Source organism: uncultured Roseobacter sp. (assembly GCF_947501835.1).
GTDB lineage: Bacteria > Pseudomonadota > Alphaproteobacteria > Rhodobacterales > Rhodobacteraceae > Roseobacter.
Genome location: NZ_CANMXR010000010.1, coordinates 1 through 57,115, shown reverse-complemented (window position 1 = coordinate 57,115; position 57,115 = coordinate 1). Strand labels below are relative to the sequence as shown.

General features: G+C 59.6%; 55 protein-coding genes, 1 tRNA gene and 1 riboswitch (1 of these 57 cut by a window edge). Of the genes, 26 read left to right on the top strand and 30 right to left on the bottom strand.

All coding sequences use genetic code 11. The annotated features are described in order from the left end of the window. Positions 1–96 carry the beginning of a DUF3572 domain-containing protein gene (locus Q1A20_RS19370; protein ID WP_299409065.1) on the bottom strand. Its footprint begins 189 nt before the window's first position, so only the first 96 of its 285 coding nucleotides appear in the window; it begins with the start codon at positions 94–96; its stop codon lies off the left edge, out of view. A gap of 99 nt (positions 97–195) precedes the next feature. On the opposite strand from Q1A20_RS19370, the gene Q1A20_RS19365 reads away from it, so the two are divergent. After that, entirely contained in the window at positions 196–1,599 is a 1,404-nt protein-coding gene (locus Q1A20_RS19365; RefSeq protein ID WP_299408808.1) for a diguanylate cyclase, read from the top strand. 15 nt (positions 1,600–1,614) lie between these two features. On the opposite strand, the gene Q1A20_RS19360 is transcribed toward Q1A20_RS19365, so the two are convergent. The 4 genes from Q1A20_RS19360 to Q1A20_RS19345 all read right to left on the bottom strand — a co-directional run bounded on the left by Q1A20_RS19360 (position 1,615) and on the right by Q1A20_RS19345 (position 3,594). Beyond that, the gene (locus tag Q1A20_RS19360) at positions 1,615–2,121 is read right to left on the bottom strand and encodes a periplasmic heavy metal sensor (RefSeq protein ID WP_299408806.1); all 507 of its coding nucleotides are present in this window, start codon (positions 2,119–2,121) and stop codon (positions 1,615–1,617) included. A gap of 3 nt (positions 2,122–2,124) precedes the next feature. Further along, positions 2,125–2,499 (bottom strand): hypothetical protein, encoded by a 375-nt coding sequence (locus tag Q1A20_RS19355; protein WP_299918235.1) that lies wholly within the window; start codon positions 2,497–2,499, stop codon positions 2,125–2,127. After that, positions 2,480–3,070: an RNA polymerase sigma factor gene (locus Q1A20_RS19350; protein ID WP_299408802.1), complete on the bottom strand. Its 591-nt coding sequence runs from the start codon at positions 3,068–3,070 to the stop codon at positions 2,480–2,482. The genes Q1A20_RS19355 and Q1A20_RS19350 overlap by 20 nt, the downstream gene beginning before the upstream one ends. Before the next feature lie 68 nt (positions 3,071–3,138). Beyond that, positions 3,139–3,594 (bottom strand): calcium-binding protein, encoded by a 456-nt coding sequence (locus Q1A20_RS19345; RefSeq protein ID WP_299408800.1) that lies wholly within the window; start codon positions 3,592–3,594, stop codon positions 3,139–3,141. Between the two features lie 284 nt (positions 3,595–3,878). Here Q1A20_RS19345 and Q1A20_RS19340 point away from each other — a divergent pair, with 284 nt between their 5' ends. Together Q1A20_RS19340 and Q1A20_RS19335 are read left to right on the top strand one after the other, a co-directional pair. Next, a complete protein-coding gene (locus tag Q1A20_RS19340) occupies positions 3,879–4,220 on the top strand; it encodes a DUF983 domain-containing protein (RefSeq protein WP_298971616.1) in 342 nt (113 codons plus the stop codon). 40 nt (positions 4,221–4,260) lie between these two features. Continuing rightward, positions 4,261–4,953 carry an NUDIX hydrolase gene (locus tag Q1A20_RS19335; RefSeq protein WP_299408797.1) on the top strand — a complete coding sequence of 231 codons (693 nt, stop codon included), beginning with the start codon at positions 4,261–4,263 and terminating at the stop codon, positions 4,951–4,953. Between the two features lie 56 nt (positions 4,954–5,009). Here Q1A20_RS19335 and Q1A20_RS19330 read toward each other — a convergent pair whose 3' ends face one another. The 4 genes from Q1A20_RS19330 to Q1A20_RS19315 all read right to left on the bottom strand — a co-directional run bounded on the left by Q1A20_RS19330 (position 5,010) and on the right by Q1A20_RS19315 (position 9,040). Continuing rightward, entirely contained in the window at positions 5,010–5,927 is a 918-nt protein-coding gene (locus Q1A20_RS19330; protein ID WP_299408794.1) for a DMT family transporter, read from the bottom strand. A 163-nt stretch (positions 5,928–6,090) separates the two neighbouring features. Further along, positions 6,091–7,563, bottom strand: coding sequence for a carnitine 3-dehydrogenase (locus tag Q1A20_RS19325; protein ID WP_299918232.1), 1,473 nt, complete (start codon positions 7,561–7,563; stop codon positions 6,091–6,093). 11 nt (positions 7,564–7,574) lie between these two features. Continuing rightward, a complete protein-coding gene (locus Q1A20_RS19320) occupies positions 7,575–8,144 on the bottom strand; it encodes a lipocalin family protein (protein WP_299918230.1) in 570 nt (189 codons plus the stop codon). Beyond that, positions 8,126–9,040: a 3-keto-5-aminohexanoate cleavage protein gene (locus Q1A20_RS19315; RefSeq protein ID WP_299918228.1), complete on the bottom strand. Its 915-nt coding sequence runs from the start codon at positions 9,038–9,040 to the stop codon at positions 8,126–8,128. The genes Q1A20_RS19320 and Q1A20_RS19315 overlap by 19 nt, the downstream gene beginning before the upstream one ends. A gap of 79 nt (positions 9,041–9,119) precedes the next feature. On the opposite strand from Q1A20_RS19315, the gene Q1A20_RS19310 reads away from it, so the two are divergent. Then, positions 9,120–10,115 (top strand): GlxA family transcriptional regulator, encoded by a 996-nt coding sequence (locus Q1A20_RS19310; RefSeq protein WP_299918226.1) that lies wholly within the window; start codon positions 9,120–9,122, stop codon positions 10,113–10,115. Here Q1A20_RS19310 and Q1A20_RS19305 read toward each other — a convergent pair. Beyond that, entirely contained in the window at positions 10,069–11,112 is a 1,044-nt protein-coding gene (locus tag Q1A20_RS19305) for an aldo/keto reductase (protein ID WP_299918223.1), read from the bottom strand. The two genes, Q1A20_RS19310 and Q1A20_RS19305, sit on opposite strands and share 47 nt — an antisense overlap. A gap of 288 nt (positions 11,113–11,400) precedes the next feature. On the opposite strand from Q1A20_RS19305, the gene Q1A20_RS19300 reads away from it, so the two are divergent. From Q1A20_RS19300 to metG, 3 genes are all read left to right on the top strand, one after another. Continuing rightward, on the top strand, positions 11,401–11,997 hold the full coding sequence (locus tag Q1A20_RS19300; protein ID WP_299408779.1) for a YceI family protein: 597 nt from the start codon (positions 11,401–11,403) through the stop codon (positions 11,995–11,997). Positions 11,998–12,062: 65 nt separating this feature from the next. Continuing rightward, on the top strand, positions 12,063–13,292 hold the full coding sequence (locus Q1A20_RS19295) for an MFS transporter (protein WP_299409062.1): 1,230 nt from the start codon (positions 12,063–12,065) through the stop codon (positions 13,290–13,292). A gap of 93 nt (positions 13,293–13,385) precedes the next feature. Next, positions 13,386–15,107, top strand: coding sequence for a methionine--tRNA ligase (gene metG / locus Q1A20_RS19290; protein ID WP_299918220.1), 1,722 nt, complete (start codon positions 13,386–13,388; stop codon positions 15,105–15,107). A 67-nt stretch (positions 15,108–15,174) separates the two neighbouring features. Here the strand turns inward: metG and Q1A20_RS19285 are convergent, their stop codons facing one another. After that, on the bottom strand, positions 15,175–17,694 hold the full coding sequence (locus tag Q1A20_RS19285; protein ID WP_299918217.1) for a methyl-accepting chemotaxis protein: 2,520 nt from the start codon (positions 17,692–17,694) through the stop codon (positions 15,175–15,177). A 526-nt stretch (positions 17,695–18,220) separates the two neighbouring features. Between Q1A20_RS19285 and Q1A20_RS19280 the strand changes: the two genes are divergently transcribed. Next, positions 18,221–20,140, top strand: a complete 1,920-nt coding sequence (locus Q1A20_RS19280; RefSeq protein WP_299918215.1) for a serine hydrolase — start codon at positions 18,221–18,223, stop codon at positions 20,138–20,140. A 9-nt stretch (positions 20,141–20,149) separates the two neighbouring features. Here Q1A20_RS19280 and Q1A20_RS19275 read toward each other — a convergent pair whose 3' ends face one another. After that, entirely contained in the window at positions 20,150–20,911 is a 762-nt protein-coding gene (locus Q1A20_RS19275; RefSeq protein ID WP_299918212.1) for an alpha/beta hydrolase, read from the bottom strand. Positions 20,912–21,124: 213 nt separating this feature from the next. Between Q1A20_RS19275 and Q1A20_RS19270 the strand changes: the two genes are divergently transcribed. Continuing rightward, on the top strand, positions 21,125–22,345 hold the full coding sequence (locus Q1A20_RS19270; RefSeq protein WP_299918209.1) for an AraC family transcriptional regulator: 1,221 nt from the start codon (positions 21,125–21,127) through the stop codon (positions 22,343–22,345). Positions 22,346–22,606: 261 nt separating this feature from the next. Further along, on the top strand, positions 22,607–23,452 hold the full coding sequence (locus Q1A20_RS19265; RefSeq protein WP_299918206.1) for a penicillin-binding transpeptidase domain-containing protein: 846 nt from the start codon (positions 22,607–22,609) through the stop codon (positions 23,450–23,452). A 346-nt stretch (positions 23,453–23,798) separates the two neighbouring features. Here Q1A20_RS19265 and Q1A20_RS19260 read toward each other — a convergent pair whose 3' ends face one another. Beyond that, positions 23,799–24,008 carry a hypothetical protein gene (locus Q1A20_RS19260; protein ID WP_299918203.1) on the bottom strand — a complete coding sequence of 70 codons (210 nt, stop codon included), beginning with the start codon at positions 24,006–24,008 and terminating at the stop codon, positions 23,799–23,801. Positions 24,009–24,132: 124 nt separating this feature from the next. On the opposite strand from Q1A20_RS19260, the gene Q1A20_RS19255 reads away from it, so the two are divergent. The 4 genes from Q1A20_RS19255 to Q1A20_RS19240 all read left to right on the top strand — a co-directional run bounded on the left by Q1A20_RS19255 (position 24,133) and on the right by Q1A20_RS19240 (position 29,335). Further along, positions 24,133–27,312, top strand: coding sequence for an Ig-like domain-containing protein (locus Q1A20_RS19255; protein WP_299918201.1), 3,180 nt, complete (start codon positions 24,133–24,135; stop codon positions 27,310–27,312). 231 nt (positions 27,313–27,543) lie between these two features. Next, positions 27,544–28,056: a hypothetical protein gene (locus Q1A20_RS19250; protein ID WP_299918198.1), complete on the top strand. Its 513-nt coding sequence runs from the start codon at positions 27,544–27,546 to the stop codon at positions 28,054–28,056. A gap of 1 nt (position 28,057) precedes the next feature. Then, a complete protein-coding gene (locus tag Q1A20_RS19245; protein WP_299918195.1) occupies positions 28,058–28,282 on the top strand; it encodes a hypothetical protein in 225 nt (74 codons plus the stop codon). A 114-nt stretch (positions 28,283–28,396) separates the two neighbouring features. Then, the gene (locus Q1A20_RS19240; RefSeq protein WP_299918192.1) at positions 28,397–29,335 is read left to right on the top strand and encodes an alpha/beta fold hydrolase; all 939 of its coding nucleotides are present in this window, start codon (positions 28,397–28,399) and stop codon (positions 29,333–29,335) included. Here the strand turns inward: Q1A20_RS19240 and Q1A20_RS19235 are convergent. The 7 genes from Q1A20_RS19235 to Q1A20_RS19205 all read right to left on the bottom strand — a co-directional run bounded on the left by Q1A20_RS19235 (position 29,332) and on the right by Q1A20_RS19205 (position 34,538). Next, positions 29,332–30,198 (bottom strand): energy transducer TonB, encoded by an 867-nt coding sequence (locus tag Q1A20_RS19235; protein WP_299918190.1) that lies wholly within the window; start codon positions 30,196–30,198, stop codon positions 29,332–29,334. The two genes, Q1A20_RS19240 and Q1A20_RS19235, sit on opposite strands and share 4 nt — an antisense overlap. Then, entirely contained in the window at positions 30,195–30,575 is a 381-nt protein-coding gene (locus Q1A20_RS19230) for a biopolymer transporter ExbD (protein WP_299408751.1), read from the bottom strand. The genes Q1A20_RS19235 and Q1A20_RS19230 overlap by 4 nt, the downstream gene beginning before the upstream one ends. Before the next feature lie 3 nt (positions 30,576–30,578). Beyond that, on the bottom strand, positions 30,579–30,947 hold the full coding sequence (locus tag Q1A20_RS19225; RefSeq protein ID WP_367180942.1) for an ExbD/TolR family protein: 369 nt from the start codon (positions 30,945–30,947) through the stop codon (positions 30,579–30,581). A 1-nt stretch (position 30,948) separates the two neighbouring features. Continuing rightward, the gene (locus tag Q1A20_RS19220) at positions 30,949–31,581 is read right to left on the bottom strand and encodes a MotA/TolQ/ExbB proton channel family protein (RefSeq protein WP_299408746.1); all 633 of its coding nucleotides are present in this window, start codon (positions 31,579–31,581) and stop codon (positions 30,949–30,951) included. Between the two features lie 29 nt (positions 31,582–31,610). After that, complete coding sequence (locus Q1A20_RS19215) at positions 31,611–32,033, bottom strand: hypothetical protein (RefSeq protein ID WP_299408743.1); 423 nt, start codon at positions 32,031–32,033, stop codon at positions 31,611–31,613. A gap of 117 nt (positions 32,034–32,150) precedes the next feature. Continuing rightward, a complete protein-coding gene (locus Q1A20_RS19210) occupies positions 32,151–32,462 on the bottom strand; it encodes an antibiotic biosynthesis monooxygenase (protein WP_298971236.1) in 312 nt (103 codons plus the stop codon). 60 nt (positions 32,463–32,522) lie between these two features. Next, positions 32,523–34,538 carry a TonB-dependent receptor gene (locus Q1A20_RS19205; protein ID WP_299408741.1) on the bottom strand — a complete coding sequence of 672 codons (2,016 nt, stop codon included), beginning with the start codon at positions 34,536–34,538 and terminating at the stop codon, positions 32,523–32,525. A gap of 209 nt (positions 34,539–34,747) precedes the next feature. Between Q1A20_RS19205 and Q1A20_RS19200 the strand changes: the two genes are divergently transcribed. The 8 genes from Q1A20_RS19200 (at position 34,748) to Q1A20_RS19165 (ending at position 42,190) form a co-directional block, all read left to right on the top strand. Beyond that, positions 34,748–35,794, top strand: coding sequence for a ChuX/HutX family heme-like substrate-binding protein (locus Q1A20_RS19200; RefSeq protein WP_299408738.1), 1,047 nt, complete (start codon positions 34,748–34,750; stop codon positions 35,792–35,794). Continuing rightward, positions 35,791–36,690, top strand: a complete 900-nt coding sequence (locus Q1A20_RS19195; protein ID WP_299408736.1) for a hemin ABC transporter substrate-binding protein — start codon at positions 35,791–35,793, stop codon at positions 36,688–36,690. Before Q1A20_RS19200 ends, Q1A20_RS19195 begins: the two co-directional genes overlap by 4 nt. A 4-nt stretch (positions 36,691–36,694) precedes the next feature. Then, a complete protein-coding gene (locus tag Q1A20_RS19190; protein WP_299408733.1) occupies positions 36,695–37,762 on the top strand; it encodes an iron ABC transporter permease in 1,068 nt (355 codons plus the stop codon). 1 nt (position 37,763) lies between these two features. Then, positions 37,764–38,552, top strand: coding sequence for a heme ABC transporter ATP-binding protein (locus Q1A20_RS19185; RefSeq protein WP_299408730.1), 789 nt, complete (start codon positions 37,764–37,766; stop codon positions 38,550–38,552). Positions 38,553–38,682: 130 nt separating this feature from the next. Then, positions 38,683–38,903: riboswitch (cobalamin riboswitch) on the top strand. A gap of 102 nt (positions 38,904–39,005) precedes the next feature. Next, on the top strand, positions 39,006–39,410 hold the full coding sequence (locus tag Q1A20_RS19180; RefSeq protein WP_299408728.1) for a DUF1636 domain-containing protein: 405 nt from the start codon (positions 39,006–39,008) through the stop codon (positions 39,408–39,410). Beyond that, positions 39,407–40,189: an ABC transporter ATP-binding protein gene (locus tag Q1A20_RS19175; protein WP_299408725.1), complete on the top strand. Its 783-nt coding sequence runs from the start codon at positions 39,407–39,409 to the stop codon at positions 40,187–40,189. The genes Q1A20_RS19180 and Q1A20_RS19175 overlap by 4 nt, the downstream gene beginning before the upstream one ends. A gap of 13 nt (positions 40,190–40,202) precedes the next feature. Beyond that, on the top strand, positions 40,203–41,138 hold the full coding sequence (locus tag Q1A20_RS19170; RefSeq protein ID WP_299408723.1) for an ABC transporter substrate-binding protein: 936 nt from the start codon (positions 40,203–40,205) through the stop codon (positions 41,136–41,138). 5 nt (positions 41,139–41,143) lie between these two features. Next, positions 41,144–42,190 carry an iron ABC transporter permease gene (locus Q1A20_RS19165; RefSeq protein ID WP_299918184.1) on the top strand — a complete coding sequence of 349 codons (1,047 nt, stop codon included), beginning with the start codon at positions 41,144–41,146 and terminating at the stop codon, positions 42,188–42,190. 114 nt (positions 42,191–42,304) lie between these two features. Here the strand turns inward: Q1A20_RS19165 and bamE are convergent, their stop codons facing one another. Both bamE and Q1A20_RS19160 read right to left on the bottom strand, forming a co-directional pair. Beyond that, positions 42,305–42,589 (bottom strand): outer membrane protein assembly factor BamE, encoded by a 285-nt coding sequence (bamE, locus tag Q1A20_RS26135; RefSeq protein WP_367180937.1) that lies wholly within the window; start codon positions 42,587–42,589, stop codon positions 42,305–42,307. Positions 42,590–42,769: 180 nt separating this feature from the next. After that, positions 42,770–43,147 (bottom strand): nuclear transport factor 2 family protein, encoded by a 378-nt coding sequence (locus Q1A20_RS19160; RefSeq protein WP_299918181.1) that lies wholly within the window; start codon positions 43,145–43,147, stop codon positions 42,770–42,772. A 282-nt stretch (positions 43,148–43,429) separates the two neighbouring features. Between Q1A20_RS19160 and Q1A20_RS19155 the strand changes: the two genes are divergently transcribed. After that, positions 43,430–43,894 (top strand): GNAT family N-acetyltransferase, encoded by a 465-nt coding sequence (locus Q1A20_RS19155; protein WP_299918179.1) that lies wholly within the window; start codon positions 43,430–43,432, stop codon positions 43,892–43,894. Between the two features lie 133 nt (positions 43,895–44,027). Here Q1A20_RS19155 and Q1A20_RS19150 read toward each other — a convergent pair whose 3' ends face one another. The 4 genes from Q1A20_RS19150 to Q1A20_RS19135 all read right to left on the bottom strand — a co-directional run bounded on the left by Q1A20_RS19150 (position 44,028) and on the right by Q1A20_RS19135 (position 46,120). Then, positions 44,028–44,597: a putative glycolipid-binding domain-containing protein gene (locus tag Q1A20_RS19150; protein ID WP_299408715.1), complete on the bottom strand. Its 570-nt coding sequence runs from the start codon at positions 44,595–44,597 to the stop codon at positions 44,028–44,030. Between the two features lie 208 nt (positions 44,598–44,805). Then, positions 44,806–44,891, bottom strand: a tRNA-Leu gene (locus Q1A20_RS19145). 181 nt (positions 44,892–45,072) lie between these two features. Beyond that, positions 45,073–45,627 (bottom strand): hypothetical protein, encoded by a 555-nt coding sequence (locus Q1A20_RS19140; protein ID WP_299918177.1) that lies wholly within the window; start codon positions 45,625–45,627, stop codon positions 45,073–45,075. Positions 45,628–45,658: 31 nt separating this feature from the next. Next, positions 45,659–46,120: an Lrp/AsnC ligand binding domain-containing protein gene (locus tag Q1A20_RS19135; protein ID WP_298971608.1), complete on the bottom strand. Its 462-nt coding sequence runs from the start codon at positions 46,118–46,120 to the stop codon at positions 45,659–45,661. A 123-nt stretch (positions 46,121–46,243) separates the two neighbouring features. On the opposite strand from Q1A20_RS19135, the gene putA reads away from it, so the two are divergent. Then, positions 46,244–49,666, top strand: coding sequence for a bifunctional proline dehydrogenase/L-glutamate gamma-semialdehyde dehydrogenase PutA (gene putA, locus Q1A20_RS19130; RefSeq protein WP_299918174.1), 3,423 nt, complete (start codon positions 46,244–46,246; stop codon positions 49,664–49,666). Positions 49,667–49,735: 69 nt separating this feature from the next. Continuing rightward, a complete protein-coding gene (locus Q1A20_RS19125; protein WP_299408707.1) occupies positions 49,736–50,506 on the top strand; it encodes a rhomboid family intramembrane serine protease in 771 nt (256 codons plus the stop codon). Here Q1A20_RS19125 and Q1A20_RS19120 read toward each other — a convergent pair whose 3' ends face one another. From Q1A20_RS19120 to dusA, 3 genes are all read right to left on the bottom strand, one after another. Further along, on the bottom strand, positions 50,507–51,292 hold the full coding sequence (locus tag Q1A20_RS19120) for an inositol monophosphatase family protein (RefSeq protein ID WP_299408705.1): 786 nt from the start codon (positions 51,290–51,292) through the stop codon (positions 50,507–50,509). A 131-nt stretch (positions 51,293–51,423) separates the two neighbouring features. After that, positions 51,424–52,212, bottom strand: a complete 789-nt coding sequence (locus Q1A20_RS19115) for a hypothetical protein (protein ID WP_299408702.1) — start codon at positions 52,210–52,212, stop codon at positions 51,424–51,426. Positions 52,213–52,330: 118 nt separating this feature from the next. After that, a complete protein-coding gene (gene dusA / locus Q1A20_RS19110; protein WP_299918171.1) occupies positions 52,331–53,332 on the bottom strand; it encodes a tRNA dihydrouridine(20/20a) synthase DusA in 1,002 nt (333 codons plus the stop codon). A gap of 129 nt (positions 53,333–53,461) precedes the next feature. On the opposite strand from dusA, the gene Q1A20_RS19105 reads away from it, so the two are divergent. Beyond that, positions 53,462–54,559, top strand: a complete 1,098-nt coding sequence (locus tag Q1A20_RS19105; protein WP_299918168.1) for a site-specific integrase — start codon at positions 53,462–53,464, stop codon at positions 54,557–54,559. Between the two features lie 1,023 nt (positions 54,560–55,582). Here Q1A20_RS19105 and Q1A20_RS19100 read toward each other — a convergent pair. Next, positions 55,583–57,055, bottom strand: coding sequence for a hypothetical protein (locus Q1A20_RS19100; RefSeq protein WP_299918165.1), 1,473 nt, complete (start codon positions 57,053–57,055; stop codon positions 55,583–55,585). Positions 57,056–57,115 lie beyond the last annotated feature (60 nt).

Sequence of the window (57,115 nt, the reverse complement as noted above, 5' to 3'; positions counted from 1 at the left end):
CGCCCCCAGAAAAACGGGTAACAGCTCTTCGTTTCCCGCCAGCCAGCCCAATATCTTGAGCGCCAGCACCTCGGCGGATTCCCGCGTGATCATGATTGCCTGCCTGCAATTTGCCTTAAATTCGAAACCCTTTGTTAACCAAATTCAGCGCAATGTCGATCAGCGGTTCATCACCCCAGAAAGGACGCAAAAAGCGTGCAGGGCAAAATACTGATAGTGGATGCGATCTCGACAAATCGCATCGTCCTCAAGGTCAAACTCGCCTCTGCGTTCTACGAGGTGGTTCAGGCCGCGACCGCCGATGAGGCCTGTGTTGCTGCCCTCAGACATGATCCCGACCTGATCATTTCCGCGATGGCCTTGCCGGACTGTGACGCTGCTGAGCTGTGTCGTCGTTTGAAACGCAGCCCGCAAACCCGCGCCATTCCGATGATGGTGGTGGGATGTCGACCGAACGCAGACACCAGGCTGAAAGCGCTCGAAGCGGGCGTGCAGGATGTCATGCTGAAACCCATTGATGACACGCTTTTGCTGGCGCGGGTGCGCAGCCTGATCCGCGCGCATAACACGGCGGCAGAATGGCAAATGCGCGATGACACCTCCCGCGCCCTGGGGTTCGCCGAAGAAACCATGGATTTCGGGCCTGCCGGACGCGCGGTGCTCGTCGGCGCTGATGCTCATGTCTCCCACAACTGGATCAACGTATTGCGCCAGCAATTGCGCACAAACCTCAATTATGCCGCTCCTGAAACCGCCCTGCGGGACCTGTCGCCGGACAAAGTCCCGGATGTCTTCATCCTGACCCTGGCTGAAAATGACACGTCCAACAGCGATGTGTTGCGCCTGCTGGCGGCGATCCGGGCAACCGCCATCACCCGGCACGCAGGCATTCTCGTGATGCAATCCCGCCCCGACCCAGGGCTGGGCGCCTATGCGCTCGATCTAGGCGCCGACGACCTGATGACCGATGGGTTTGAGCCTGCGGAACTGACATTGCGGGTCAAGGCCATGATGCGCCGCAAACGCATTGCCGATCAGCTGCGCGCCACCGTGCGCACCGGTCTGAAGGCCGCCGTGTCGGACCCGCTCACCGGATTGCACAACCGGCGCTATGCGATGCCGCATCTGGCGCGGGTGGCGGAGCATTCCGCCGCAACCGGGCGCAGCTTTGCGGTGATGGTGGCGGATCTGGACCATTTCAAACGGATCAACGACGTCTACGGCCATGCCTCCGGCGATGCGGTTCTGGTGGAAACGGCCCGGCGGCTGCGCGACAACCTGCGTGGCGTTGACCTGATTGCCCGGATCGGAGGGGAAGAATTTCTCATCGTCATGCCGGCGACACCGCTCACCGAAGCCCGTGCCGCGGCAAGCCGCTTGTGTCGCAAGATCGGCGGGCGCGGGTTCAAGGTTCCGGGATGCAACGAACTCATCAAGGTGACGGTTTCGATTGGTGTCACAATCGGCGGGCTGCGCACCAACCAGCAGCAGCCGGAACAACAAGATGCAAATGTGCTGCTCGATGCGGCTGACAAGGCGCTCTACGCCGCCAAAATGCAGGGCCGCAATCAGGTGAACCTCAACCGCCCCGCAGCCTGACCTCCTCGCCGATTTCTATTTTTTGGCGGGCTTTTTATGGGGTGGGCCACGGCGCAGGACCTCTTCGACCTCATTGGCATAAGCGCTTCTCTCCGCATCGCTCATCTGCGAGATCACCTCCAGCCAAGCGGATTGCGCGGACTTCTGGACGCGGATCGCCGCATCAGCCTGACCGCTCATGGCAACAGACAATTTCTCCGCATCAAAGGGCATAGAACGCAAGGCGGTCAGAACTTCGGAATAGAGCGCGCGGCGGGCGGCACGATCAGGCACCCCACCCTCGCGATCCGCCCGCACCGCGCGGATCACATCGCGCCGCTCCGCCTTGGGCAGCGCGATCATATAGGGCAACCCATAGGCGCCAAACCCGGCAGAGCGCACACCGCGCATGCCGTCCCCGCCATGCCGAAACGCCGTGCCCGCGACCAATCCTGCCACCGCAAGATTGAGCGCCAGCGACACGCCCAGAAGCACTTTGTAGCGGCGGGCCAGCCTGGGTTTGGGATCCATCTCGTCAGCCATCTTCTATTCCCCGTTCAAATCCCAGCCAAAACTGGTCAGTTCCGCCGTTGTCGTCGTGATATCCGCGGTCTCGTACCCCAGGAGTAACACCCCCGCGTCCGGCAAAGCTGCCGGAGGGTTCAGCCCAATCCAGACGCCAGCGCAGGTGGCGGCAACCAGCCCGCCCATGCCCTGCCAGCCCCCCAAAAGATCCGTCCATCGCATCCAGAGGCCAGGCTTTTCCCGCACCACACCCCTCTGCGCGGGCTGCAATGCTGCCGCATCCGCCAACACCCGTGCCATCAAACCGTCGGGGACATCCGGCACAGGATCGCGCGCCGCCTTCAACAGCGCATCAACCTCGACAGTTTCCTTGTTGTCATGCTGTTTCATCATCATACCCCAATTCTGCGCGCCGCCCGACCAACAGGGCCGCCAGCGCACGTTTGCCCCGTGCGGTCAGGCTTTCGACGGCACGCGGTGATATTTCCATCACGTCGGCAATCTCCGGATTTGGCAACCCTTCGATATGCCGCAAGACAACCGCCTGTCGTTGGCGATCCGGCAATTGATCCAATGCCTGCTGCAACGCATCGCCGCGGGCGCGGTCCTGCAGCCGTTGTGCGGCACTTGGCGCCGGGTCTTCGGGCTCGGCAATCTCATCGAGGCCCACCCCGCGCCTTTTCCGCAGGCGATCCGTGCAAAGATTTGCGGTCACCCGGTAAAGCCATGTGGTGACCTGCGCCTCTCCCTGTCGCCAATCCGGCGCGATGCGCCACAGACGCACCATCGCGTCCTGAGCCACATCCTCCGCCTCGGATGCATCACCCAACATGTGTCGGGCCTGCCGGAATACCCGCGGCAAAAGGCGCGCCGTCAACGCCTGCGCCGCATGGCGGTCGCCATTGGCGTAGAGCACCAGAAGCGCGTCGTCGGGCAGCGTCGTGAGGGCGTCTGACGGCATTTCCATCCTGAGCATCGATAGGGTGCCACGGCGCGCCAATCAAGGCGCGCCGTGGCGGGAAGGCGGGAACAGGGTTATTTCGACCCTTTGCGGCCATCGCGATGCTCTCTCATCTTGGCCACGGCGGCATCGAATTCCGCCCGTGTTATGGCCCCATCCCCATCCGCATCCGCACGGTTGAACCGACGATCTGCGCGCCCGGGCTTCTCAAGTTCTTCGGCGGAGAGCTTGCCATCAGCATTCGCATCGAGGCGCTCCAACATCTGGCTGGCGCTGGTTTTGGCCCGTTCCGAAGCCGCAGCCTCCAATTCCTCAAGGCTCAGGAAACCGTCGCTATCTGTATCAGCGCTCGCAATCCGCGCAGCGCCGCGTGCCTGCATTTCCTCCAGCGTGATCTGGCCATCGCCGTTGGTGTCCAGTGTCTCAAAGTCGATCGGCGCACCATGCCGGTCCCCTCTGGCAAAGGCAGCACCCCCTGCAAGAGCAATGGCGGTCGCCGCGATCAGCCCGATAAACACAGTATTCTTCATCATTCTACTCCTCAAAAGTATGTCCATCCTAGAGGCCCTGTTTTCGGGCCGGACATCTCTTCAACGCGGCACCCGCACAGTTCCGTCGCAAATAATTTTGTGCAATATTTCGCGACATCCCGCCGCAGCGACACCACCACACCTTTTAATTGCCGTATGAAAGGCGCAAGTAGGCACCCAGACAAAGGATGCGCTCCATGACCGATGCGACCCACGACAGCGGATTGACCCATGCCCCGGCAACAAGTGTGGATGACGTGCAAGAGCGCGACACCAAGCGTTCCATGCTGCGGGGCTGGCGGCGGAAATGTCCGCATTGCGGCAATGGTCCACTGCTGAAATCCTATCTGAAAGTGAATGACACCTGTTCGGTCTGCCGCGAAGAGCTGTTCCACCACCGCGCCGATGATGGCCCGGCCTATCTGACGATTCTATTTGTCGGTCACCTGATGGCGCCGCTTCTGCACGTCGCTTTTGTCACCTGGCGACCTGAGCCACTGACCTTATTCACGATTTTTGCGGTTGGCTGCGTCGGATTGTCCCTCTACCTTTTACCACGACTGAAAGGGGCCATCGTGGGCTATCAGTGGGCGCGCCGTATGGGTGGGTTTGGCCAGACGGCCTGAGCCATAGTTGCGCGGCCCGTATGAACAAAGGGGCTGCGGCATGACAGACAAGAGCGCCATTCGCAATGCAGCAACGGTGATTGTCCTGCGCGACCGGCACAGCGATCCGCGCATTTTGATGGGTCAGCGCGGTGCCAACGCCGCTTTCATGCCCAACAAGTTCGTTTTTCCCGGCGGCGCCGTTGATGCCGCCGACGCAGATGTTCCCCTGGCTGCCGCCCTCAGCGAGCCCTGCATCACCCGCCTTGCAGAGGATGCAGAACCCGGGCTGGCCCATGCGCTTGGCGTTGCAGCCATTCGAGAACTCTGGGAGGAAACCGGCCTGATATTCGGCACACGCGGGCAGTGGAACACGGAAGTTCCGGCGGATTGGCAAGGCTTCGCGGCAACAGGGCATGTGCCCGTCGCCTCCGGCTTGCAGTTCGTGTTCCGGGCGCTGACGCCGCCCGGCCGTCCCAGACGCTTTGACGCCCGCTTTTTCCTGGCGGATGCCGATGATCTGGCGGGAGATCCCGATGATTTTTCCGCCGCCTCCGATGAGTTGTCCCACCTGCAATGGGTCGCGCTGCGCGAGGCGCGGTCTTTTGACATGCCTTTCATCACCGAAGTGGTTCTGGCAGAAATCGAAGCGCGGGTTGGCGACCGGACTCCACCCAAAAGCGTGCCGTTCTTCAAGAATAATGACGAAGAAAGCCTGTTTTTGCGTCTGCGCGGGCATCCAATACCATCGTGACCGGATGTTTTTTGCCCCGCCCGACCGCGTTCACGTCCGTGGCAGACACCCGCCCGTCAGATCAGCAGAACCAGTGCCAGAATTGAGATGCACAGGACCAAAACGCCCGCCAACTCGCGCAGGCTGGGCTTTTCGCGAAAAAACAGCACAGAGGCGATCAGGCTGAGGACCAACTCCACCTGCCCCACGGCTTTGACATAGGCTGCCGTCTGCAAAGTGAAGGCAAGAAACCACCCGTATGAACCGCCCATCGACAGCATGCCAATCCAGCCCGCCACACGGCGTGCGCGCCACACGGCCCCAATCTGCGCCCGGTCGCGCCAGATCAGCCAGAGCCCCATGCCCATGAACTGCGATGCGGTCACCGCGGCAAGTGTCACGCCCGCGCGCAGCAATGGATCCTCCACCGCGATCTGCAGCGACGCCCCCCGGTAGCACACCGCCGACACCGCAAAGAGGACGCCGGACGCAAGGCCCAGACCCACGCCGGGGTTCCACATCTCTTGCCAGCCCCACCCTTTTACGTCGGGGGGTGTCGACAGCAGCAGAACACCGATGAGACCCAAGGCGATGGCCCCGAATGCGGGGATGCTGACGCCCTCTCCCAACAGGACAAGGCCGATAACGACGGACAGGATCACTTCTGTTTTCATCAGCGTGACGCCAACGATGAAATTGCGCGATTTGAACAAGGTGACCACGCAGATGGTCGCGATGACCTGTGCCAAACCGCCGCTCAGACCATAGGCCCAGAAGGTGGTGCTCAAGGTGGGCAGATGCTGCCCTGTCTCGCGGATGTAGAGGGCGACCAGAAGCGCGATCAGAGGCGCGGAATAGAAAAACCGCGCGAATGTGGCCCCCGCGGGCGAGAGCGTCGCCGTGGCCAGGACCTTTTGCAGCATAAAGCGCAGGGTTTGAAATGTCGCGGCGGCAAAGGTGACGACAACCCAGAAATCGAAAACAGGAAAATTCATGGGCCCCTCTTGCCGCAAATGGCCGTCAGTCACCAGAGGTCGCGGTCAGATGTAGGGGCAGCATCGTCAAAGATGCTCACTTGTCCGGAGACAGGATGCGCGGCATCCAGACCGGAAGGACAGTCCTGGTGACCCGGGCTACCCCGCCCCTGTGCAAAACGGCCTAGAGCGGCGCGCCGACGCTGCGGCCTGCCCCTTCCGGGCGCGGCTGATCCGCCTGGGCTTCGACAAAGCGGCGCAAAGCGGCATCAATTTCAGGGCTCGCATCCGCGGGTCGCCGGGTTTCAAGGCTGACATGTAACAGGAAATGCTCGCCCGTGGCCAGCAATCGATCCCCTTCGAACATCTCATGCCAGAGGTGCATCTTTTTGCCGCCACCGCCCAGCACGCGGGTCCGCACTTCGATAATCGCACCCGCATGAACCTCATCGATGTGCCGAATGTGGGTTTCTGCGGTGAAATAGCTGCCGCCCGAGGCGACGTATGCGGCGTCACAGCCGATCAGCTCCATGAAACGGTCCGTGGCATCGCCGAAGGCTTGCAGGTATTTTGCCTCATTCATATGGCCGTTGTAATCGGTCCAGTCGAGCGGCACGGCCCGGCGGATCGTCAACACCGGGGCCGCCGGATCAGCCACATCCGCAGCCCGTTGACCAAGCTCCGAGCCCGTCCGTAGACGCGCTTCCTGCCCTGCCAGCAAGGCACCCGCGCCCCAATTCTGCACCTTGAGCGCGCGCATCATCGCCACCAGATTATTGTCGCGGATACGTTCCAGATCGCGGATGGTTTGATGCCCGGATTGCGCATCCGACTGCCCCGCGATCAGGTCCACCAATTCCTCGGTGAACTCCGGCACATCCATCAGTTTGGTCCAGGGCCATTTCAACGCCGGACCAAATTGCGCCATGAAATGTTTCATCCCGGCCTCGCCGCCCGCCACGCGGTAGGTTTCAAACAGCCCCATCTGCGCCCAGCGGATGCCAAAACCATAGCGGATCGCGTCGTCGATTTCCTCAGTTGTAGCGATGCCGTCCTTGACCAGCCAGAGCGCCTCGCGCCACACCGCTTCGAGAAACCGATCCGCTACATGCGCGTCGATTTCCTTTTTCAGGTGCAGCGGGTGCATGCCAATGTCGGTCAGCGCCTGTTTCGCCGCCGCAACAAGCCCTTGGTTATTTTCATTGGTCGTGACCACCTCGACCAGCGGCAGCAGGTAAACCGGGTTGAAGGGGTGACAGACCATGATCTGACCCGCGCGCAAGGCACCTTGTTGCAATTCGGACGGTTTGAAGCCCGAAGTGGAGGATCCGATCACCGCATCCGACGCGCAAGCCTGCTGAATCGCGACAAAGGTTTCGTGTTTGATCTCCAACCGCTCGGGCACGCTCTCCTGTATCCAGGCCGCACCTTCCACCGCCTCTGCGATGCTGGTATGAAAAGTCAAAACGCCTTCCGCAGGCAAAGCCACATCCAGAAGCCCGGGCAAGGACCGGCGCGCGTTGCCCAGCACGGCGCTTATTTTGCGCTGCGCCTCCGGGTCCGGGTCAAAGATCCGGACATTCCAGCCATTCAACAAAAACCGCGCGGCCCAACCGCCACCGATCACGCCACCGCCAATGATTGCCGCTGTCTTCATCCCTCAATCCCTTACAAATCGGTGACGTCGTAGCCGTTGAACGCCATGATCTCGCGGGCCGCAGTCAGGCGGTCCGCCCGCAGATCCGGTGTCCGGTTGATGATCCATCCCATCTCCCCCGATGGCGTGCCAATCACGGCCGTCTGTGCATCCTCGTCCATCCACATCACCCAAAGTGCCCGCGCGGGGATGTCCAGATCAGAGCTCTGCAATTGCAGCGCACCCCGTGGATCGACCGCAACAGGCGCCTCATAAGCTGCGCCCCCACCGCCGCAAAACACAGCGAAACGCGCCGGTGTTGTCGCTGTATCCGCTTGCCAGCGTTGATCCGCACACCCGGGCAGAAAGACCGTAGGATAGGCTTCGATGACATGCCACGTGCCCGCGAACGCCTGCGGCGAGAACCGCGTTGTGGCCGATATCTGCACCTCGGGGTCGCGAAATCCGGGATCAGCTGTGGGCGCGCAGGCCGCGAGCCACAAACCCACAGCGCATAAGGCCCAAAGGCAGAGGCTGCGACGCGCATGAACATGCCATGCCCGAGAAAGACCAATTGCCCGCATCATGGTGTCGGCGCGCATTTGACCAGCCCCAGCTTCTCGCGCACAGCGGCGGGGCCCATTACCCGCGCGCCCATCGTCTCGATGAGGGTGCCCGCGCGTTCCACCAACTGCCAGTTTTCCGCCAGCACGCCTTTGTCCAACCACAGATTATCCTCCAAACCGACCCTGACATGCCCGCCGGCCAGCACCGCCGCCGCCACATAGGACATCTGATTGCGCCCAAGCGAAAAGGCGGAAAAGGTCCAGTCAGGCGGCACGTTATTGACCATCGCCATGAAGGTGTTGAGGTCATTCGGCGCGCCCCACGGCACCCCCATGCAAAGCTGCACCAGCGCCGGGGCCTCCAATACCCCGTCCGCCACGAGCTGTTTGGCGTACCAGAGATGGCCGGTGTCGAAAGCCTCGATTTCAGGTTTCACGCCCAGGTCGGTCATCATCCGGCCCATCGCGGTCAACATGCCCGGCGTATTGGTCATGACGTAATCGGCTTCGGCAAAATTCATCGTGCCGCAATCCAGCGTGCAAATCTCCGGCAGACACTCCGCCACATGCGCCACCCGTGCGCTGGCCCCGATCATGTCCGTGCCTTCGGCAACAAGCGGCAGCGGGTTTTCCGTGTCGCCAAAAATCATATCACCGCCCATGCCTGCGGTGAGGTTCAGCACCACATCGACATCCGCATCGCGAATACGATCCGTGACCTCCCGGTAGTATTCAAGCTTGCGGCTGGGCGCACCGGTTTCTGGATCACGCACATGGCAATGCACAATCGCGGCCCCGGCCTTGGCCGCCGCAATAGCGCTATCAGCGATTTCTTTCGGCGACCGAGGCACATGTGGGCTGCGATCCTGCGTGCCGCCGGATCCTGTTACCGCGCAGGTGATGAAAACCTCGTTGGACATGGTTAGCGGCATGATCGGTCTCTCCCTTGTGATTGGCGCCACGATGCCGCAAAAGAAACCACAAGACTTGCCGTAATGCGAAGTATAGTTGATGAAATCCGCAGAAAAATTGCACACGATCGTTCTGGTTCTAAATGAGGCGAATACGCTGTCCTTCGCAGCTGCCGTCGATCCCCTGCGCGCGGCCAACCGGCAAGCGGGCCGGGACCTCTTCGACTGGCAATTCGCCACCCCGGAAAATCGCGATGTCTCGTTGACCAGCGGCCTGATCATTCCAGCCGCACCGCTGCATGATGTCACAACCTGCGATGTGCTGATTGTCGTCGCGGGCTTCAATCTGCATGCCCAATCGACACCCAGGCTACGGTCAAGTCTGCGGCGGCTTGCGGCGTGCGCGGCGCGGGTGGCCGGGATCGATGGCGGACCCTGGATCATGGCGCAGGCCGGGGTGCTGGACGGTCACCGGGCCACCACCCATTGGGAAGATCTTGACACCTTTGCGCAACGCTTTACCGCCGTCACATGTGTCGATGCGCGCTTCGTCGACAGCGGCTCCCGGCTGACCAGTGGCGGGGCGGCCCCGGCGCTTGAAATGATGCTGCACCTGATCGCACAACATAACGGGGCGGCCTTGGCCGAACGTGTTGCCAGCAGTTTCATCTACGATGCAGCACCAACACCTGCCCGACCGCAAGGCCGTCAGCGACCGCGCGTGCACAACGCCCCCCTCACCGCACGAGCGCAGGATATGATGCAGGCCAACCTCGAAGATCCGATCCCGATCAAGGTCATCGCGCGCCGTCTCGGCGTCAGCCTGCGGGCGTTGCAGTTGCAGTTTCAGGCGAGCCTGCGCACCACGCCGCAGGCCTATTACCTGGGGCTCCGGCTCGGCGAAGCCGACAGGTTGGTCACCCAAACCGCCCTGCCCCTGCAGGATGTGGCGCTGATCACCGGTTTCGCTTCGCAATCAAGCTTTGCAAGAGCATATCGGCAGCGTTTTGGTGTGTCTGCCCGTCAGCGCCGGTCAGACCTTGCCACGATCAATAGGGCATCGGATGCTGACGGTGGGCGGCGTCAATATCGGTGATGACCGCATCATCCAACTCAAGGTCAATCGCGCCAAGGCAGACTTCCAACTGCTCCATGGTCGTCGACCCAAAGATAATGGACCCCATGAAGGGGCGCGTCTTGCACCACGCCAGCGCCATCTGGGTCGGATCGAGGCCATGCTTCCGGGCGATCTCCAGATAGGCGTCCACAGCCGTAAACGCGCGGTCGGTCTTGCGCCCGCCCAAATCAGCGCTGAGAGACATGCGCGATTTGGCAGGCACAGCCCCGTTTTGATATTTGCCGGTCAGAAGCCCCGCAGCCAAAGGCGAAAACGCAAGCAATGGCACCTCTTCGTGCAGGCTCATTTCCGCCAGATCGGTATCATAAAGCCGACAGAGCAGCGAATACTCATTCTGGATCGAGGCAACACGCGGCCCGCCTACCCGGTCTGCGACTTCCAGCCATTTGGTGGTTCCCCACGCACTTTCGTTGCTCAGACCGAAGGCGCGGATGGTGCCGCGCTTGACCTCATCCTGCAGCGCGCCCAAGGCATCTTCCATGTGGTTTTGGGTATCGAGCATCAACTGCCCGGAGGGATCGTAAGCCCAGTTCTTGCGAAACATGTAGCTGCCACGATTTGGCCAGTGAAACTGATAAAGATCGATGTAATCGGTCTTGAGGCGCCGCAACGATCCCTCGACGGTCTCCGCGATGGTGTCGGAGGAAATCGGCGCGCCGTCACGCACCGCTGCCATACCTTCCCCGGAGTGTTTGGTGGCCAGCACCACATCGCCCCGGCGCATGTCGCGTTCAAACCAAAGGCCTATGATCCGCTCGGTGCGACCGATAGTTTCTGCGCTGACCGGGTTCACGGGATACATTTCCGCCGTATCGATAAAATTGATCCCCGCATCAAGCGCGCGGTCAATCTGGTCATGCGCCTCTTCTGCGGTGTTCTGTGTGCCCCATGTCATCGAGCCCAGACAGAACTCCGATACGTCGATATTTGTGCGCCCGAGCCGGTTCATATTCATTGCGAAATTTCCCTTGTCTTTCGGGATGCACAGTAGCTTTCCCGATCATCTCCGCAAGCCACTTTAAGGCGCAAAGAGATGGTGTGAGCAAACAGGGGCATAGCACCCAGATGGCATTTTATGGCTTTGCGCCCTTTCATGTTCACCCAACGCGCCGCTTGAGCCGCTGCTCTAAAAACAGGCATCGCCCGGCAATGATGCGCTCGCCGGAAATCAAAGCTGCGTGACGTGATTGGCAAGCCAGCTCAAGACCCTATCTAAAGAGGGACCCAAAGAAAGCGCCCCACCATGCCCCTGCCGATCTCACGCCGCATGCTTCTTGCCGCCGGACTGGCCAGCTGGGCCACAAAGGGGCTGGCCGCCGCCCGACCCTATGATCTGGTTGCGGAGCGGTCGCGCGTGTCCTTCATCTTCAGCTTCAACGGCGCGGCGCAAACCGGCACGGTGCCTGTGCGCACCGCAGATATTCGCGTGGATCCGGACAATCTGGCGGCCTCCAGCGCCGACGTCACCACGGATATTCGACAGGCCAAGGCTGGCCTTCTGTTTGTCAAACAGGCCTTGCTCAGCCCCTCGGTTCTGGATGCCGAAAACCACCCCATCGTGCGCTATACCACAACCCGGATCATCCTGGGCGCGCGGGGCCGTATTTCCGAAGGTGCCCAGGTCGACGGCGCCCTCACCCTGCGCGGTGTGACGCGCGCCTTGCGTCTGAACGCGGAGCTCACCCGCCCGGCGGGCACCGCCGCGAATGATCTGTCAGTGTTGAACATCCGGCTCACAGGCGCGTTGAGCCGTTCGGATTTTGGTGCCGCCGGTTTTCCGAAACTCGCAGCCGACCGGGTTGATCTCGACATCCTCGCAGAAATTCGCGCGCGCCGCTGAAAACGACGCACTTTGTCGAATAACCGATAGGTCCGGTGTTTCAATAGTCTATGGCTGGGCGGATCATGCGCCTGCTCATTTCCTTCGCCGCCCTGTTTTTGTCCGTAATGCTGTTGCAGCTCTCTTCCGGCGGCGTCGGCCCCCTCGACGTTCTGTCCGGACTGAAACTGGATTTCACCAAACAAGAGATCGGCCTGTTGGGTTCGGCGCATTTCCTGGGGTTTTTCATTGGCTGCTGGTGGGCACCGCGGCTGATGGGCAGCGTTGGACATTCGCGCGCTTTCGCCGCCTTCACCGCCGCTGGCGCCATTGGCCTGATGAGCCATATGCTGGTGGTCGACCCCTACGCCTGGGCGCTGATGCGGGTCGCTTCGGGCATGTGTGTCGCGGGCTGCTATACCGTCATCGAGGCCTGGCTTCAGGCCAAGGTCACAAACGCATCGCGCGGGCGCACCATGGGGGTTTACCGGATTGTCGACATGACCGGTTCAATGGCGGCACAGATGATGATCAGCTTTCTGGAGCCTGCGCATTTCATCTCTTACAACCTACTCGCCATCATCTGCTGCGCAGCACTCTTTCCACTGACGTTGACAACCGTGCGACAACCCGAAACGCCCGCCTCGCCCCGCCTGCGCCCCAGCCTCGCCCGCGACCGGTCCCCCCTCGCGGCGGCTGCCGTGCTCGTGGCGGCCTTGTCCAGCGCGTCTTTTCGGATGGTCGGACCGGTCTACGGCACCGAGGTTGGATTGACCAATGAGCAAATTGCCTACTTCCTCACGGCATTTGTCTTTGGCGGTGCGCTGGCGCAATACCCGGTGGGCTGGATCGCGGATAAATACGACCGCCGGTGGGTGCTGATCTGGCTTTCGATTGCAGCCATTGCCAGTTCGGCGTTGACGATCTTTGCGGCGGGGCTCGGCACCCTTGGCATCATGCTCACCGCCGGGCTTTTTGGTCTGACCACCTTTCCGATCTATTCCGTTGCCGCCGCACATGCCCATGATTTTGCCAGCGACGACGAACGTGTCGAGCTTTCCGCCGCGTTGATGTTCTACTTTGCCCTTGGGGCCATCGCCGCCCCTTATGCGGCTTCGCTCCTGATCGACAGCTTCGGCCCGAAAGCGCTCTTTGTGATGATGGCGGTGGGCCATATGCTGCTGGTGATCTTTGGCCTGAGCCGCATGCGCATCCGCCCGTCCCCGGTCGATCGAACCCGCTATACCTATGCGCCACGGACGTCATTTATCATCGGACGGCTCACCGGGCGCAGTCGCTCGCGCGGTGACAAGTGACCAGAACGCGATCCTCCCGAGAATTCACCGTGGCCCTTGCAGCAAAGCTGCGGTAGATGAAGGCCAAATACCTGGAATACGAGAGGCACAGCCATGGCGCGCCACCTGATTACGTCGGCCATTCCCTATATCAACGGGATCAAACACCTTGGCAATCTGATTGGCAGCCAGCTGCCAGCGGACCTGTTTGCGCGCTACATGCGCGCGCGCGGTCATGAGGTCTTGTTTCTCTGTGCGACGGATGAACATGGCACCCCTGCGGAATTGGCCGCGGCCAAGGCGGGTAAACCGGTCGCGGAATACTGCGCCGAGATGCATGCGGTTCAGGCGGAAATTGCACGTGGATTCAGGTTGTCATTTGATCACTTTGGCCGGTCTTCAAGCCCGCAAAACCACGCGCTGACCCAGCATTTTGCGGGGCGTCTGGACGATGCCGGTCTGATCAATGAGATCAGCGAGAAACAGGTTTATTCCCACGCTGACGGGCGATTTTTGCCGGATCGCTACATCGAAGGCACCTGCCCGAATTGCGGCTATGACAAAGCCCGGGGGGATCAGTGCGAAAACTGCACAAAGCAGCTGGACCCGACCGATCTGATTGACCCGCGCTCTGCTGTCTCCGGATCGACCGATCTGGAAGTGCGCGAAACCAAGCACCTTTATCTGCGTCAGTCGGCGCTCAAGGACCAGTTGGATGCCTGGATCGATTCCAAATCGGATTGGCCGGTGCTCACCACCTCGATTGCCAAGAAATGGTTACATGATGGCGATGGCCTGCGCGATCGCGGCATCACGCGTGATCTCGATTGGGGTATTCCGGTCCGCAAAGGCACCAAAGACTGGCCAGGGATGGAAGGTAAGGTTTTCTACGTCTGGTTCGATGCACCCATCGAATACATCGCTTGCGCTGGGGAATGGGCCGCGGCGAACGGGCTGAGCGACGCGGATTGGCAAAGGTGGTGGCGTACCGATATGGGCGCATCTGACGTACGCTACACCCAATTCATGGGCAAAGATAATGTGCCGTTCCATACCCTCAGCTTCCCCGCCACCCTCATCGGCTCCGGCGAGCCGTGGAAGATGGTCGATCATCTGAAATCCTTCAACTATCTCAACTATGACGGCGGACAGTTCTCTACCTCACAAGGGCGTGGGATTTTCATGGATCAGGCGCTTGAGTTGCTGCCAGCAGACTATTGGCGCTGGTGGCTGCTCAGCCACGCGCCTGAAAGCAGCGACGCTGAATTCACATGGGAGAATTTCCAATCCTCCGTGAACAAGGATCTTGCGGATGTCCTTGGCAATTTCATCAGCCGCATCACTAAGTTCTGCCGCTCGAAGTTTGGTGAGGCGGTGCCGGGCGGTGGTGCATATGGACCGGAGGAAACTGCAGTCATCGCTGATGTTGCCGAACGATGCGCGCGCTATGGGGCGTTGATGGAGGCCATGGAGGTCAGAAAATCAGCACAAGAACTGCGCGCCATCTGGGTCAGCGGCAACGAGTATCTGCAAAGCGTCGCACCCTGGACGACGTTCAAGAGCGACCCAGACAAGGCCGCGATGCAAACCCGTCTCGGACTGAATTTAGCGCATCTCTACGCTGTCCTTTCAGCGCCATTTCTGCCGGATGCAAGTGCGGCGATCCTGAAGAGCCTGCAGGTGGATGAAGCGGTTTGGCCTGAAGACATGAACGAATTTTTGTCCCAGCTGAAACCCGATCAAGCCTTTGTCGTGCCGGAGGTACTCTTCGCAAAGGTAACCGATGAGGACCGCGAATCTTGGCAAGCGCGCTTCTCCGGCGTGCGACAAAGCTAGCGCATCTTGGCCGAGGAGCACGGAGCAACGACCGGATGCGGCTATATCCGAACCTATTTAGCCGCGCTCAGAACTCTTCCCAACCCGCATCCAGGTCGACGTCCTCGTCAATGTCGAGCGCCAAATTGCCGTTTGTAGCAACTGGCCCCGCCACTGTCGGTTTATCAGACCTCGGTGTAACTTCTGGAGACGTTTTCGATCTTGCAACGGTCTCCAAATCCAAAGTGAAGCGTGCAACTGCCGATGCGAGCGCATCAGCTTCAGCTGTCAAGGCATGGCTTGCGGCTGTAGTCTCTTCAAACATGGCCGCGTTTTGTTGGGTCACATGATCCAACTCGTTCACGGCAGTATTGATTTCATTCAGGCCTGCGGACTGCTCTCGCGCTGAGGCCGCAATGGTCGAGACGCGTTTTGATATCTCCGAAACGGAGGTCACAATCGATGCAAGCGCGGTTCCGGTTTTATCCACCAGATCAACACCTTGCCCGACTTGTTCGCCAGAACTCGAAATCAAAGCGTTGATCTCGCGTGCCGCGTCTGAGGACCGTTGCGCCAGCGCCCGAACCTCCGTGGCCACCACCGCAAAACCACGGCCAGCCTCGCCAGCCCGCGCGGCTTCGACACCCGCATTCAATGCCAGAAGGTTGGTCTGGAAGGCGATATCGTCAATCACTGTGGTGATTTTTGAGATTTCCTCCGACGACGTCTTGATCCCATCCATCGCTTGCACAGCTTTTCGGGCAATCTCCCCCCCCTTTTCAGCATTGGCCTGCGCATCTGCAGACATCGACGAGGCCTCATCCGCACCCTCGGCGGCTGAGCGCACGGAACTCGTCAATTCATCCAGCGCCGCGGCAGTTTCCTCAAGCGTCGCGGCCTGTTTTTCTGTGCGTCGGGACAGATCATCCGCCGCTGTCGTAATTTCACCGGTTTCGTTCCGAATTGACTCCGAGTTATGCATCACCGCACCAACCGCTTCCTTCAAGGAACGCACAGCCTCATTGAAATCGTTGCGCAGCTTCTCGTACTCAGCAGGAAATACTGTGGTTATGTCGCGTGTCAGATCGCCTTCGGCAAGGGCCTTCAATCCCACGCCCAATGCTTCAACCACGTCTTTTTGTTTTTCCACTGTCTCCGCGCGTTCCTGCTCGACCTGAATGAGCGCTCGCGCCGCCTCGGTGACATCTGTGCCCAGGAAAATCGCCCGATCAATTGTGCCGTCCGGCGCCGGAACCGATGTAAAGTTACCCTCCAGAATCAATGTTTTTTCAGAGGCCGTATCCAAAACCTCAAATCTTCCAAAAACCGGCTCGCCTTTAAGAACGCGGGTTTGCAGATCCGAGGCTGGTTCCGTGCCATCTGCCATGCCCTGGAATAGGTCGGCAAAACTCCTGGACAGAATTTCCTGCTCGTCGGCATTCAGTGCCTCAAGCAAATTGGAGTTGGTGCCGATCACCTGCCCGCGTTTGTCGAATTCTACACGAATTTGGCTATCATCGATGGATTTAAGGACCGCTGCGTTTCGGGCCGCTTCACTTTGATCTGCCCATTCGATGACTGCACCGATCATATCACCTGCCTCACTTAAGGCCGCATTGATATTGATCTCAATGAGAGCACTTCCGATCTTAACGGAATGCGATACCGGCAATGCATCGATCCCCTTTTCCCGAATGTCTTTCGTTTGCGCGCTTAACTCCCGAAAATTGGTCAAATCAGCGCCTAAAAACGCCCCGCCTGAAACCTCGGACCACATTTCAGCCAAGTCTTCCGACAGACCGTTCAGCGTGGTATCGCAGGCCGGGTTCATGAATATCACCGACAGTTTTTCATCGACCATCATCATAGGCGCGGTCGAGCCTACAAACGCGGCACTTTTGAAGGCGCTCTCGCGCTCAGCACTCTTTGCAATGGCCAGTGCTTCGCGAAAAGTATCCAGCCGCCGCGCCATTTGCCCAACTTCATCACCCCGTTTTGTATAGGGAATTTCGGTCTTATAGTCCTGTTTGGCAACGCCACTCATCGCCTGGGTCAACCGGACCAAAGGCCGCGACATCTGGCTGCGCAAAAAGAAACCAGCCAGCATCACAGCCACGACCATAACGCCGAGGCCCGCCGTCAGCGCCTTATTTTGCAAGACGCTCAAACGTTCCAGCTGGCTTGCCGAACTCCAACTTGTCACTACGATCCCGGAGATCGCACCCTCATCCCCGAAAACAGAGGGTTGGGCACTCATGAGACCGTTCTCAGACAGGATCGGCTGCCCCTGCTCCAGCGCCATTTGCGCCAGTTGCTGTGCTGCGTCTAAATCAAAGCTTTCGCTCCCGGTGCTGTAGACGGTCACACCATTGGCATTCATCACGAAGGCCCCAATCGCATCCGGTTTTGCGGCATCGATAACGCCGACCACGACGTCTTCAATTGCTTTTGCATTTCCGAACTTGATGGCGCCGCCCATCTGCATCGCCAGCAACCCCGTCACCTCTGACGCGCGCGCGCTCAGTGCTTCGTAAGACAGTTCAGACTTCATCTGTCTGTTCACCATCGCGACGGCTGCCACCACGGCCACAATGCAAATGACCACCATGAGGGAGCACTTCACAAATAGGCTGTTGAGTGGATTGGAATCGTTTCCCGTGCGTTTCAAAAGCGACATTGAGCAGGCCCATCATGAAGTGACTGAATTGGCGCACCCGCCCCAACAGTGCGAACAGGTGATTTTCAACTGCTCTAATTACGGGTGACTCCTTTCGGAGCGCTTAACAGGCACCCTCAAAGGCACGCTCTCTAGGTCAATCAGCACAGGAAAATTTGGGGAAAATCCCATCAGTCTTTTATTGAAAATCGAAATGATCGTTCATGAGGGTCAGTCGCAACAATTTAAGGGGGCGCATGCGGGCTGTGCAGATGACGTTTTGAGGATCTCCGCCAGCCCGCCATATCTCCCTATCGGCTCGGAAGTCAGCGACATGGGGCTGGGGCCAGACAGTCTCTCGATATATCACACAATTGTCCGCGCCGATACGACCGAACGACCCATGGGCTTTGACCCTGTAGTTGGATTGAGGTCGGATTGACCGGCCTTGACCAAATGACATCGCTTGGAGCTGTCGATGAACCACTCCCTTACCGAAAAGCCCTGTTCGACACTGCAACATGGGTTGACCCTCGCACGTCTCTTCCTGCGCGTTGCGCTGATTTGCGTCGCCTCACTGGGCGCCAGCATAGCACACCCGCAAGAGACCTGGCGCGCAGGGCTGGGAGGCTTTGTCGATGGGTTGGTGACGACCGGTCTTGATCAGGATGCCGTTGCCGGTGCGGTGGTGGTTATCGTCTCAAGCGAAGAGGTGCTTCTGTCGCGCGGCTACAGGCTGTCCGATGCAAGAACCGGGCGTCTCATGACCCCTGAGCAGGACGTTATCCCGCTGGCATCTATCACAAAAGTCTTTACGGCCCTGGCTATTCTTCAGCTTGTGGATACAGGGCGTATCGCCCTTGACGATCCTATCACACGATACCTTCCGGGGTTGGAGTTGAACCAGCGTTTTGGTGACATCACCATCGTCCATCTGCTGAGCCATACTGCCGGATTGGAAGAGCGCTATTCCGGCTATTTCGCCGCGCACTCCGAGCGTGATGCCCTGTCGCGTATCGCGCAAATCTCGGCGATCCTTCCACGGCAAAACCGACCGCCCGAGGAGGCGATAGCCTATTCCAATGCCAGTTATGTTTTGCTGGGAGAGATCGTGGCCCAGGTCTCGGGCCAATCCTTCGAAGACTATGTCGCCACGTCCATTTTGCGCCCGGTGGGAATTGACGCCTCCCATTTCATGCATGAGCCGTCTGGCCCCAAGACGCCCAGCCCTTTCCATATCTGGGACGCCGGGCGCTACATGGCCATCGATCCTTCGCCTTTTCCAGCAATCCACGCCCCCTCCGGCGGACTTGCTCTGACCGCCGAGGACATGGGCCGCATCATGCAAATGTTGCTCAAGCAGGGCGCGGTTGACGACGCAACGGCTCTTTCCCCTAACGCCATAGCGGATTTGCAACGGCCAGTTTGGCCGAACCGGGCAGCGTTTGCGGGGCGTACCCTTGGATATTGGACCGATACCTGGGCCGGACATACCGTCTATTATCACGGTGGCACGCATTTCGGGTTTCACACCAACATGGTGCTGATCCCTACACTGGATCTGGCATTTTTTATCGCGGCGAATGGCCCCAGTGGCAGCGCGTTGATGGGCCTGCCACGCCGGGCTTTGCGCGAGGTAATTGCGCCTCAAGCAAGACCGCCGTCGGCGCGGGTGACGTGTGGCACAGATTGCCTGCGTGCTTACACGGGACGTTTTATCACCACCCGACGAAACGAGACCGGTCTGGACCGATTGCGGGTTCGCAATGCCCATAAAATCGAAATCCGACCCACTGATGAGGGGATGCTTCTCGTCTCCGGGCTTGGGTATTCCCGACTGTTCCAGGCAACGGGCGAGGATCAATTTGAGACACCAGAAGGCGATATGCGCCTCGGTTTTCGCCGTGACACCGCGGGCCGCGTGATGGGTGCACATATCAATGGCGGTATTTTCAGTTTCGACCGGTTGGCGTTCTGGCAGAGCGCAATCTCATTGCACTCGGGCATGGCGGCGGCGCTGACCGGCTCTCTTCTATGCCTCGCGGGCGCTGTTGCCGCGTGGCGGTCAAAGCGCCGCGCGATGGGTATGTCGCTTTGGCTGGGTCTCGTGTGGCTTGGGTGTGTCATCGGCAGCGTGGCAATCTTGAACTCGGTCCTGAATGGGCGAGATCTACCATCTCAGGCCACGGCAGGGATGGGCCTCTGGACCCTGACAGGCCTCTACGCGGTTGCCACAATAACATCGATCTGGGCCGGAACCTGGCTCGCCAGGCCGATGGGGGCCTCGAGTTGGGTCCGGAGCGACCGTCTTCTCGTTCTGGTCGCGCTTCCGTTATTTGCTTGGGCGTTGCTCACAGCCTGGATGTGGAACCTGCCAACCGCGACCTTGACATGGTGAGTGCCTCGATCAATTCGGCAGGGATCGGCACAGAAAACCATCAATACTGCGCTTCAACTGCATAGGGTTGTCAGTGTGCAACATATGCCCGCCAGGCAGTTTCACCAGCCTCGCCCCGCGGATACGCTCCGCCATGAGGGCGGTACCGTGATGGGTGGCGGTGTTTTGCTTTCCAACGATCAAGAGCGTGGGGACGTCAATCTGAGACAGGCGTGGCCGCCCGTCATAACAGGCAGCAGCTTCCAGGGCGGCGGCGATGCGAACGCGGTCCATGCGCGCCATCTGTCGCCGCAGTTCAGCGCGGGTTTCGCGACTTTGACCAAGGCCGGACAGCCACGCCAGCCATGGGATCGGGATCGACTGGAACAGCCCCGAGGCGACGCTTGCCGAAACCCGCCCGGAAAGGCGATCCCGCACGGTCGGAACGGTTTCGATCAAGACGAGCGCCATGACCCGATCCTGCAACCGCGCGGCCAGTTCCAGCGCGACCATACCGCCAAGCGAATGCCCGATTAAGACGGCGTCCTGCGGCACGAGATGGGACAGCGCGTCGGCATAGGTTTCAACGCGTGGCGGCTTGACCAATTTCGCGCGCCCATGCCCAGGCAGATCCGGTGTGACCGCGCGCGCAACTCCCGCTGTGATGGGCCCCCAAGTGTCGCCCGCCAGTCCCGCGCCATGCAACCAAACCGTATCCAATCGCGCCAGCGCCGACACCGGAGCACCTGCCGGATCTTGAGTGTCACAAACGCCCGAGCTAGTGGATGACATGATGGAAAAGCCCCTTGTAGGTTTCGGTTCAGGGGCCAGCACCCCTAGTTCAAAAGATCGCATTCATCAGCCGAAATGTCGTCCGAATGACCGAGGTAAATGTCCGATCCGAACGGCGCGGACACAAATGCGCCAGGCGATTGTTGAGATGGGGCTGGCGTCGCGATAGGCATTGACGCGAGTTCTCCACGGCGGTGCGGTTTGGACCAGTCAATGATCTTTGACCCCGATCAGCTTTTGTTTGCGACGGTCACGGCCACTTTTGCCGTTGCTGTCCTTGCATGCATGATAAGCTGGTCGCAGAGATGGAGCGCGCCTTCTCGAACGACGCTGGCGTTGTTTTTCGCGGCTTTTGCGCTCAGCGAGCTCGACACCTTGGCGGTGGCGCTGACCTATGAAATGCCACAGGTCATCCGGGACGGGATCGAGCTCAAAAGCTTCATCGCCAATTTCTGCATAATGCCACTGTTTCTGTTTTATGTGCGAGAGCTGAGCGATTTGCGCGGACACCCTGGCAACGGCAAAGCACTTGCTTTGCATTTCGCCTTGCCCGGTGTGGTTCTTATTTTTTCTCTTGTAACCATGGCCTTGCCTGCGACGACGCGCGACATCTGGTATTCCGACACCATGACCGATCTCTCTCTGCCCGGTCTGCTGTTTTTGCACTATGGCTTCACCCTCCTGACGGTCGCGCTTGTACTGCAGTGGGCGGTTTATGTCATCTGGGTCGCCCGAACCCAGGCACGCCATATCGCGCGTCTAAAGCAGCACTTTGCCAGCACGGAAGGAATAGAATTGCGCTGGGTCGCGGTTCTTGCTTTTGCGATGGGCTCCTACATCCTGCAAACCATGGCCGGAGAGACCCTGATCTTATTGGGCAAGCGGGATCCCGTCGGTCCGCTGTTTGACAGCTTTCTGGTTCTGATCGTCGTTGCGGCGGTGGCCCTCTGGGGGCTGCGCCCGTCCCCTGAACTGGATTACGCCACGAAAGCTTTGGATGAGGCGGCGGAACACCACGAGACAAAATACAAAAGAAGCGCCCTTGGTATCGATCAATCGCACCGGATCGCCCAAAAGCTGTTGCGCGCGATGCAGGAGGATCACCTCTATCGAGACCCAAATCTGACACTCAGCGCGTTGTCGGCGCACGTGGGGGTGTCGCTGAACCATGTCTCTCAGACCCTCAATCAAAACCTGGGCCAATCGTTCTTTGAATTTGTGAACAGCTGGCGGGTCAAGGAAGCCATCCCGCTTGTTGAAGCGGGAGAGACAACCGTCCTGGCCATTGCCTATGAGGTCGGCTTTAACTCACGCTCGTCATTCTATTCGGCGTTCAAGCGCGTGACGGATATGACGCCAACCGCCTATAAGAAAGCGAAATCAAAACCGCCTCTATTTGATGCAGAAAGATTGATTTCCAGCGACCAGAAATGACAGGTACAACCAAAGAAATCGCCATCCGACCTGACGCAGAAGCCAACTGGCCAAACGTGCGCGCCATCCACGACGCGGCCCGGCGGGACGAGTTGTCGCTTAGTGCCCGGATGGCGGCGTTCCGGATCACCGAGCAGTGCGAACGAAAGTTAACCAGAAACGCATCGCTTGCGACCAGCAGTCTATTTCTGAGACAAAGCGGCGCGTATTTGCAAAAAGCAGGCCTGGATCCCAGCGGGTCCACATCACAGGAAACATCTCATGCCTCAATCAATGATCACAAATATCGTCGCAAGGGTCGGTCTCTTTGTTCTTCTGTTCTGGCCGTTTCCAGGCGCAGCGGTCGCCGACACGATGTTGGACCGCGAACAGTTCACCGGTGACATCGGTGAAAGACAGTCGAGCTTCCTCGCGCTCGATCTTACCTCCGGTGCACGGTGCGTTCTTGCAGGAAGCGACCTTGAGACCCGCCATGCGCCCTGGTCCACCTTCAAGATCCCCAATACCTTGATCGCACTGGAAACCGGTGTCGCGGAAAGCATCGAATCCTGGCGCGACTGGGACCCGAAGCTGCGTCCCGCGGCGCATTATTGGCCGGACGCCTGGCGACAGGGTCAAACGCTGCAATCCGCGTTTCAGCGGTCGGCGGTATGGTATTTCCAAGATATTGCTGTTGAGGTCGGAGCGCCGCGCTATCGCGATTTGCTGTCGGATTGGGGGTACGGCAACGCTGATGTGCCGACTGGCTCGGACACGTTCTGGCTTGGCGGGCCGCTGGCCCTTTCCGTCACCGAACATGTTCATTTTTTGGAGCGTCTCCTGACCGGCGCCCTTGGCGTCGACGACGTCCATCTTGAGGCCTTGACCCGGGTGGCAGCGGCGGGAAACCTCGGCGCGTTCAAGCTTTATGGAAAAACGGGGTCCGGTCCCGTGCAGGCCGGTCAGTTTTCGGGCTCGTTTGAGGGATGGTACGCCGGATGGCTTGGCCAGTATGGCAAGGTTGCCGTTGTCTTCGCGCATCATGCGCAGGGTGCGCATTTCTCGTCCATTCGATCTTTCCGACAGGATTTCGCTGAAGTTCTCCTTAAGGCTTGTGGCTACAGGTAGACCTCGGCTGTTCCGGTCCTGCTGATTGAAAGCCCATCTATTCCGGCGCGCATGGGAAACCGATTTGGTATCTTAAGGCCTCACTTTTGATTGCCTGTTGCACATCGATGATGATCTGAAAACTCAATACCCATTCACGTCGCGGCATCCATCAATTTGACCCGATGCGAGCCTCGGTTGCCCCGCAGCCTCTGTTTGGAACCTTGTTGCTCAGAACCCGGGCCGACTATTCACAAGAGTGGTCCGCGTAACGGCGCGGCTTTCGCGTTCCCACCCTTCGTGCATGTTGCATGTATTTTTGCTCGGCGAGCGCAGATGGCGCGCGTCACAGCTAAAACGCACAATCTCAAGGTAATTCGGTTCCCAGGGTCTTGCGCATCATCTTGGCGCGCCACAGCACTAACGGTGTTTCAGCCAGCTGGGTTGCTTTGGTGCCAGGAGCCGTTTCTGGCCGTTTTTTCGCTTTCAGTTGAAAAACGATTTCCCGATCAGTTTGGTAGCCAACGAGATGGACTAGGTCAGCGCGCCACACATCATAAGGATCCGATTTATGCACATGGGGGCTTCACCTCCTTGCAAAAATCATACAAGAACGACCCAGATGCAACGCATCGGAAATCAAACATTTTTGAGTACCCAGCTGGCAGCAAGGCGCTCACTCTTTTCTTGGGGGTGGCCAAATGGGGCGCATATCTACAACTACGACATCGGGAATTCTGGTCGGAGACCAGCGCAAGGATCAGGTGCTGCTGTTGCAGGATCTGGACGGGGATGGCATTGCAAGCGGGCCCGGTGAGACAACCGTCTTTTTCGACGGCAGCAACGCCAGCGGTCTGGCGACACCGACGAATAACGTCTTCACCGTACATCAGGCAGACGACAAATCAGTCTACATCGGTGACGGGACCAGTGACGCCGTCTACCGGCTGACCGACAACAACCGCGACGGTGACGCGCAGGATGAAGGCGAAGCTGCGGTATGGTTTTCCGCTGAGAACGCAGGCGGGTTCTCGACCATCACGCCCAATGGCATCGCCGAAGGCGCTGATGGCGCGATTTACGTGGCCAACGCGGGCACGTCCTCGACCCCGCAGGATGCGATTTACCGCACTGTTGACCTGAATGGCGACGGCGACGCAAATGACGCAGGCGAAGCGACAGTCTGGCTCGATGTGCAGACGATCATCGACACAGCGGTGCCTTTTGATCTCAGCTTTGACGGGAATGTGGCCTATCTGAATGACCTCACCGGCGCGGCCACGGATGTGATCTACCGGATTGAGGATCTCGACGGTGACGGCACCATCCAGACGGATGAGGTGACCAATTTCATCTCGGATGACATGAACTTCGGCGCGCCGGTGGACATCTCCTCCGCCGTCTCTTTGGACGGTTCGCTCTACACCCTGACTTGGTTCCCGGACAATGACGACGTTCTGAAGATCTACCGCCTGAAGGACCTTGATGGCTCCGGCCAGATCGACACTGTGTCCGAAGCGGTGGAGGTCTGGAACGCCAATGCCATGCCAGAGGGTATCCCCGCAGAGATCGGCTTTTCTCTGGCCACCGATGACGCGGGCGGGCTGGTCCTGACGGCCAACAGCTTTGGCGGCGACGGCAATGTGGTCAAATTGACAAATCTCAACGGTGACGGAGATTTCTTTGATGCCGGCGAGACGGTCATTTTCGGCTCGGATCAATACGACGATCAACTGATCCGCCCCCGTTCGGTGGAAACCTACGAAGGCGAGGGACAGATCGTGGCCAGCACCGTTGGCGCGGGCAACCATTTCTCTGTCTTTCTGCGGGACGGCGTCCTCTACAGCGCTGGCGAGAATGTCGTAAGCCAACTCGGCAACGGCAGCATCGGGTTCGACGTCAAAGCCCCGCTTGCGGTGGAACTGCCCGAAGGGTTTGAGGGCACGATCAAATCTGTTGCTGCTGGCATGTTGCACACAACCTTCCTGACCGATGACGGGGATGTCTATGCCTTTGGCTTCAACAACCGCGGGCCGCTCGGCCTGGGCGACGAAGACAGCCGCCAAGCTGCGACCAAGATCGACGCATTGGACGATGTGGAGATCATCGGCATCGAGAACGGCAACGGGGTGTCTTATGCAGTGGCCGCCGATGGTACGCTTTATGCCTGGGGCAGCAATACCAACGGCCAGCTCGGCACGGGCGATCAGGACGAACGGCTGGTGCCGACGGCTGTAACGGCGCTCGCGGATGAAACAGTGCTGGTGGCCACATCCGGCACCTCCCATACGCTGGCGCTGACCGACGATGGCAAGGTCTATGCCTTCGGCAGCAACACCGACAATCAGGTGAACGACAGCGAGGATCGCCGCGTCATTGATCCGGTGCGGGTCGAAGGCCTGCCTGAGGACATCGTGGCGGTGACGGCGGACGGCAAAACCTCCTTTGCCGTGACATCGGACGGGCGTGTCTTCGGCTGGGGCCAAAGCGACGAGGGTCAGCTGCTGCAAGGCACCGACAACGGCGATGGTACCTTCACGGCCGATCCGGCAGATGTCGCCACCCCGGTAGAGCTGACCGGCTTGCCCGAGGGGGTGATCGACGTCAAAGGCGGCGCCCGCTGGGCCGTGGCCTTGACCCAGGACGGCGATGTCTATGCCTGGGGACCAAATGACGAGGGACCCACCGGCGGGCTTGACGGCGATCCGGCAACCGAAAGCGATGTCAGCTTCCTGCCCACCAAGATCGCCGAGTTGGACGACATCAACATCGTTGAAATCCAGACCGGGCCAAATTCGATCATCGCGGTCAGCGATACCGGTGCGATCTTCACCTGGGGCTCCAACTCGGACGGGCGTCTGGGGTATGCCTCAGACGGGTCGGTTTACGCCCCGCAAGAGGTGGATTTCGACGCGGACCCGGCTCCTTTCCTGAAAAGCGCCGTACCTTCGGACAACGGGCGTGATGTGGAAAACGGCGCGGTACTCACCCTCACGTTTACCGAAGAGGTCATGCCGGGCGACGGCTTGATCACGCTGGTCAATCGCGACGCCGGTGAACGGGCGGAAATCGACGTCACGGACATGCGTCTTGTCACCTTCGACGGTGACACGGTGACCATCACGCCCCCTTCTCATCTCAACGTGGATACGCGCTACGCGGTGGAAATCGAGGATGGCGCCTTTGTCGATGCGGAAGGCAAGGCGTTTGAAGGGATCCAGGAGGGCGACAGCTCAACCTTCAACTTCACAACGTCCGAGGACGCGACACCATCCGAGGATGGCTATCGCGGCGGCACCCGCGACGACCTGCTGCGCGGTGGCGCCGATGACGACCAGATGGACGGGCGCAGAGGGGATGACCTGATCTCCGGCGGTGACGGCAATGACAACATCAAAGGCGGGTCCGGCGATGACACTCTGCGCGGCGATGCGGGCATGGATAGCCTCTTTGGCGGCTTGGGGAATGATACGCTTGTTGGTGGCGCGGATAATGACCAGCTCTTTGGCGGGCAGTCAGACGATGTGCTTGCGGGAGGCGAAGGCGACGATCGATTGAGTGGCGGTATGGGCAACGATCTGCTGGAGGGCGGTGCCGGGAATGACCTTATGAAAGGCGGGTCCGGGCTCGATACATTCGTTTTCAATGGTGGAATGGATGTGATCCAGGATTTCGACGTCGGATTTGTCGGGCATATTTTGGTCCGCCCCTCCGATCAGATTATCATTGATATCGATGGTACTGAGAGCTTTGAGGATCTGCTCGGTGTCGCCAGCCAGTCAGATCAATCCCTGATTTTCGCGTTCAGCGACGACAACAGCCTGGCGTTGCATGGCATACAACTGGCGGAGATTGAGGCCGACATGTTTAGCTTCGTCTAAGACCACCGGTGGGAGCCGTGCGCGGCTCCCGCCCCATATCGTTGTTGCGTACAAAGACCCTTGCCTTTTCTGATTATTTTTGTCAGATAATAACTGCCCAGCCCTCCCACCTCATTGGACCAGCCCGGTGATCACTTTGTGAGCACCCGTGCGGGGTGTTCGATTGTCGGCATCGCACGCATATGATTGGCCGATGCGATTGCCGTCAGCAAGACGCAGGAGGGCTCCACTGTGACAATTCCCCCAACACGCGATGATTGCCACCGCAATCCCGCAGCCAAAGAAAACCTTGTCGAGAACGCCGGGCTGAGCGCCTCTGACATTGCCTGTCTTGAAATCTTGAGGTTCTTCATAAGCACCTTTGCGGCGCCAAGGTCGCGGAACTGGATGCGCGGATACGAACACGCGGAGGTCATGTTTGGTCCCACCAATGGACCCATCGTTGCGAGCCGCCTGATGGCGGTATTAAAGGCGGTCCGGCTGAGCCGTCGGTCAATCTTCACCTTCAGCAATCCCGACTGCCCCGGTTGCGCGCGCATACTGACGGAACACGAACGCCGATTGGTCTGTGCGATCAGCGTCTATCGATGCGGGCGTCCTCGCCCTGCCGGTTTACAACTGATGATGCTTTGCGAAGGCAATCCAACGGATGCCGTTCTGCAGAAGCTGGACGATCTGGTATTGGCTCTGAACGCCGCGCCGCAAATCGAGAGCGCGGATCAGGCCGGATCGGCGGCATTCTGAAATGACCAAGACGCTGGTGAACCTTCTTGCGCTGGATCACATGTCGCGGCGCTACGGCTGCGGGCTACATCCTGCGCTGCGTGCCGCAATGGAACAGGACCTGCTGTTTCCGGCGAAGGCGGCTTCTCCTCCCTCATCGCCGCTGCTCCCGAATGTACCTCTGCCGGAGCGTGTGGTCCGATTGCCGCAAAACGAGAGCCCGCGTCACCGAAGGAAGGAGCAGTGACTTTTTCGACAAACAGCGGGGCGGAGGCGACAGGCGGTGCGCCTCCTCTTCGAGCATTGGAAGATGCATTGCTCAGCCAGCAAGATCAGGATCAGGCCGGTGAGGTTACGGGCAATGGCAATCATCGTTGCAACTGGTCTTCAAGGACAAGGTGCCACCGCTGAGGTGCTGACGATACCAGGGCCGGAAGGCGCCCTGTCTGGGGCGTATCTCGCGGCTGAAGACGCACAATATCTGGTCGTGCTTGTCCCCGGCTCAGGACCGATTGACCGCGATGGCAATGGCCCCCAGGTCGGCCTGCATTCCGATAGCTACCGCCTGCTGGCCGAAGCTCTGGCCGCGTCGGGCGTCGCGTCAATCCGGATCGACAAACGAGGCTTTTTCGGGAGCGCGGCAGCCATCGGTGATCCCAACGACGTTACCATCGCCGCCTACGCCCAAGATGTCCGGGATTGGGTCACCAAAGCCGCAGAAAAAGCCACCTGCGTCTGGCTTGCAGGCCATTCTGAGGGAGGTCTTGTCTCATTGATCGCCGCGATGCAGCCGCAAGTAGAACTTTGCGGCGTGATCCTGCTGGCCACAGCCGGGCGCCCGATTGGACAGCTGATGCGCGAGCAAATCCGCGCCAACCCTGCCAATGCGCCCTTCATCGCTGAGTTGGAGGCAATCATAGACGATCTAGAGACCGGGAAAACCCGGCCCATGGATGGTATTTCAAGTCAACTGCAACCGATGTTCCAACCAGGCCTGCAGCGCTATATGATCGATCTTTTCGCCTACAACCCTGTCGATGCGGCCAAGGTGTTAACCGTGCCGACGCTGGTTGTGCAGGGCGGCGCGGACATGCAGGTCGGCGTCCGGGATGCGGAACTGCTGGATCAGGCCAATCTGCTGTCGGCGATGACGCTGATCGCAGATATGACCCATATGTTGAAAGCAGACATCCCCGGACAACCCTTCGCAACCTATACTCACCCGCACCTGCCGCTGCACCCCGCACTTCTCCCGGCGATCATGCAGTTCATTGCCGCGCGCACACCAGTAGACAACTAGCTGCGCCCCTTTATCCCGATGGAATGGCTGCGGCGCGCGCCCGCGGGGGGCGGTGGGAAAGGGGCGGCCCTTTGCACGATCCGCAGCGCCGCGTTGTCGAGCGTGGAGGAGCCCGAACTGCGGGCGACCTCTGCGGCCGCCAACCCTCCGTCTGCGGCGATGGTGAAGGCGATCACCGCCGTACCGCGCGCGCTCAGATCAGGGCGGCGCTGGCGGGCGATGTAGCGCATCACAACGCCGGGGTAATTGGTTGCCTCTGCGTTGCCGGACGTCTGTTCTCGAGCCGTGGACCGGCCTTGCGTTTTCGCCCGCGCCGCAACTTGGCCGACGGCAGTGCCCTGCACGGCATCTTGGGGCCCCTCACCCGCCTTCTTTTCCGGGGCAGCGGTGGCGCGTGGTGGATCCTGCGGTTTCGACACCTGCGCCGCGCGATGGTTTTCCGGGCGCGCTCTCGGGCGCAGGGAGGTGTCGAGGCCCGCGGTGACCTGCGATGGCGCGCGCGCTGCGACGCCGCCCTTTGCTGTTTGTGCGCGCAGCGTGTCGCGTGCGGGTGTCTTGGTCAGGCTCCGATACGGGTTTGAGGGGGGTTCGACGGTCGGATCGGCTGCTACGGTTGGCTGTACCTCAGGGCGATTGGAGCGCTGCACCGGACTGTCCGGGCGGATCACTTCTTGCGATGACAAAGGTTGCTGGATCCCCGCCACCATATCGGCAAAGCTTGTGCCCAATCTGGCCGATACGGCCCCTGCCCCGGCCTCGGTCATCGGGGTCTCGGGCGGGTCCCATGGTTGCAGAAGCACCACGTGCAAGGCGACCGCGCCGATCAAAGCGGTGGATTTGACCAGAGAAAGCCGCAGGGTCATGGCAGGGCCCGCTCGGTCACGATCATCACTTTGCCAGCGCCAAGGGCCTTCAGCTCGGCTGCGACCGCGATGAGCTTTTCAGCCGCAAGCGCCCGATCCGGTACCAGCCGCAGTTGTGTCCGCGCGGCCTCCGGCAGACCGTCGTAAAATGCGGCAAGGCTGCTGACGGCTTTGCCTGCAAATTGCATTTGTCCATCCGGCTGCAGGATCAATGCATCAGGTGGGGCGCGGCCCTCCAGCGCCGCCGTCTGAACCAGCTTCAGGTGACCGTCGAGGGGCGTCACGAGCGTGCCGGCCACCATGAAGAATACCAGCATCAGAAAAACGATGTTGATCAGAGCAATCGTCGGTTCGCGCTTCTGGCTCTGCCTCGCCATCCGTCAGCGGCCCAGAACGGTCAGGGTGATGTCAGGCAAGCGGCGCAGCGCAACCAACGCATCCGTCAACCGCTGGGCATCCACCGCCCCACGCAGGCTGAGCAACACCACGGTGCCAGATGGCGCATCCGCCAGCAGGCTGTCTTGCAGCGCATCCAATGCCTGCGGTGTGCCGTTCACGGTCATCTGATCCGGTGATAACTGGAGGAAAAGCGGCGGCGCGGGCTGAGGCGCCCCCCCGGCAGACTGTGCGGCGGCAATCTCGACCTCGGCATATCGCGAGAAGGTCGAGGAGAGCATGAAGAAAAGCAGCAGCAAAAAGATCACATCAATAAGCGAGGTCATGGAGAGACGCCGCCGTGCGCGCGGCACCCTAAGCACGGGCCGTTCCCGATATGGCGGTCATGGGCTGCGCGTCGGGCCTTGCGCCTGTGGCCCAAAGTGTCTGGATCACCCGGTCGGCCAATATGCGTTCGCCCGCCATACGCCCGTCGAACCAACTGAGCGCCAGGGCCGCGGGCATGGCGACACTCAGCCCTGCCGCGGTGGTTAGAAGAGCGACCCAGATCCCGCCTGCCAAAACAGATGGATCGACCTGCGCGCCGGCATCCTGCAGCGCCTGAAACGCATCGATCATGCCCAGAACAGTGCCGAAGAGGCCAAGCAGCGGCGCCAGCTGTGCAACGGTGTCAAGCCAGCGGAAACCGTTTTCCAGTCGGGCAAATGCGCTTTCAGCTTCGGCGGCCAGGCGATCCGGGGTCTGTCCTGTGTCAAGCGCATGTTGAAAGAGCGGCGCGAGATAGCTGCGTGATCCGGCCAGAGCAAGGCGCGCCGCGTCCTGGTCACCTGCATCCCAGGCCACCATGGCGGCAGAAAGCTGGCGGTGCCGCCCGACCCCGGCGCTGGCAAACTGCCAGAGCTTGTAAAAAATCACGGTGACCGTGAGCACGGAGATGATCAGGAGGATCAGAACCACCGGACCGCCGGTCTCAACAAGATCACGCACTGGCGCGATCCACCCTGAAAGCCCGTATGTCACTGAAGAACCTCGATATTCGTGCGTGTCGAGGCCTTCAGCGCCTCCTCGCAGGCCGCCGGTGTCAGCGTCTCGCCCACACATTGCTCGGTCCCGTTGAACAGCACTCGGCCCAGCTTGTCACAGGCCAATCCGTCCACCGCGAATTGCCGCACACGCTGCCGCCCGGCTGGCAGGGCCCCAAAACTGAAGAGGGTCAGGCGATCAACCTGCCCGTCGGTGGTGAAGAGGACCGTTTCCAGCACCAGATCCTCAATAAGGCCGGGCAGCTCATTCTGTACCACAAAGGTCAAATGACAGCTCTGCTGATCCGTCGCGGCAGCGTTGAGCTCGATCTGTATCTGCTTAGTGGTCGCCGCCTCTTGGGCATGGCTGTTGAGGGGCAAAAGAGCTGCCAGAATGGGAAATATAGATCGACGCATGGGCATCCCCGGTGTGTTTTCAACAAAGTTGGAAAGACCCTGGCGGTGCCGCGTGGCAGTTGCTGGAGTATGATTTATCTTACGCGTTTCAGGCCGCGCTATCAAATGCGGCCTGGCTCAGACGATATGCTGGATCGTGGAAAACCCCTCGAACGTGGGCGATCCCTCGTGCAGTTTGGCGGTTGATCCAGCATTCTTATGCGCCTCCCGGAAGGCAGTGCTTCGGGTCCAGCCGCGAAAGGCATCTTCGGAGGCCCAGACCGTGTGCGAGGCGTAGAGGATGGTGCCCTCGACCTCCGGCCCCTTGAGCATGTGAAATTCCACAAAACCCTCCATATCCTTGAGATGGCTGTCCCGCCCCAGCCAGAGCGCCTCAAACGCCTCGGCATTCTCGGGACGCACGGTAAACCTGTTCATTGCGATATACATATCCGGTCTCCATTGGGTCGCTTTGCTATGACATGGCATCCGCGACGAAGCGATCAAGTCTCAGAAGGTTGCAGCGAGGCTCAGAATGAAATTGCGTCCTGTTGCATTGCGGGTCGACAGGCGCGGCTCGTAAAGCTTGTCAAAGACGTTCTCGATGCCAAACCGAATTTCGGTGCCCTCCAGCAGGCCACGTTGCGGCACATAGGTGGCGCGCAGATTGCTCACACCAAAACCCGGTGCGACATCCGTGCCCTCGTCATAGCGGCGCTGGGTGACCAACTCGTAGCTGAGGTCCAGCATATCGCCAAACCGCTGCCCGATCGTAACCCGAAGCGCATCCGCCGGGTTGAACCGATAGTCCTGCACGGTGCCGTTCAAAAGCGTCTCCTCCCCCTCGGAGATATGCGCATTGAGATCGACGTAGAACCCGCTCTGACGGGCGTAGGAGGCTTCCAGTTCAAAGCCATCCCGATCAACCTGATCCACCGAAGCGAGCGGATTGCCCATGGCGCGGATGGTGGTGACGCTGTCAGAAACTTGTGTGTAGTAATTCAGCTTCAGCGCCAGCGTGTCACCGGCATCGAAGACATCCAGACCCTCATAGGCCACGCCAACCTCGTAGGTTGTGGCCCTTTCGGACTGCAGGATCAGATCGCTTTCGATATCGTCCACAATCGGCAGGTTGACCGTATAGGCCGCCGAGCCAAAGACCGAAATTCCATTGTCGAAGGCGTATCTGAGCGACAGCCCGCCCATCAGCGCATCGTCCCCGAACTCCGCCGCGCCGTTGACCGGATCTTCGGTGATGTTCTGGGTTTCAAAGCGCAGGGCGGGCATGATCGTCCAGGCCTCGCCGATCCGCATCTCGTCGACCAGGTAGACTGCAAAGACCTCCTTCTCGCCACCCGGGGCCGCCCCGGCAGAGGCATCCTGACGCTCCCGCAGGATGTATTCAGCGCCCGCCCGCAGCTCATGTTGCACAGTGCCGGTGTCAAAGAACGCGGTGTTCCTCAGGCGCAGGGTTGTTGTCTGGTATCGATTGTCGGCATCCAGCAGATTGAGACTGAACACGGGCAGAGTGCGGTCGATTGCTTCGCTTTCGACAATCTCATCCGAATAGGTGAGCTCGACATCAAGATTGATAAGATCGTTGCCGACCGGGTTATAATTATACCTCAGGCTGGCGACCTCATTCTCGATAAATCGGTCGACGTTGCCGAAGTTGGCCAGACCAAAGGTATCATAGGGGACGTCGAACTGCTCCTGTTCGGTATTGGAGTAGCTGAAGGTCAGCGCATGCGCCTCTCCGTCGCCAAATGTGTAGCGGCCCTTGAGCAGGTACGAAGGATCATCCAGATCCCCGGCCGCCGGATTGATATCGTCGCCATCGCCATCGGTGCGGACGTCCAGCGTACGCCGGGTGTAATTGAAAAGCAGTTCAAGGTTTTCGTCGGGCTGCCAGCCGAGGATGGTGGAGCTGGTGAGGCCATCGCCGTTCGAGGAGAATTCAAAGGTTTGCCGCCCGCCGAAACCCAGCCGATCCCCAAGGATGTCCGAGGCATTGATCGTCTCCAATCGGACAACACCGCCGAAAACACCCGAGCCATACTCGAATGATCCAATGGTCCCACGGATGACCTCGACCTCGCGGAAGAGGAAAGGGTCGGTGTAAAGCTGTGTGCCGATGCGGTAAAGTTCTTCGCTGCCTTTCGTTGCCCCGTCCACCTGAATGAGCACCTTCTGGTCAGTGCCAAAAGTGCCGTTGGCGCCGTAGCCACGAATATTGATGCCCGATCCCGCCGCTGTCGCGCCGTTGACAAGTGTCACGCCGGGCACGGAATCGATCAGTTCCGCGACGGTGCCAGCCTGCCGATCCTTGATTTCGGTCTCGTCAATTGTGGTGGTTGGAATGGCGGTGTCGGTTGCCACGTCGCGCTTGCTTTCACCAAGCACGATTGTTCCAAGATATGTGTCGTCTCCGGCGGTCTCCTCTGATTGTGACAAGGCACAGACAGGGGCTGCGATAAGTATTGCAGTCGTGGCCCGCAACAGGCTGCGCGCAGAAAAAAATGGCATGGAATATCCCTCACAAGCTGGCTGATATCCGAGCTTGCAAAAGGCTGGCCGCGGTGAATTCGGAGTGTTTTGGGCAAGTACGTCACCTGCCTCTTGCAGTATTATCTTAAACTTACTAAAAGTGTCAAGAATACCAGCGAATGCCGCGAGCCAGGTGCAACAACCACCCAGCCAGTTCTGATCTCCCTGACAAGAATTGGTGCGCCGTAATGACCAACCTGACCCCCGATGATATCCGAGCCGCCCGTGCCGCGGACAGCAAGATCCGCGCCCGCGATCTGGCCGACAAGCTGCACATAACCGAAGCACAGCTGGTTGCAGCCCACGTCGGGCACGGCGCAACCGCCGTTGTCGCCCACCCCGACCAGATCATGCATGCCGCCGCGACCTTTGGCGAGACAATGGCGCTCACACGCAACAACTCCTGCGTGCATGAGAAAATCGGTGCCTATGACAATTATCACCCTGGCGCCCATGCCGCGATGGTACTTGCCGAAGAGATCGACCTGCGGATTTTCCCAAGCCACTGGCGTCACGCTTATCTGGTTGAGACCGAAACCGAAGCGAGCCTGCGCCGCAGCATGCAGGTCTTTGACGCGGCAGGGGACGCGGTGCACAAGGTTTTCCTGCGGGAAGAAACCGCATCCGTTGCATGGGCGGAGGCAAAGGCGCAGATCGCCCTGCCCGATCAGGAAACCGCTTTGACCGTCGCAGCCCGTCAGCCGCCCGAAGCGGCGAAATCCGACCCCGGCAAGCTGGACATTCTGCGCAAGGAATGGGTGCGGATGACCGACACCCATCAGTTTCTGCGGCTGACCTCCAAGCTGAAGATGAACCGTCTCGGCGCTTATCGGATTGCAGGTGCGCCCTTCGTGCGGGCGCTGCCGCCACAGGCCGTCAATATGATGCTGGAAGCGGTGCGCGACCGGCAGATCGAGATCATGCTCTTTGTCGGAAACCGTGGCTGCATCCAGATCCACACGGGCCCGCTCCATACACTCAAACCCATGGGGCCTTGGCTAAACGTGATGGACAAGCGCTTTAACCTGCATCTGCGTGAGGATCACATCGCCGAGGTCTGGGCGGTGGAAAAACCCACACAACGTGGCCCTGCCGTCTCAGTCGAGGCGTTCGATGCCCGGGGCATGCTGATCTTCCAGATCTTCGGGCTTGGCAAGGAGGGCCGCGACAGCCGCCCGGCCTGGCGCGAAATCGTCGAGGATCTGCCCTCCCTGGAAGTGGAGGCCGCGCAATGAGGCTCAAAAACATGTGCAAAGGGCGCCTGCTAACCAGTGACCGGATCGGCTTGTTGGTAACGCTGATCCTGCTGGCGCTTGGACTTGCCACGTCGAACACACGCGCGGACAATCCAGCCACCCGCGTCGTCGCGTTGGGCGGGTCGGTGACAGAGATCGTCTTTGCGCTGGGGGAAGATCACCGCCTTGTCGCGCGGGACACAACCTCGAGCTTTCCCGAGGCCGCGTTGGAACTGCCCGATGTGGGCTACATCCGCGCCCTGTCCCCCGAAGGCGTGCTGAGCGCGCGCCCCGATCTCATCATTTCCGAGGAAGGCGCCGGCCCGCCAGATGCGCTTGATCTGCTCAAATCCGCGCAGGTACCCTTTGTCGAAATGCCACAGGCCCGCACCGCAGAGCAGATTGCGCAGAAGATCGAGGCCGTGGGGGCCGCGCTGGGGGTTCCCGGCAAAGCGGCCACGCTTGCAACAGAGGTTTCGGCGGAATTGCAGGCAACGGCTGCTGACATCGCCGCCTCCGATCAACCGCGCCCGCGGGTGTTGTTCCTGCTCAGCACCCAAGGCGGGCGGCTCATGGCCTCGGGCACGGACACCGCGGCAGACGCGATCATCCGTCTGGCGGGCGGAGACAACGCCATCAGCACGTTCGAAGGCTATAAATCCGTCACCGCCGAGGCGATTGCAACCGCCGCGCCGGATGTGATCTTGATGATGGACCGTGCGGGCGATCACGCCAGTAGCGATGCGGAGCTCTTTGAGATGCCCGCGCTGCGCACGACACCAGCGGCGCAGGAAAAGGCCGTGGTGCGCATGGATGGTCTCTTGCTGCTCGGCTTTGGCCCGCGCACCGCGCAAGCCGTCCGCACCCTTCACAGCGCGCTCGACGCGGCGGGCTGAGGCAGTGGCGCTCGCCGACCAAAGCTTATCGGTGAGCGTGGACCGTCGCCAACGCGCGCGTCAGCTGCACGGCGTTCTGGCAATGGGTCTGATCGTGGTCTGTGTCACCAGCCTGGCGGTAGGAGCATCCGGCACATCGCTATGGCAGGCGCTCTGGGGCCTCGCGATCGGTCAGGGCACATCGGCAACCGACGCGGTGATCCTCTGGGACATCCGCGCGCCGCGCACTTTGCTGGGCGCCTGCGTCGGCGCCGCCCTGGCGGTGTCCGGCGCCGTCATGCAGGGCCTCTTTCGCAATCCGCTGGCCGACCCGGGGCTTTTGGGTGTCAGCGCAGGCGCAGGCCTCGGTGCGCTGCTCGCCATCGTTGTGGGAACCGCCCTGCCCCTTGGCATTGCGACCTACCTCGGAGATGCATTGCTGCCGGTCATGGCCTTTGTCGGCGCTTGGGCATCGATGATGCTGCTCTATGCCGTGGCCACGCGGTCCGGGCGGACATCGGTGGCGACCATGCTGCTGGCGGGGATCGCCCTTGCCGCCCTCACCGGCGCGCTCTCTGGCCTGCTGATCTTCCACGCGGATGATATGCAACTGCGTGAGCTCACCTTCTGGCAGCTCGGATCGCTCTCGGGCAGCACCTGGGCCAAGGTTGCAATTGCGGGGCCCGTCATCCTGCTGGCCACCCTGATCGCCACCACTCTCGCCCGAGGTCTGAACGGTCTCGCACTTGGCGAAGCCTCGGCCCACCACATCGGGATCAACGTGCAACGTATCAAGAATATCGCCATTCTTGCGGTCAGCGCCGCCACCGGGGCTGCTGTCGCGGTTTCGGGCGGCATCGGGTTTGTCGGGATCGTCGTGCCGCATCTGCTGCGGCTGGCCACGGGTCCGGATCATCACGGGTTGCTGATCAACTCCGCGCTGCTGGGCGCAAGCCTGCTGTTGCTTGCCGATATCATATCACGCTTTGTCGTCGCGCCTGCAGAATTGCCAATTGGCATCGTCACCGCCGTGCTCGGCGCACCATTCTTTTTGTGGATCCTCCTGCGCCGCCGCAATGTGGTGGATTTGTAAGATGATCAGCGCGCGGAACGTCACCCTGAGATACGGGCGCAAAACCATTCTGGAGAACCTTAACTTCAGCGCGCAACCCGGCGTGCTGACCGCGATTGTCGGGCCCAACGGCTCCGGCAAAACCAGCCTGCTCAAAACCCTGACTGGCGAGACCCCCTGTGACGGCGAGATCACCCTGGCAGGCTACGACATTGCGACAACACCGGCGTGGCAACTGGCCAGCTTCCGTGCCGTCCTGCCGCAATCGACGCCCATGTCGTTTCCTTTTCAGGCCATCGAAGTGGTGCGGCTTGGCCTCGGTCAAGGGGTATCGGCGGATGCGCATCTGCCAGACCGGGCCCTCGCGCGGGTTGGCCTCGCCGGCTACGCACAGCGCTTTTACCAGGAACTGTCGGGCGGCGAGCAACAACGTGTCCAACTGGCGCGGGTGCTCTGCCAAGTCTGGGATCCGGTGATAGATGCGCAGCCGCGCTGGATGCTGCTGGATGAGCCGGTCTCAAGCCTGGACATCGGTCATCAGCTTGAGGTCATGCGCATCGCCCGGGACTACGCAGATGCGGGTGGCGGTGTCGTCGCGGTAATGCACGATCTCAACCTCTCCGCCATGTTCGCCGATCAAATCGTCTTGATGAAATCCGGCCGTATCATCGCGGACGGCCGGACCGATCTTGTGATGACGGATGCGCATCTGTCAGAGGCATATAATTGCGCGGTCCGCACCCGAACGCCGCCGCCATGCTCGGACTGGTATCTTCTGCCACAAGCAGCAACGCAGGCCGATGCAGGGTGACCCTTCTGGTGCCGCGACTCTCGGACAGTCGCTAACGCAGGTCCAAAAACCTGTCAGCTCACCAAAGCCGCTCCCCAACTGTTTTCTGACAGCCAATGTGTGAATGTCACTTGACGGTGGAGACCTTCTGTCGGACTGTCCCTGCGATGGTTCCCGGCTGCGAAATGCACAACCGGGATGAAAAGGGAATACGGTGAGGACGCGCCACTTGGCACCAAATCCGTGACTGCCCCCGCAACTGTGAGCGGCGAGCGACCCCGATGATCACCACTGAACGCCACCGCGTTCGGGAAGGATCGGGCGAGCCCGGACCCGCGAGTCAGGAGACCTGCCATCATTGATGCAACTTCAACCCGGGCGGGGCGTCCGGACAGGAGGCCATGATGGTTTTACGGGTCAACCCGTCAAGAGTGACATGCCTGCTGCACGCCCTGCATCTTCGCGGAGGGCGACATGGGACAACCAACTCACAGAATTACAATATGCACATCGTGCCGACATGAGGGCAGCGCGTGCCGTCCCGGCTATGAGCTGATCGTCAGGCTGCGTGCCGCGATTGCAGCGGCGGGCGACACGGTCACCGAGGATTTCGAGATCTCCGGCGTGGCCTGCATGGCGGGCTGCGCACGGCCCTGTACCGTCGCCTATCACGGCTCGCGCAAAGCGACCTATCTCTTCGGCGATATCGAGCCCGACGCGGACATCGACGATCTCGTGGCATTCGCCCGACAATATGCCCTGCTGGAGGACGGCTGGTGTTCTTCGGTGGATCGTCCCGGAAAGCTGCGCAAGACAACGCTGGCCCGTGTACCGGCAGCGATCATCGCGCTGGAAGACAGCACCGAGCGGGTCTCGTGAGCGCCGCCGAACTTGTTGCTGAGAACATCAGCTGGGCGCCCCGCGGGCCTGATCCGTTGCTGTTGCACCCCACCAGTTTTCGCGTGGAGGCCGGGCGGGTGCTGGGCGTGGTTGGTCCAAACGGGGCCGGTAAATCGACATTGCTGCGACTGATCTACCGCTACCAGCGCCCCTCGACCGGGCATATCTTTGTCGCCGGGGAAGATATCTGGGCCGTGCCCCCCCGCATGGCCGCCCGCAGGGTGGCGGCAGTGTTGCAGGAGCACATATCCCTCTTTGGCTTGACGGTCCGCGAGGTCGTTGCGCTGGGTCGCACACCGCACCACGGCGGGTTTTGGTCTGCGGGCGCGCGGGACGCCAGTATCATCGAGGCTGCGATCACGCAGCTCAATCTGGAGGCTTTCGCGGACCGCGATCTTGCCACGCTGTCGGGGGGTGAACGGCAACGGGTCATGGTCGCGCGCGCTTTGGCACAGGAGCCACAGGTTCTGGTGCTGGATGAGCCCACCAATCACCTCGACGTGCGCCATCAGCTGGAAGTGCTCGCCCTGATCCGCCAGCTCGATCTGACGATCGTCGTCTCGCTGCACGATCTCAATATGGCCGCTGACATCTGTGACACGATCCTGTTGCTGGACCGGGGCCATACCAGAGCTTTTGGTCCGCCCGATCTGGCACTGACCGAGGCGCTGGTCTCCACCACATTCCGTGTCGATGCACGCGCCGAGCGGCTCGCGCCCAGCAACACCCAACATTTCTCATTCCACCTGCCCGAGTGAAGGAGCCACATTAATGAAACCATCCCTGATCGCCCTGCTGATGAGTGTCATCGCAACAGGCCTAGGCGCCGAAACCACGGTGCAGAGCTGCAACCGCACGGTGACCTTTGATACCGCACCAAAGGCCGCCGTCTCCAATGATGTGAACCTGACGGAGATGATGCTGGTGTTGGGGCTTGCAGACCGGATGGTCGGCTACACCGGGATTTCCGGCTGGAAAACCCTCGATCAGGAGATGACGGCAGGCGTCGAGGCGCTACCGGAACTGTCGTCGAAATATCCCAGCAAGGAGGTGTTGATCGGTGCCGATGCGGATTTCTTCTTTGCCGGCTGGAACTACGGAATGAAGGTGGGCGGCGACGTGACCCCGGAGACCCTCGCGCCCTTCGGGATCGACGTTTACGAGCTGACCGAAAGCTGCATCCATATCGGTGAAAAAGACGCGGCGAGCATGGAAGATATGTACAACGACCTTCTGAACCTGGGCGCGATTTTCGACGTCAGCGAGAAAGCCACCGCGCTCGTGCAGGGATACCGGACCGAGCTTGAAGCCTTTACGGCGAACCTGGCCCCGCTGGAGACCGCACCACGGGTGTTTGTCTATGACAGCGGCGAGGACGTGCCGTTCACGGCCGGGCGCTACGCGATGCCCAACGCGCTGATCGAAGCGGCGGGCGGCACCAACATCATGAATGATTTCGCGAAAAGCTGGGCCACCGTCGGCTGGGAAGCCGTCGTTGAGCGTAACCCCGAAGTCATTGTGATCGTGAACTATGGCGAGGTCACCGCCGCGGAAAAGCGCGACTTCATGATGTCAAATCCCGCCTTCGCGGATATTGACGCCGTAAAGCATGACCGCTTTGTGACACTGGAATATGTTGAGGCCACACCGGGACCCCGCAACATCGAGGCCGTGAAAAAGCTCGCCGCAGCCTTCCGCACCCAGTGATCGCAATGGCACAACGCATCACCAAGCGCAGGCCCCGCAGGCCGACCTTCTTTATGGTGATGATCGCGGGGCTGATCGTGGTGTGCCTTTCCATTTCCGCGGCTGTCAGCCTTGGGGCGATCCCCGTCCCCCTCTCGGTTGTCTGGGGGGTGGTTGCGAACAAGCTTGCGCCCGGTGCGGTGCCGGTGAGCTGGTCCCCGGGCCGCGAAGCCATCGTCTGGGACATCCGGTTTCCGCGTGCGCTGCTGGCCTGCCTGGTGGGGGCGGGCCTCGCAATGGTCGGCGCAAGCCTGCAGGCCGTGACGCGCAACCCGCTGGCCGACCCTCATCTTCTGGGCATCTCTGCGGGCGGCGCATTCGGCGCGATCCTCGCCCTGCTCCACACCGGTCTGTTTCTGGGCCTGCTCACTGTACCGCTTCTGGCCTTTCTGGGAGCGTTGGCCGCGACGATGCTGGTGCTTGCGGTGTCGCGGTTCGCCTCTGCGACCAGTGCAGACAGGTTGATCCTCGCCGGTGTCGCGGTCTCCTTCATCGTGATGTCTCTCGCCAACGTCCTGATCTTTATCGGCGATCCACGCGCGACGCACACGGTTGTATTCTGGATGCTGGGCGGGCTCGGGCTGGCGCAGTGGGCCCAGTTGATATTTCCTCTGGCAATCCTTGTCGTTGCCGGGAGCTATCTGTTGCTGAACGCGCGAAATCTCAACGCGATGACCATTGGCGATGAGACAGCCTCGACGCTCGGCATTCAGGTCGCCCGGTTTCGGCTGTCGATCTTCGTCACGGGTGCGCTGATCACCGGTGTCATGGTCGCCTTTTCCGGGATCATCGGGTTTGTGGGTCTCATGGTGCCCCATATCGTTCGGCTGGTCGTAGGAGGTGATTACAAGCGTGTGCTGCCCGCCGCCGCGCTGCTGGGATCCGTTTTCCTCCTGTGGGCGGACATTCTGGCCCGGACGGTCATGGCACCGGATGAGGTGCCCATTGGGATCGTCACGGGGTTGATTGGAGGGGTGTTCTTCATCTGGCTGCTAAGACGGCGGATCGGGTGAAACTTGAGGCAATCTGGTGTCCTTCGCTTTGGACAGACCCGGCGAGACCTGGTTCACGTGGTCTGATGTGAGGTCGTTTCCGGGGGCGCCAAGGCCATTACTCACCAGTCGACGTCATTCAAGGCCGCAAACAGCTTGGTTCATATCAGAGATCTCAACGACTTTACTGTCAACGTACCAGACATGCACAAACAGCGCGTCTATTGTTTCGTTGTAGATGTAACTCTTGCAACCACTCGGATGTCCGGTGGGCGATATAGACGCTATTGGCTGTCCTAAAATATCCTCAACCTCAGCCATACTCGACCCAATCGAAATCCTGGAAATCTGACTGTTTTCGACGATGGACGACACGCTTCCCGCGCAAGCTGCGAGGCAAAAACAGGAAGCCAAACACATTTGTGCGAAATCCCACCTTCGTGTTGGCCCCACCCTATCCTCTCCCCAACATAAGTTTCCAGAAGATCGCCTCATCTGATCTACCCGCCCACATCTTGGGGGTCATAGGGATAGCGTTAGCATTCGGATCGCCGGCCAGCTAGAGCGTGTGATTATGCTGCCCGCGAGGATCTGTATCCCCTACTTCGGGAACATAAAGAACTCTTCCCGGACGATCCTGCCGTCCTCCACCGAATAAACTGCAATCTCGCGCAGGGTCATCCGCCGACCGGTGGCTTTCTGCGTCACCTCAACCTCGTAGCGCACTCCAAACCGGTTCGGCGGGTGGACATAGGGCCCGTCTACCTCGAGCTTGTGAATTTCATGCTTTGCCACCCAATCCTCTCGTTTCGCTTTGATCGCACCGCGCCCCTTGGCGATACGTACATCTCTGCCCGGCGGCACAACCGCCTCTACCGACTCCGCGCTTTCGGCATAGATGTCCTCAACATGCGCAATACCGCGACGATCCAGCATCGCCTGAACGAATTCTCGTCCCAGTTTGATCAACTCTTCCATTCGAGCACTCCTCTTTGTGTCACTGACAATGACATGACGTCCACGCGTGGACCTTGACTGGGATCAATGTGTATCCGTGAAGCAGCGCAAAACCGGCATCTCATGAAATGGCCGCCAACCAAAAGAAACAGCGATAAGCGGAATTCATACAAAAGCTTGAATGGCCGCAGCGCAGGGCAAATTGACACCTGACACCAACATGTGTGATCTCCCTTTCCATTGAAATTGGCATTATGACGGATCGTATTGGCCTCGACAAAAGCATCCAGAGAGCGACCCGAAATGAACAAGAATATTGAAGTTCACGAGGCTGACCCTGATTCTGCCACAGCACAGACGCTCTTAAAGGCCGGACATACAGCGATGCAGGCCGAGTTTCCTAAGAAGCGCAACGTAGAGTTTGACCCTAAACCATTGGCAGTTGGTGGTATGGCCCTATTTATCGGCTACCTGGATGGGGAGCCCGTTGGCTGCTGTGCGCTTTCACTGCAGCCGGAGTTCTCTGAGTTGAAAAAACTCTATGTTGCGCCCTCCGCTCGTGGCCTCGGTATTGCTGAGCTTTTGATCCGCCATGTAGAGAATTTCGCCAGAACCTCCGGCAGTCAGAAAATCATGCTTGAAAGTGGTGTGCGGCTGCACGCCGCGCACAGGCTGTACGACCGCCTGGGTTACAGATCATGCGGTGCTTTCGGAAATCACGAAGCCGACCCAGAAAGCAGCTTTTTCCACAAGAATTTGAGGAGTTAGCGATGTGTCACCTTGTGTTTGACAACCCTAAAGTTGGCGTTTCATCGATAAACTAGGCGCAGTCGCTATCTGCGGCGTTGTACAGGTGCAGATGGTGCGATCTGACATCGCCATCGCGTAAGTGACCGCCCCTCTATCCGGGGACAGAGACCCTGCGGAAAGTGTCGGGATAATCCAACACGAGACCAAATTCATCAATTTCGAGATCGGCGGTAAACGCCCGAAACAACCCCTCGTATCGGTAGATACGGTTTCGTGTCAGGCAGGTGTACCGTTGCTCCGCGCGCCGTGGCAGAAAATCACCGTCTATCTGATCAGGAAGGGGCACATAGGCTGCCGTTATCTCGACACTCTGCTTCTCCTGTAGCTTCAGTCGCTTAATCGGTAGCGTATTCGTGGCCGGAGTGATGCCGATATCGACATCAATACAGCCCTTCAAGTCTGGAAGAGGCCTCTTTCCGATTACGTCGCTCCAATTTCCAGCACCGTCAGCCTCAACGTGCAAACAAGCGCCATTGATATACTCGACGCGGACTTCGCGTGTTCTGAAGTCGGCATCGGCGCGAACAAAATAGCGCCCACCGTATAGCCCCTGACGCGTTCCAGCGACAACTCCTTCGATCGTCACACGATCAACTTGCTCAAGACAAACACAATGCTCAAGGCCGTGGCCTTCCCAGTCCTGCCATCGAGCAACCGCCATCTTTTGATCCCTTCCATGGTAAACAGTATGGCAACACTATGAGGCGGACGAAGGACGGTAAAGCGAGGTATTCTGAAAGTTGTCAGGGTCCGAGAAATGGCCGCCAATGCATCGCAATAAACAAAACCGGATAGACCCTGTTCAAATATAGATCATAGTTGGAATAAAGTTCATAAAAAACATCCAACCCGTTGTTTTAAAATATTTTTGGTGCGGGCGGTGGGACTCGAACCCACACGGGCATACGCCCTTCAGATTTTAAGTCTGATATGTCTACCATTCCATCACGCCCGCATCTGGCGCCGCCTTTGACCTCAAGACCCCGCGCAGGTTTCCTGCTTGGGTTTTCCTCTTTCGTCCCCGCTTGATCACGCGATGCAGGGAACGGAGTTGCTCCCAAATCATCCCTGCTCAGACAAAGACGAGTCTCAAGGTCGAGGCGCACCATAGCGAAGACAAACGGCGTGTAAACGGGTCAGATGTCTTTTCCCGAAGGCGCCAGGGGTCCGCCCTCCAACAGCAAAAACCGCTCCGACAGCCAGGGGTTGTTTTCCAAGGCCAACAGGAGCTGCGCACGTGCTTCCTCGGTCCGTCCGAGGTTCATCAATGTCAGGGCGCGTCCCGATTGGGCGGCAACGTGAGAGGGTGACAAAACCAGCGCTTTATCCAGATCGATCAGGGCATTGCTGTAGTCTTCGCGCAGAAAATGGATGTAGGCCCGTTGATTGAAGCCTTCTGCATAGTCGGGGCAATAGTCGACAAGGCGCGAAAATGCCTCCAGAGCGCCCGCAAAATCGAAAATCTGCCGATGCCGCATGCCCTTGTCGAGTACTTCCTGCGCGGCCTCATCGGGCGCGCGCAGCCAGACCTGCCACATCTCGTTGGAAACCTCCTGGCCTGCCATGTCGTTCGGCGCGGCGCGGGCCTCCGCAAAGAGCGCTTCCAATTCAGAGGAATAATCCACCGGCGCAGGACAGGTGGCAAAGACCGGGCCCGCACAGACCGACAGGATAAAGGCAATCTGTTTCATAGCAGAAAAAGTGACATGGGATCGCCTCAGGTCAAGGGCTGTCCGCCAGCATCGTCTCCTTGACCGCTTCCATCGCCACATATGTCGAGGTGCCCGCCACATGCGGCAGCATGGAAATCGTCTCGCCCAGAAACTGCCGATACCGTGACATGTCGCTGGTGCGCACCTTGAGCAGATAGTCAAAATTCCCTGCAATCATATGGGCTTGCTCAATCTCCGGCACCTTTGCGACCGCCGCGTTGAAGGCCCTCAGCGCGTTCTCCCGGGTGTCGCTCAGGCGTACCTCGACAAAGGCCACGTGGTCCAGCCCCAACTGGATGGGATCCAGCAAGGCACGGTATCCGATGATCACGCCGGTCTGTTCCAATCTGCGCAAACGGGCCTGAGTGGGCGATTTTGACAGCCCGATCCGCTTGGCCAGATCGGTGATGCTGATCCTGCCGTCTTCTGCCAGAACGGATAGAATCGCGCGATCAAACCGGTCAAGGTTCATCTGATCACTTTGCTCTCTTTCTTCCAGTAATTTAACCACATCGACCTCCAATTCCGTCACCTTTGGTGATTATGGCTTCTGTTTTAGCTGTATACTAGGAAAAACCTTCACCGGAGATATCAAATGGCCCGTGACACCCCTCTCTCCCTGCGCCATCAAATCGACGCGGGCACCTATGCCGATCCAAACACCGTTCTGTCGGAACTCGTCGAAACCGCGCAATTGGCTCCGGAAACCCGGCAAGCCATCAGCGCATCTGCGGCACAGCTGGTCCGGGATATTCGCGGCACAACCGCACCCGGTCTGATGGAGGTGTTCCTGGCAGAATACGGCTTGTCCACCGATGAGGGCGTGGCCCTGATGTGTCTGGCCGAAGCGCTGTTGCGGGTGCCGGATGCGGACACCATCGATGCGCTGATCGAGGACAAGATCGCGCCGTCGGATTGGGGGCGCCATCTGGGCCATTCCACGTCGAGCCTTGTGAATGCCTCCACTTGGGCACTGATGCTGACGGGCCGTGTGCTGGACGACGAACAACCCGGCCCGGTGCGACATCTGCGGGCGGCAATCAAACGATTGGGCGAGCCGGTAATCCGCACCGCCGTCAGCCGGGCGATGAAGGAAATGGGCCGGCAATTCGTGTTGGGAGAAAACATCAACTCTGCCATGGAACGCGCGGCAAACATGGAGAAAATCGGATTTACCTACTCCTATGACATGCTGGGCGAGGCCGCACGCACGGAGGCGGATGCCAAACGCTACCATCTGAGCTATTCGCAGGCGATCTCCTCGATTGCAACCACCTGCACCGCGCCGGACATCCGCCGCAATCCGGGCATTTCCGTCAAGCTCTCCGCGCTGCATCCCCGGTATGAAGTGGCGCAGGAGGAGGCGGTGATGACCGATCTGGTGCCCCGGTTGCGCGCCCTGGCCCTGCTGGCGAAATCTGTGGGCATGGGTCTGAACTTGGATGCCGAAGAGGCCGACCGGCTGGCCCTGTCGCTGGAGGTGATTGACCGTGTGATGAGCGAGCCCGCGCTGGCCGGTTGGGACGGGTTCGGCATTGTCGTGCAGGCTTACGGTCCGCGCGCCGGGACCGTGATCCAGGCGCTTTATGACATGGCCGAACGCCATGACCGCAAGATCATGGTGCGGCTGGTCAAAGGCGCCTATTGGGATACCGAGATTAAACGCGCACAGGTCGAGGGGATCGACGGCTTTCCGGTCTTTACCCAAAAGGCCGCCACCGATGTGTCCTACATTTGCAACGCCAGGACGCTGCTGGGCATGACCGACCGGATTTATCCGCAATTCGCCACCCATAACGCTCATACCGTTGCTGCCATCTTGCATATGGCCGACGACCCGGAGGTCTATGAGTTTCAGCGCCTGCACGGCATGGGGGAGACGCTGCACAAGCTGGTCATGGCGCAGAACAAGACCCGCTGCAGGATCTACGCCCCGGTGGGCGCGCATAAGGACCTCTTGGCCTATCTGGTGCGTCGCTTGCTGGAAAACGGCGCAAACTCCAGCTTCGTGAACCAGATCGTGGACGAAAACGTGCCGCCGGAAGTGGTCGCGGCGGACCCCTTTGAGGGTCTGAGCGCGCGGGCATCTGACATCCCGAAAGGCCCGGCGCTGTTCCTGCCCGTGCGGGCGAACGCAAAGGGATTTGACCTGGCCCATACCCAGACGCTCGATGCCATCGAGGCTGCGCGCGGGGCCTTCGCCGGGCATCGATGGCTGGCAGCCCCCCTGCTGGCGGCGCCGGTCGATCCGGGTGGTGTGACCACCGAGGTCACCAATCCGGCAGATCCGGGGGATACCCCCGGCAGCGTACAAAACGCCACAGCAGCCGATGTGGCCACAGCTTTCGATCACGCAGCCCCCTGGGATGTGCCGCTTGCGGAGCGGCGCGCCGTCCTACTGCGGGCGGCAAGCCTCATGGAGGACCGCTACGGCGAAATCTTTGCGCTGCTGGCCCGCGAGGCTGGCAAAGGGCTGCCTGACTGTGTGGCTGAGCTGCGCGAGGGGGTGGATTTTCTGCGTTACTACGCGGCACAGGCCACAAACGCGCCGCCTGCGGGGATCTTCACCTGCATTTCGCCGTGGAACTTTCCCTTTGCGATCTTCTGCGGCCAGGTCACTGCCGCCCTCGCCGCGGGCAACGCGGTCTTGGCAAAACCGGCGGAACAAACACCATTGGCCGCCCATCTGGCGGTGTCGATCCTGCACGAGGCCGGTGTCCCCCGCGCCGCCCTGCAATTGCTGCCCGGTGGCGGAGATATCGGGGCCATGGTCACCTCAGATGCCCGCGTCGGCGGCGTGGCGTTTACCGGCTCGACCGCCACCGCCCTGCGCATCCGCGCCGCGATGGCGGAAAACTGCGCGCCGGGCACGCCGCTGATTGCGGAGACCGGCGGACTGAACGCCATGATCGTGGACAGCACCGCCCTGCCGGAACAAGCGGTGCAATCGGTCATCGAAAGCGCCTTTCAGTCGGCGGGTCAGCGGTGCTCGGCCTTGCGATGCCTCTACATTCAGGAAGACATTGCAGAGGATTTCACCAGGATGCTGACCGGCGCGATGGATGCCTTGCGCCTTGGCGCGCCCTGGCATCTGTCCACCGATGTGGGGCCGGTGATCGATGAGGCCGCGCGAAAGGGCATCGCCAATCACATTGCCGCAGCCCGCACCGAGGGCCGCGTCATGGCGGAGCTGGGCGTGCCGGAAACGGGGACATTCATTGCCCCGACCCTGATCAGGGTGAACAGCATCGCAGATCTGGAGCGCGAGGTTTTCGGGCCCGTCCTGCATATGGCCACCTTCAAATCCCACGAGCTGGACGCCGTGATCGACACCATAAACGCCACCGGATACGGGCTGACCTTTGGGCTGCACACCCGCATTGATGATCGCGTGCAGCACATCTCGGAGCGTATCGAGGCCGGGAACATCTATATCAACCGCAACCAGATCGGCGCCATCGTTGGCAGCCAGCCTTTTGGCGGCGAAGGCCTGTCAGGCACCGGTCCCAAGGCGGGCGGGCCAAACTACCTGCCGCGGTTCTCTGAACCCGACCGGGAGGATCGGGAAGGCACATGGGACGTCGCGATGGCGGCCCTTCCGGCGCTGCGGCAAGCGCTGCCCGCCCCGCTTGCGGCGCAAAGCCTGCCAGGGCCGACGGGCGAATCCAATCGTCTCAGCACCCTGCCCCGTGCCGCGTTGTTGTGCATGGGCCCCGGTCCGGAAAGCGCCGCGGCACAGGCCCGCGCGGTCGCAGCGCTAGGCGGCATCGCGGTGCTGGCAACCGGTGCCATCGACCCTGCCGCCCTGACGACGGGCCCCGCCTATGGTGGTGTGCTGTGGTGGGGCGACAAAGACACCGGTCGCGCGATCGAACAGGCGTTGGCAAAACGCGTCGGTCCGATCATCCCGCTGATCCCGGGGCTGCCGGATACGGCGCGGGTCCGGGCCGAACGCCATGTCTGCGTGGACACCACCGCGTCGGGCGGGAACGCTGCTTTGCTGGGCGCCGCTACCTGACGTTGAAACCCCGGTGGGAATGCGCCGGGGTCCCTTGACGCCGCCTATCCAATCGCCCAGCGTGGTCCGGTGTTTCCGATCCGCGATCATAACCCGTCCGGCCGTACGCCCTATGTCACCTACATCCTGATGGCGGCCAATGTCGGTATTTTTCTCAGCTATGTGGGCATTATGCAGGACGCCCGATTGATCAGCGGGTTCTGGGCGGACTGGGCGCTTGTCCCGGCGCGACTGGATCAGGGACAGGGCGGCTATACCTTGATCTCATCGATGTTTTTGCACGGCGGGTGGATGCACCTGATCGGCAATATGCTGTTTCTGTTCATCTTTGGCGACAATGTCGAGGATGAGATGGGCCATATCGGTTATTTGCTGTTCTATCTGGTCGCCGGTGCCGCGGCGGGCTGGGTGCAATACCTGTCAGCGCCCTTTTCCACAGTCCCGACAGTCGGGGCCTCCGGCGCGATTGCCGGTGTCATGGGCGCCTATCTGCTGCTTTTTCCAAAGGCCAAGGTCGATATCCTGATCATCTTTATCATCTTCTTTCGGATTTTCCCGATACCGGCCTGGATCATGCTGGCTGTCTGGTTTGCCCTGCAATTTGTCGGCGGCGTGGGGTCGGACCCGGACGCGGGCGGTGTCGCCTACTGGGCACATGCAGGTGGATTTATCGCCGGGGTTATCCTGACGATCCCCGCATGGCTACGACGCGGCGGGCCCTCTTTCTGGGAACGCACGGAAGGACATCCGCCCCACCCCGAAGCCCACTACACATTGGTGAAAAGCAGCGTTCCGAAAGTTCCACGGCGGCAGCAGCGCCGACGCGGACCGTGGAGCTGATCAGCCGCGCACCAGCTTGGCCAGCGGCGAAAACAGCGCCTCATTGGCACAGATGAGCGTGCCATCTTCGACAATATTGCCCGCGGGATCAATTGGCTCAGCCAATCCGCCTGCCTCGCGCACGATGATCAGGCCCGCCGCCAGATCCCAGGCGTTCAGACGGCGCTCCCAAAACCCATCGTAGCGCCCTGCGGCGACATAAGCGACGTCCAGCGCTGCAGCCCCCCAGCGGCGAATGCCGGAGCACACGGGAGCCACGCGCGCCATTTCCTTCAGCGTATCGGGCAAATCGGACCGCCCGGCAAAGGGCAGCCCGGTGGAAAACAGGCTCTCGATCATCTTGGTGCGACCCGATACGCGCAACCGGCTTTCATTCATCCAGGCACCCGTGCCTTTTTCGGCGAAGAACATCTCATCCTTGGCCGGGTCAAAGATCACGCCTGCAACGATCTGCCCCTTATGTTCCAGCGCGATGGAAACCGCCCAATGCGGCAGCCCGTGCAGGAAGTTCGTGGTGCCATCCAGCGGGTCCACGATCCAGCGGCGCGTGGGGTCCTGCCCGTCTTCGGCACCGCCCTCTTCGCCCAGCCAGCCATAGGTGGGACGCGCGGCCATCAGGTCTTCCTTGATGATCTTTTCGGCGTTGATATCCGCCCGGCTCACAAAATCGCCTGCGCCCTTCATGGAGACCTGCAGGTTTTCAACCTCGCGGAAGTCCTTGACCAGCGAACGCCCAGCCCGGCGGGCGGCTTTGATCATGATGTTGAGATTTGCGCTGCCAACCATTTTTCGGCTCCGATAGGGGATCAGGCTGCGCGTATAAGTGCTGTGCCGGGCAATGCCAAGGGCCGTTTCGCGCAAAGCCTACCCGGGCCGGACATGGCTGCGATGCGCTTGATGCAAATGCTGTCGGCGGCTCAGGGGGCCGACAGCCATGCGGCGACACCGCCTGCCATTTCGGGGCGGAAATAGGCGATCATCCGGCCCTCAGGCGCCGCCCTCGCGCCGGGCGCCCAGGGCGCCACGCCATGCAGCGTCAGCCGGTGCATCAGCGACACCGATCCCAGCGGTGCCGGGACCGCGATGCGCCCGCAGGTTTCAAACGCCTCACGTCTTGCTTTTTGGTAAATATCTGTGACATCGACCTGGGAAAGCGCCCCGCTGGCGACATCGGCAAATGCCGCCTGCAGGGCCGCACGCATGATGTGATGGCTGCCTTCCCAGACAACCAGCGGTGCGGCATCTGCTGCGGCATCGGTCAGTGGAATGCCCAAAACGAAGGCATGCGGCTCCTGCACGAAGCGCCGCTTTGGCGTTCCCAGCCCGATGATCCCGTCCACATGCGCGGCATCGCGGTCGCGGCGATAGCGAAACCCGGCCTCGCTCTCCCCGGCGCGCGGTTTGGGATAGCCCGGATAGATAACCGACAGTTGTGCCGGGTGCAGATCGGGCCATCCACCGCAGTGCTGCGTTGCGAAGGCGACTGCTGCGCCGACAAGGGAAGGGCCTCCCTCAAGCTGCCCTCTGGCATCATTTGGCAGCGCATCCAGCCCAACGAACCATGTCCCCTCACATTCATGTAAATGTGCGTTTTCAGGTGCTTGAACGGCGCGTTTCGCGTGATCAAGGGCGTGCGCGGCCCATGCCTCAACAGCGGGGTCAGGCGCAAAAGAAACCCATCCCTTATCAAAGAAATCGCCCGTCATCGCGCTTCTCTCAGACTCAAATCAGGCAGGTTCATCAATGAGTGACCAAAGCTGTGCCGATCACCCGTCACTACCGCAAGCTCGCAGCCAAGCTCTGCCCTCCGGTCCCAGCGTCTTTTCACCCCGCGTTCCGCAATCCGGAAGACGGTTGGATTTGCGCCAACGCCTGCAGCACAAGCTCTGGCCCTGCGCTCGGCTGATGCGCGCCCTCGGACAAGATGCGGCGCCACGCTCGCGCGCCGGGACGCCCCGTGAAGAGACCCAGCATATGCCGCGTGATCTGCCCCAGCTTCCCGCCCTCCGTCAGATGCGCGTCGATGTAGGGCAACATCTCGTGCACGGCTTCCTCCGGCTCGACCCGCGTGCCGGTGCCAAAGATCACCGGGTCGGCGTCACAGAGAATCGCGGCCGGATCATGGTAGGCCGCGCGACCGATCATCACCCCATCGAGACCCGCATCGAGAAACTCTTGCGCCTGTGCCAGCGAAGTGATGCCGCCATTGATGGAAATCTCAAGGTTGGGAAAGAGCCCCTTCATCCGCATCACCAGATCGTAATCCAGCGGCGGAATATCCCGATTTTCCTTCGGGCTCAGACCTTGCAACCAGGCTTTGCGTGCATGGATTGCGACGCGCTCGCACCCTGCCCCGACGATACGTGCAAGAAATTCGGGCAGCACCTCCTCCGGGTCCTGTTCGTCCACCCCGATGCGGCACTTTACGGTCACAGGCACCGATACGGCGGCCTGCATTGCAGAGACACACTCCGCCACAAGCGTGGGTTGTTCCATCAGCACCGCCCCAAAGCACCCCGATTGCACCCGGTCCGAGGGGCACCCCACATTAAGGTTGATCTCGCAGTATCCCGCGTATTCCCCAAGCTTTGCCGCCTGCGCCAGTTCGGCGGGATCAGAACCGCCAAGCTGCAATGCTACCGGGTGCTCCTCAGGCGAATACGCGAGCAGATGCAGCGCCTTGCCACGCACAAGCGCCGCAGACGTCACCATTTCGGTGTAAAGCAACGTATGCTTACTCAGGCGCCGATGCAGAAATCGGCAGTGCCTGTCGGTCCAATCCATCATCGGGGCGACAGACAGTATTTTTCCTTTATTTTTCAACAATTTATGTTACTCTTCAATGAGATCATATCGGGAACAGCGTGCACTATTTTGGACTGAATTGCACGGTTTTGTACCCTGTTTGATCTCTTAGTGCACGGAAATTGCACGGATGGAAAGGAGTGCACGGCGATGGCAACGATCATTCGTACCAAGCAAGGCACGTGGCGTGCGCAAGTGCGACGCAAAGGAAAATATGCGTCAGGAACCTTCCGATTGAAGACGCTGGCCTCTGAATGGGTGACCGAAACCGAACGGCTGATTGACCTGGGCGGTGAGCCAACGTCCCGCAAGGCAAGAAAAGCGCGCACTGTCGCCGATCTGATTGATGTGCACATTACCGATCTCCAAGAGGTGGGCAAACCGATCCGCCGGTCGAAACGGGCCGTACTGGAGGCGTTGAAGCGCGATCTAGGCGCGAAGCGGATAAATGCCCTCGATCGTTCTTCTTTGATCACCTACGGAAAAATGCGCGCAAAACAAGGGGCGGGTCCGGTCACCCTGTCGGTTGATCTGTCCTACTTGCATACTGTGATGACCCATGGAGCCGCAGTCCACGGTGTCAGTCTGGATACCGAGTGCCTGCGGCTTGCACGCAAAGCGCTGTCACGACTTGGCTTAGTTGGCCGCTCAAGGGAACGCGACAGGCGGCCAAGCCCCGATGAAATCGATGCATTGCTCAAGTATTTCGACACAAAAACCAACATGATCATCCCAATGGGCCGTGTCATTCGATTTGCGATTGCCACAGCGATGCGTCTAGAGGAAATTTTCAAGATTAGCTGGGATGACGTCGACTTCACCAAGCGCATCGTGGTCGTCAAGGATCGGAAGGATCCCCGGGCCAAAGATGGAAACGACCAGAAAGTCCCCCTACTCAACCTGACAGGCTATGACGCCTGGCACTTGCTGCTCGAACAAAAGATTTTGACGGGAGGTAAAGGCCGTGTCTTCCCGTATCATCATAAGTCCGCAGGAACTGCGTTTCGTCGTGCAAGGCAAGCAGCTGGCATTGAAGATCTGCGCTTTCATGACCTTCGGCACGAAGCGACCAGCCGTTTGTTCGAGGCGGGTCTGACAATTGAGAGGGTCGCGCTCGTCACCGGTCATAAGGACTGGAAGATGCTAAGACGTTACACGCATCTCAAGCCAGAAAGCCTACATCAGCTTCAGTCGGAACCGCAGCTCACGCAAGAAGAACACATGAGGTTTCTGGCCGAGGCTCGCTGATTCCTATCGCAAGGTTCAAATCGGGAGGGCGCAACCAACGGTGTCAGCAAGACCTGTTCCAAACAGCGGCTTGATGATCCCATTCGATCCAGCACTGCCACATAACAGCCTTGTTGTTGCTCAACATCTAGTATCAGGTTTCGCTACCATTTCTGCTATTCGCCGTGGCGACCATAAGGTTTGTCCCTAGCGCCTTACGACACCCGGACCCAGCAAAGAGGGCGGTTTGCCGACATTCGCTGCATATGAAATTTACAGATCCGCCAACCTGACAAAGCGGCCGTTGGGCTTAAGAGCCAGAGCTTATGGTGATACAAGTCCCAGATCTGCTGACACTACGCACATCACCCTGGCTGTGAACGCTAGGCCAGGAACAGCCAAAAGCGAAAAGCCAATAGAGTACAGAGCCAACACGGAATAAACAGCGCTCCGCGAAGTATACCTGTCCTGAACAGTGTAAAAGCTTCTTAGAACGTCGATCTTAATCTGATTATCATCGTCCTTTTTGAGCGCGTCTGAGGCAGTTTTGAGACTCTTGCCCCGTTCTAGCCAAGGTGCGCGTTGGAGAAAGGTCGATGCGATTTGCGGTCTTCTTGAACGTATCGTCGCGAACATCGATCGTAGGTTTCGAGCTGAAACGTTGTCGATTGTTTCAACCACATAGTCATTAATATCGAGCGCACTTTTCACGATGCCGGGGGCGAATATTTTATATACGATTGTGCCGACGCCAAGAAGCAAGAGGCCCAAGTAGATTAGGTTCAGACGCATTGAAAATTCAATCCATGGCAAGCATTGCCCAATCTCAGACTGCTGTTCAAGTAGGCCGCCCAGACCTCCGAGGTAATCCTCGATTTGTGAATGGTACAAGATCATATATCCGATGAATGGTGTACTCATCGTGATTGCCGCAGGTATGCTCTGTCCAAATCCCCGCAACAGATGCCAATTTAGTGTCCGAAAGCGCCAAGCCTCAGGCTGCCAACTTGACTTCGTCTCTGGAGCTTCATCGGGCAAAATTTGTCACTCCACGCTAGAAATTCGCAAAGTACGGTTCTCGTGAGTGTAAAATTCCCCCACAGTAATCTCAGGAATATCCAGTTCAGGTGCAATCATCGAAGTTGCAATGATCATTTGATTTTCAGATACTGCTGCAGAAGACTTTTCATGTAGCAATCGCTGAAAATTTCTACTGCGCTCCGGCTCCATTCCCTTATCTTCAACGGTATCCATCAATAGGAAACGCGGATGTGAAAAGGAACTCTGATTGGCAGCTGCAACGGCAAACGACGCGATGAAGCTGTTCCGCAGGTAAACCATGGAGCTAGCGGAAAAAAACGACTCTCCGTTGACGTTTATTCGGTCGCCGTCAAAGTCAAAGTTGACGGAGTCGGCATTCATAAAGGTCGATTGCCTTTCCAAATCCCTTCTTAAGAAATCCAACACTTCCAATTCGATTGAGCGCCTGGCTTGCGATATCTGATTTCGATCACGCTTTTCTGATGTCTCGATTATTGCCTTCACACCATCGATCTTCTTTTGAAGATCATCTCGTTGTTGTTGTGCCTCTTGTAATTCAGCAATGACTGATTTGCGCCCGGCTAGCTCCTCTAGCTCTCGTTGAGCATATCCGGCTTCCCTATTTAGCGATCTCAATTTTGTACGCAGTTCGGTTGTGGGACTGCGTAGTGACACCGTGTAATGACGACCAGCTTGTTCCCACAGTTCGGTGAGTTTTGTAAGCTTCGCCTTCAGATCGGAAATGCGCTTGCGGCGGCCAGTTTGAAGGTCGAATGAGCTTTGTCTTTGCCGAGCATATTCGTTGATCAAACGAAGTGCCCGTTCTTTGACCTGGCTCTTGTCAGACGCTTGTTTGCACAGCGAACATGCGCCCTGAACTGTAGTACCTTCGACGGGCGCAAAACAAGCGGGGCAAAACTCGAAACTCAGAGCGTTCAACTCATCCACAACCATCTTCGATTCGTGGAGAGCATCCAATTTCTTGGTGAGTGAAGCTATGAACTCATCCGAATCCGATGCCTCCAACTCAAGATAGTCAAGTTCCTCTCTGGCCTGCCCGATCTCAGCTTGAAGTGACTGAACTCTCGCGTAGGTATCCTGTTGGTCATTAAGTGACAGTCTGTCCTCGAACTGAGCGGAAAAGACTTGTGCCTCAATCGTCTCGATCTGTTTGTTTAAACCATCAAGATCACGCTGTAACCGAGCATACTCTTGGTCGATCCACTCTTGTGTTAAGGGATGCCCGTCGCGCCCATGCAACCTGGTTAGAGTAGTAATTCTTGAGATGACGTCCTTTATTTCAGCTTCGAAGGCTTTGAGATTAAGCTTTGCGGCGTAGTAGTCTTCGCTAAACGCGCCCAGCAATAAGTGCCCGACGGTCTGTCTTGTAATCGCATCATCAAATGGCTGGTTCCGAAACAGCTTCTCAACTGAGCTCAACTGATCCGAATAAAGCAACCTAGGGTCAGGACTCATTGAGTTTCAAAGCCAGTAGATAACCAGTGCCGCGAGTGCGATAGCTGACAAGAAGACCTT

Coding starts and splice junctions, on each gene's coding strand:
- Q1A20_RS19360 (WP_299408806.1), bottom strand. CDS start 2,121: ATGGCTGACGAGATGGATCCCAAACCCAGGCTGGCCCGCCGCTACAAA.
- Q1A20_RS19355 (WP_299918235.1), bottom strand. CDS start 2,499: ATGATGATGAAACAGCATGACAACAAGGAAACTGTCGAGGTTGATGCG.
- Q1A20_RS19350 (WP_299408802.1), bottom strand. CDS start 3,070: ATGGAAATGCCGTCAGACGCCCTCACGACGCTGCCCGACGACGCGCTT.
- Q1A20_RS19345 (WP_299408800.1), bottom strand. CDS start 3,594: ATGAAGAATACTGTGTTTATCGGGCTGATCGCGGCGACCGCCATTGCT.
- Q1A20_RS19340 (WP_298971616.1), top strand. CDS start 3,879: ATGCTGCGGGGCTGGCGGCGGAAATGTCCGCATTGCGGCAATGGTCCA.
- Q1A20_RS19335 (WP_299408797.1), top strand. CDS start 4,261: ATGACAGACAAGAGCGCCATTCGCAATGCAGCAACGGTGATTGTCCTG.
- Q1A20_RS19330 (WP_299408794.1), bottom strand. CDS start 5,927: ATGAATTTTCCTGTTTTCGATTTCTGGGTTGTCGTCACCTTTGCCGCC.
- Q1A20_RS19325 (WP_299918232.1), bottom strand. CDS start 7,563: ATGAAGACAGCGGCAATCATTGGCGGTGGCGTGATCGGTGGCGGTTGG.
- Q1A20_RS19320 (WP_299918230.1), bottom strand. CDS start 8,144: ATGCGCGCCGACACCATGATGCGGGCAATTGGTCTTTCTCGGGCATGG.
- Q1A20_RS19315 (WP_299918228.1), bottom strand. CDS start 9,040: ATGCCGCTAACCATGTCCAACGAGGTTTTCATCACCTGCGCGGTAACA.
- Q1A20_RS19310 (WP_299918226.1), top strand. CDS start 9,120: ATGAAATCCGCAGAAAAATTGCACACGATCGTTCTGGTTCTAAATGAG.
- Q1A20_RS19305 (WP_299918223.1), bottom strand. CDS start 11,112: ATGAATATGAACCGGCTCGGGCGCACAAATATCGACGTATCGGAGTTC.
- Q1A20_RS19300 (WP_299408779.1), top strand. CDS start 11,401: ATGCCCCTGCCGATCTCACGCCGCATGCTTCTTGCCGCCGGACTGGCC.
- Q1A20_RS19295 (WP_299409062.1), top strand. CDS start 12,063: ATGCGCCTGCTCATTTCCTTCGCCGCCCTGTTTTTGTCCGTAATGCTG.
- metG (WP_299918220.1), top strand. CDS start 13,386: ATGGCGCGCCACCTGATTACGTCGGCCATTCCCTATATCAACGGGATC.
- Q1A20_RS19285 (WP_299918217.1), bottom strand. CDS start 17,694: ATGGTGGTCATTTGCATTGTGGCCGTGGTGGCAGCCGTCGCGATGGTG.
- Q1A20_RS19280 (WP_299918215.1), top strand. CDS start 18,221: ATGAACCACTCCCTTACCGAAAAGCCCTGTTCGACACTGCAACATGGG.
- Q1A20_RS19275 (WP_299918212.1), bottom strand. CDS start 20,911: ATGTCATCCACTAGCTCGGGCGTTTGTGACACTCAAGATCCGGCAGGT.
- Q1A20_RS19270 (WP_299918209.1), top strand. CDS start 21,125: ATGATCTTTGACCCCGATCAGCTTTTGTTTGCGACGGTCACGGCCACT.
- Q1A20_RS19265 (WP_299918206.1), top strand. CDS start 22,607: ATGCCTCAATCAATGATCACAAATATCGTCGCAAGGGTCGGTCTCTTT.
- Q1A20_RS19255 (WP_299918201.1), top strand. CDS start 24,133: ATGGGGCGCATATCTACAACTACGACATCGGGAATTCTGGTCGGAGAC.
- Q1A20_RS19245 (WP_299918195.1), top strand. CDS start 28,058: ATGACCAAGACGCTGGTGAACCTTCTTGCGCTGGATCACATGTCGCGG.
- Q1A20_RS19240 (WP_299918192.1), top strand. CDS start 28,397: ATGGCAATCATCGTTGCAACTGGTCTTCAAGGACAAGGTGCCACCGCT.
- Q1A20_RS19235 (WP_299918190.1), bottom strand. CDS start 30,198: ATGACCCTGCGGCTTTCTCTGGTCAAATCCACCGCTTTGATCGGCGCG.
- Q1A20_RS19230 (WP_299408751.1), bottom strand. CDS start 30,575: ATGGCGAGGCAGAGCCAGAAGCGCGAACCGACGATTGCTCTGATCAAC.
- Q1A20_RS19215 (WP_299408743.1), bottom strand. CDS start 32,033: ATGCGTCGATCTATATTTCCCATTCTGGCAGCTCTTTTGCCCCTCAAC.
- Q1A20_RS19210 (WP_298971236.1), bottom strand. CDS start 32,462: ATGTATATCGCAATGAACAGGTTTACCGTGCGTCCCGAGAATGCCGAG.
- Q1A20_RS19205 (WP_299408741.1), bottom strand. CDS start 34,538: ATGCCATTTTTTTCTGCGCGCAGCCTGTTGCGGGCCACGACTGCAATA.
- Q1A20_RS19200 (WP_299408738.1), top strand. CDS start 34,748: ATGACCAACCTGACCCCCGATGATATCCGAGCCGCCCGTGCCGCGGAC.
- Q1A20_RS19195 (WP_299408736.1), top strand. CDS start 35,791: ATGAGGCTCAAAAACATGTGCAAAGGGCGCCTGCTAACCAGTGACCGG.
- Q1A20_RS19185 (WP_299408730.1), top strand. CDS start 37,764: ATGATCAGCGCGCGGAACGTCACCCTGAGATACGGGCGCAAAACCATT.
- Q1A20_RS19180 (WP_299408728.1), top strand. CDS start 39,006: ATGGGACAACCAACTCACAGAATTACAATATGCACATCGTGCCGACAT.
- Q1A20_RS19170 (WP_299408723.1), top strand. CDS start 40,203: ATGAAACCATCCCTGATCGCCCTGCTGATGAGTGTCATCGCAACAGGC.
- Q1A20_RS19165 (WP_299918184.1), top strand. CDS start 41,144: ATGGCACAACGCATCACCAAGCGCAGGCCCCGCAGGCCGACCTTCTTT.
- bamE (WP_367180937.1), bottom strand. CDS start 42,589: ATGTGTTTGGCTTCCTGTTTTTGCCTCGCAGCTTGCGCGGGAAGCGTG.
- Q1A20_RS19160 (WP_299918181.1), bottom strand. CDS start 43,147: ATGGAAGAGTTGATCAAACTGGGACGAGAATTCGTTCAGGCGATGCTG.
- Q1A20_RS19155 (WP_299918179.1), top strand. CDS start 43,430: ATGAACAAGAATATTGAAGTTCACGAGGCTGACCCTGATTCTGCCACA.
- Q1A20_RS19150 (WP_299408715.1), bottom strand. CDS start 44,597: ATGGCGGTTGCTCGATGGCAGGACTGGGAAGGCCACGGCCTTGAGCAT.
- Q1A20_RS19140 (WP_299918177.1), bottom strand. CDS start 45,627: ATGAAACAGATTGCCTTTATCCTGTCGGTCTGTGCGGGCCCGGTCTTT.
- Q1A20_RS19135 (WP_298971608.1), bottom strand. CDS start 46,120: ATGAACCTTGACCGGTTTGATCGCGCGATTCTATCCGTTCTGGCAGAA.
- putA (WP_299918174.1), top strand. CDS start 46,244: ATGGCCCGTGACACCCCTCTCTCCCTGCGCCATCAAATCGACGCGGGC.
- Q1A20_RS19120 (WP_299408705.1), bottom strand. CDS start 51,292: ATGGTTGGCAGCGCAAATCTCAACATCATGATCAAAGCCGCCCGCCGG.
- Q1A20_RS19115 (WP_299408702.1), bottom strand. CDS start 52,212: ATGACGGGCGATTTCTTTGATAAGGGATGGGTTTCTTTTGCGCCTGAC.
- Q1A20_RS19105 (WP_299918168.1), top strand. CDS start 53,462: ATGGCAACGATCATTCGTACCAAGCAAGGCACGTGGCGTGCGCAAGTG.
- Q1A20_RS19100 (WP_299918165.1), bottom strand. CDS start 57,055: ATGAGTCCTGACCCTAGGTTGCTTTATTCGGATCAGTTGAGCTCAGTT.